Origin of the sequence: Empedobacter sp. R132-2, assembly GCF_030324375.1 — a bacterium.
Taxonomy (GTDB): domain Bacteria; phylum Bacteroidota; class Bacteroidia; order Flavobacteriales; family Weeksellaceae; genus Empedobacter; species Empedobacter falsenii_B.
This window is the reverse complement of record NZ_JACAGG010000002.1, coordinates 173,014-230,684: the sequence shown is the minus strand read 5'-3', so window position 1 is coordinate 230,684 and position 57,671 is coordinate 173,014. Positions and strand designations below refer to the sequence as shown.

The 57,671-nt window shown below is 31.6% G+C and carries 61 protein-coding genes (2 of these 61 only partly in view); 39 read left to right on the top strand and 22 right to left on the bottom strand.

The genetic code is table 11. The annotated features are described in order from the left end of the window. On the bottom strand, positions 1–247 hold the 5' portion of the coding sequence (locus HXZ69_RS02800) for a DUF6146 family protein (protein ID WP_038335835.1). 161 nt of this gene lie to the left of the window's left edge; the window shows 247 of its 408 coding nt (coding positions 1–247); it begins with the start codon at positions 245–247; its stop codon lies beyond the left edge, outside the window. 321 nt (positions 248–568) lie between these two features. On the opposite strand from HXZ69_RS02800, the gene HXZ69_RS02795 reads away from it, so the two are divergent. From HXZ69_RS02795 to HXZ69_RS02775, 5 genes are all read left to right on the top strand, one after another. Next, entirely contained in the window at positions 569–1,627 is a 1,059-nt protein-coding gene (locus HXZ69_RS02795; RefSeq protein ID WP_286494921.1) for a 3-oxoacyl-ACP synthase III family protein, read from the top strand. A 331-nt stretch (positions 1,628–1,958) separates the two neighbouring features. Then, positions 1,959–2,384: a cold shock domain-containing protein gene (locus tag HXZ69_RS02790; RefSeq protein ID WP_038335861.1), complete on the top strand. Its 426-nt coding sequence runs from the start codon at positions 1,959–1,961 to the stop codon at positions 2,382–2,384. 19 nt (positions 2,385–2,403) lie between these two features. After that, positions 2,404–2,595: a cold-shock protein gene (locus tag HXZ69_RS02785; RefSeq protein WP_135837000.1), complete on the top strand. Its 192-nt coding sequence runs from the start codon at positions 2,404–2,406 to the stop codon at positions 2,593–2,595. A 63-nt stretch (positions 2,596–2,658) separates the two neighbouring features. After that, the gene (locus HXZ69_RS02780; RefSeq protein WP_286494920.1) at positions 2,659–3,003 is read left to right on the top strand and encodes an arsenate reductase family protein; all 345 of its coding nucleotides are present in this window, start codon (positions 2,659–2,661) and stop codon (positions 3,001–3,003) included. A 48-nt stretch (positions 3,004–3,051) separates the two neighbouring features. Next, positions 3,052–3,279 carry a hypothetical protein gene (locus HXZ69_RS02775; RefSeq protein ID WP_125350054.1) on the top strand — a complete coding sequence of 76 codons (228 nt, stop codon included), beginning with the start codon at positions 3,052–3,054 and terminating at the stop codon, positions 3,277–3,279. A gap of 32 nt (positions 3,280–3,311) precedes the next feature. Here HXZ69_RS02775 and HXZ69_RS02770 read toward each other — a convergent pair whose 3' ends face one another. Further along, the gene (locus HXZ69_RS02770; RefSeq protein ID WP_125350055.1) at positions 3,312–4,118 is read right to left on the bottom strand and encodes a TerC family protein; all 807 of its coding nucleotides are present in this window, start codon (positions 4,116–4,118) and stop codon (positions 3,312–3,314) included. 173 nt (positions 4,119–4,291) lie between these two features. Between HXZ69_RS02770 and HXZ69_RS02765 the strand changes: the two genes are divergently transcribed. From HXZ69_RS02765 to HXZ69_RS02755, 3 genes are all read left to right on the top strand, one after another. Beyond that, positions 4,292–5,167 (top strand): DMT family transporter, encoded by an 876-nt coding sequence (locus HXZ69_RS02765; RefSeq protein WP_286494919.1) that lies wholly within the window; start codon positions 4,292–4,294, stop codon positions 5,165–5,167. Positions 5,168–5,251: 84 nt separating this feature from the next. Then, positions 5,252–6,265, top strand: a complete 1,014-nt coding sequence (locus tag HXZ69_RS02760; RefSeq protein ID WP_286494918.1) for a beta-ketoacyl-ACP synthase III — start codon at positions 5,252–5,254, stop codon at positions 6,263–6,265. Between the two features lie 100 nt (positions 6,266–6,365). After that, entirely contained in the window at positions 6,366–7,019 is a 654-nt protein-coding gene (locus tag HXZ69_RS02755) for an alpha/beta hydrolase family protein (RefSeq protein WP_219033984.1), read from the top strand. Between the two features lie 169 nt (positions 7,020–7,188). On the opposite strand, the gene HXZ69_RS02750 is transcribed toward HXZ69_RS02755, so the two are convergent. From HXZ69_RS02750 to HXZ69_RS02715, 8 genes are all read right to left on the bottom strand, one after another. Next, positions 7,189–8,823, bottom strand: a complete 1,635-nt coding sequence (locus HXZ69_RS02750) for a S8 family peptidase (RefSeq protein ID WP_286494916.1) — start codon at positions 8,821–8,823, stop codon at positions 7,189–7,191. 122 nt (positions 8,824–8,945) lie between these two features. Further along, complete coding sequence (locus HXZ69_RS02745) at positions 8,946–10,547, bottom strand: S8 family serine peptidase (RefSeq protein WP_286494915.1); 1,602 nt, start codon at positions 10,545–10,547, stop codon at positions 8,946–8,948. A 4-nt stretch (positions 10,548–10,551) separates the two neighbouring features. Beyond that, positions 10,552–11,157, bottom strand: coding sequence for a WbqC family protein (locus HXZ69_RS02740; protein WP_180904454.1), 606 nt, complete (start codon positions 11,155–11,157; stop codon positions 10,552–10,554). Positions 11,158–11,257: 100 nt separating this feature from the next. Further along, positions 11,258–12,820, bottom strand: a complete 1,563-nt coding sequence (gene lepB / locus HXZ69_RS02735; RefSeq protein WP_221855207.1) for a signal peptidase I — start codon at positions 12,818–12,820, stop codon at positions 11,258–11,260. Positions 12,821–12,846: 26 nt separating this feature from the next. Further along, the gene (gene dapB, locus HXZ69_RS02730) at positions 12,847–13,551 is read right to left on the bottom strand and encodes a 4-hydroxy-tetrahydrodipicolinate reductase (protein WP_115000386.1); all 705 of its coding nucleotides are present in this window, start codon (positions 13,549–13,551) and stop codon (positions 12,847–12,849) included. Between the two features lie 9 nt (positions 13,552–13,560). After that, entirely contained in the window at positions 13,561–14,139 is a 579-nt protein-coding gene (locus HXZ69_RS02725) for a DUF5683 domain-containing protein (protein ID WP_180904451.1), read from the bottom strand. After that, positions 14,129–15,019 carry a ParB/RepB/Spo0J family partition protein gene (locus HXZ69_RS02720; protein WP_038330580.1) on the bottom strand — a complete coding sequence of 297 codons (891 nt, stop codon included), beginning with the start codon at positions 15,017–15,019 and terminating at the stop codon, positions 14,129–14,131. The genes HXZ69_RS02725 and HXZ69_RS02720 overlap by 11 nt, the downstream gene beginning before the upstream one ends. Positions 15,020–15,024: 5 nt before the next feature. Beyond that, entirely contained in the window at positions 15,025–15,798 is a 774-nt protein-coding gene (locus tag HXZ69_RS02715; RefSeq protein WP_038330582.1) for a ParA family protein, read from the bottom strand. Between the two features lie 415 nt (positions 15,799–16,213). Between HXZ69_RS02715 and HXZ69_RS02710 the strand changes: the two genes are divergently transcribed. After that, entirely contained in the window at positions 16,214–17,596 is a 1,383-nt protein-coding gene (locus HXZ69_RS02710; protein WP_286494914.1) for a type III PLP-dependent enzyme domain-containing protein, read from the top strand. A gap of 33 nt (positions 17,597–17,629) precedes the next feature. Beyond that, a complete protein-coding gene (locus tag HXZ69_RS02705) occupies positions 17,630–18,604 on the top strand; it encodes a deoxyhypusine synthase family protein (protein WP_219033979.1) in 975 nt (324 codons plus the stop codon). 73 nt (positions 18,605–18,677) lie between these two features. On the opposite strand, the gene HXZ69_RS02700 is transcribed toward HXZ69_RS02705, so the two are convergent. Continuing rightward, positions 18,678–19,124, bottom strand: a complete 447-nt coding sequence (locus HXZ69_RS02700) for a KTSC domain-containing protein (protein WP_038330588.1) — start codon at positions 19,122–19,124, stop codon at positions 18,678–18,680. A 56-nt stretch (positions 19,125–19,180) separates the two neighbouring features. Then, positions 19,181–19,714 carry a hypothetical protein gene (locus HXZ69_RS02695; protein WP_286494913.1) on the bottom strand — a complete coding sequence of 178 codons (534 nt, stop codon included), beginning with the start codon at positions 19,712–19,714 and terminating at the stop codon, positions 19,181–19,183. Positions 19,715–19,906: 192 nt separating this feature from the next. Between HXZ69_RS02695 and HXZ69_RS02690 the strand changes: the two genes are divergently transcribed. From HXZ69_RS02690 to HXZ69_RS02670, 5 genes are all read left to right on the top strand, one after another. Beyond that, positions 19,907–20,467, top strand: coding sequence for a hypothetical protein (locus tag HXZ69_RS02690; RefSeq protein WP_286494912.1), 561 nt, complete (start codon positions 19,907–19,909; stop codon positions 20,465–20,467). 229 nt (positions 20,468–20,696) lie between these two features. Next, positions 20,697–21,191 carry a hypothetical protein gene (locus tag HXZ69_RS02685; RefSeq protein WP_171622067.1) on the top strand — a complete coding sequence of 165 codons (495 nt, stop codon included), beginning with the start codon at positions 20,697–20,699 and terminating at the stop codon, positions 21,189–21,191. 7 nt (positions 21,192–21,198) lie between these two features. After that, positions 21,199–22,437, top strand: a complete 1,239-nt coding sequence (locus HXZ69_RS02680) for an efflux RND transporter periplasmic adaptor subunit (protein ID WP_188320009.1) — start codon at positions 21,199–21,201, stop codon at positions 22,435–22,437. Positions 22,438–22,448: 11 nt separating this feature from the next. Then, positions 22,449–25,604 (top strand): efflux RND transporter permease subunit, encoded by a 3,156-nt coding sequence (locus tag HXZ69_RS02675; RefSeq protein WP_286494911.1) that lies wholly within the window; start codon positions 22,449–22,451, stop codon positions 25,602–25,604. Positions 25,605–25,606: 2 nt separating this feature from the next. After that, the gene (locus tag HXZ69_RS02670; RefSeq protein ID WP_286494910.1) at positions 25,607–27,013 is read left to right on the top strand and encodes an efflux transporter outer membrane subunit; all 1,407 of its coding nucleotides are present in this window, start codon (positions 25,607–25,609) and stop codon (positions 27,011–27,013) included. A 57-nt stretch (positions 27,014–27,070) separates the two neighbouring features. On the opposite strand, the gene HXZ69_RS02665 is transcribed toward HXZ69_RS02670, so the two are convergent. The 5 genes from HXZ69_RS02665 to glsA form a co-directional block, all read right to left on the bottom strand. Beyond that, the gene (locus tag HXZ69_RS02665; protein WP_219033972.1) at positions 27,071–28,720 is read right to left on the bottom strand and encodes a B12-binding domain-containing radical SAM protein; all 1,650 of its coding nucleotides are present in this window, start codon (positions 28,718–28,720) and stop codon (positions 27,071–27,073) included. A gap of 29 nt (positions 28,721–28,749) precedes the next feature. Then, entirely contained in the window at positions 28,750–29,457 is a 708-nt protein-coding gene (locus tag HXZ69_RS02660) for a peptidylprolyl isomerase (RefSeq protein ID WP_286494909.1), read from the bottom strand. Positions 29,458–29,509: 52 nt separating this feature from the next. Then, positions 29,510–30,469 carry a YeiH family protein gene (locus HXZ69_RS02655; protein WP_115000367.1) on the bottom strand — a complete coding sequence of 320 codons (960 nt, stop codon included), beginning with the start codon at positions 30,467–30,469 and terminating at the stop codon, positions 29,510–29,512. A 73-nt stretch (positions 30,470–30,542) separates the two neighbouring features. Continuing rightward, entirely contained in the window at positions 30,543–31,436 is an 894-nt protein-coding gene (locus HXZ69_RS02650) for a LysR family transcriptional regulator (protein ID WP_219033970.1), read from the bottom strand. A gap of 6 nt (positions 31,437–31,442) precedes the next feature. Further along, positions 31,443–32,384 carry a glutaminase A gene (gene glsA, locus HXZ69_RS02645; protein WP_371875726.1) on the bottom strand — a complete coding sequence of 314 codons (942 nt, stop codon included), beginning with the start codon at positions 32,382–32,384 and terminating at the stop codon, positions 31,443–31,445. A 184-nt stretch (positions 32,385–32,568) separates the two neighbouring features. On the opposite strand from glsA, the gene HXZ69_RS02640 reads away from it, so the two are divergent. Both HXZ69_RS02640 and HXZ69_RS02635 read left to right on the top strand, forming a co-directional pair. Further along, entirely contained in the window at positions 32,569–33,585 is a 1,017-nt protein-coding gene (locus tag HXZ69_RS02640; protein ID WP_219033968.1) for a YCF48-related protein, read from the top strand. 246 nt (positions 33,586–33,831) lie between these two features. After that, positions 33,832–34,248 (top strand): OsmC family peroxiredoxin, encoded by a 417-nt coding sequence (locus tag HXZ69_RS02635; protein ID WP_115000360.1) that lies wholly within the window; start codon positions 33,832–33,834, stop codon positions 34,246–34,248. A 51-nt stretch (positions 34,249–34,299) separates the two neighbouring features. On the opposite strand, the gene HXZ69_RS02630 is transcribed toward HXZ69_RS02635, so the two are convergent. Next, positions 34,300–36,150: a CocE/NonD family hydrolase gene (locus tag HXZ69_RS02630; RefSeq protein ID WP_286494907.1), complete on the bottom strand. Its 1,851-nt coding sequence runs from the start codon at positions 36,148–36,150 to the stop codon at positions 34,300–34,302. A 173-nt stretch (positions 36,151–36,323) separates the two neighbouring features. On the opposite strand from HXZ69_RS02630, the gene HXZ69_RS02625 reads away from it, so the two are divergent. From HXZ69_RS02625 to HXZ69_RS02590, 8 genes are read left to right on the top strand one after another with little or no spacing between them, the layout of a single operon-like run. Then, a complete protein-coding gene (locus tag HXZ69_RS02625) occupies positions 36,324–36,770 on the top strand; it encodes an SRPBCC domain-containing protein (protein WP_219033967.1) in 447 nt (148 codons plus the stop codon). A 21-nt stretch (positions 36,771–36,791) separates the two neighbouring features. Further along, positions 36,792–37,199 carry an SRPBCC family protein gene (locus tag HXZ69_RS02620; RefSeq protein WP_125350071.1) on the top strand — a complete coding sequence of 136 codons (408 nt, stop codon included), beginning with the start codon at positions 36,792–36,794 and terminating at the stop codon, positions 37,197–37,199. A 12-nt stretch (positions 37,200–37,211) separates the two neighbouring features. Then, positions 37,212–37,604, top strand: a complete 393-nt coding sequence (locus HXZ69_RS02615; RefSeq protein WP_125350072.1) for a VOC family protein — start codon at positions 37,212–37,214, stop codon at positions 37,602–37,604. A 3-nt stretch (positions 37,605–37,607) separates the two neighbouring features. Further along, entirely contained in the window at positions 37,608–38,063 is a 456-nt protein-coding gene (locus HXZ69_RS02610; RefSeq protein ID WP_125350073.1) for an SRPBCC domain-containing protein, read from the top strand. Then, a complete protein-coding gene (locus tag HXZ69_RS02605) occupies positions 38,018–38,998 on the top strand; it encodes a DUF1801 domain-containing protein (RefSeq protein ID WP_286494905.1) in 981 nt (326 codons plus the stop codon). Before HXZ69_RS02610 ends, HXZ69_RS02605 begins: the two co-directional genes overlap by 46 nt. Further along, entirely contained in the window at positions 38,998–39,462 is a 465-nt protein-coding gene (locus tag HXZ69_RS02600; protein WP_038330627.1) for a DUF1801 domain-containing protein, read from the top strand. Before HXZ69_RS02605 ends, HXZ69_RS02600 begins: the two co-directional genes overlap by 1 nt. Before the next feature lie 3 nt (positions 39,463–39,465). Next, positions 39,466–40,122, top strand: a complete 657-nt coding sequence (locus HXZ69_RS02595) for a DUF2461 domain-containing protein (protein ID WP_038330630.1) — start codon at positions 39,466–39,468, stop codon at positions 40,120–40,122. 28 nt (positions 40,123–40,150) lie between these two features. After that, on the top strand, positions 40,151–40,597 hold the full coding sequence (locus HXZ69_RS02590; protein WP_280050962.1) for a VOC family protein: 447 nt from the start codon (positions 40,151–40,153) through the stop codon (positions 40,595–40,597). Between the two features lie 54 nt (positions 40,598–40,651). Here the strand turns inward: HXZ69_RS02590 and HXZ69_RS02585 are convergent, their stop codons facing one another. Further along, positions 40,652–42,052: an alkaline phosphatase gene (locus HXZ69_RS02585; protein ID WP_219033963.1), complete on the bottom strand. Its 1,401-nt coding sequence runs from the start codon at positions 42,050–42,052 to the stop codon at positions 40,652–40,654. Positions 42,053–42,116: 64 nt separating this feature from the next. Then, the gene (locus HXZ69_RS02580; RefSeq protein WP_219033962.1) at positions 42,117–42,698 is read right to left on the bottom strand and encodes a DUF6642 family protein; all 582 of its coding nucleotides are present in this window, start codon (positions 42,696–42,698) and stop codon (positions 42,117–42,119) included. Positions 42,699–42,805: 107 nt separating this feature from the next. Here HXZ69_RS02580 and HXZ69_RS02575 point away from each other — a divergent pair, with 107 nt between their 5' ends. The 14 genes from HXZ69_RS02575 to HXZ69_RS02510 all read left to right on the top strand — a co-directional run bounded on the left by HXZ69_RS02575 (position 42,806) and on the right by HXZ69_RS02510 (position 55,838). Further along, complete coding sequence (locus HXZ69_RS02575; RefSeq protein WP_286494903.1) at positions 42,806–43,459, top strand: class I SAM-dependent methyltransferase; 654 nt, start codon at positions 42,806–42,808, stop codon at positions 43,457–43,459. A 105-nt stretch (positions 43,460–43,564) separates the two neighbouring features. Continuing rightward, positions 43,565–45,331, top strand: a complete 1,767-nt coding sequence (locus HXZ69_RS02570; protein ID WP_286494902.1) for an AMP-dependent synthetase/ligase — start codon at positions 43,565–43,567, stop codon at positions 45,329–45,331. Positions 45,332–45,462: 131 nt separating this feature from the next. After that, a complete protein-coding gene (locus tag HXZ69_RS02565) occupies positions 45,463–47,238 on the top strand; it encodes an AMP-dependent synthetase/ligase (protein ID WP_286494901.1) in 1,776 nt (591 codons plus the stop codon). Positions 47,239–47,783: 545 nt separating this feature from the next. Continuing rightward, positions 47,784–49,547 carry an AMP-dependent synthetase/ligase gene (locus tag HXZ69_RS02560; RefSeq protein ID WP_286494899.1) on the top strand — a complete coding sequence of 588 codons (1,764 nt, stop codon included), beginning with the start codon at positions 47,784–47,786 and terminating at the stop codon, positions 49,545–49,547. Positions 49,548–49,632: 85 nt separating this feature from the next. Next, positions 49,633–50,166 carry an STM3941 family protein gene (locus tag HXZ69_RS02555; RefSeq protein ID WP_221855062.1) on the top strand — a complete coding sequence of 178 codons (534 nt, stop codon included), beginning with the start codon at positions 49,633–49,635 and terminating at the stop codon, positions 50,164–50,166. A 27-nt stretch (positions 50,167–50,193) separates the two neighbouring features. After that, the gene (locus HXZ69_RS02550) at positions 50,194–51,501 is read left to right on the top strand and encodes a DEAD/DEAH box helicase (protein ID WP_180906721.1); all 1,308 of its coding nucleotides are present in this window, start codon (positions 50,194–50,196) and stop codon (positions 51,499–51,501) included. A 12-nt stretch (positions 51,502–51,513) separates the two neighbouring features. Further along, entirely contained in the window at positions 51,514–51,810 is a 297-nt protein-coding gene (locus HXZ69_RS02545; RefSeq protein ID WP_221855064.1) for a Dabb family protein, read from the top strand. Positions 51,811–51,929: 119 nt separating this feature from the next. Then, a complete protein-coding gene (locus HXZ69_RS02540; protein WP_221855065.1) occupies positions 51,930–52,184 on the top strand; it encodes a type II toxin-antitoxin system Phd/YefM family antitoxin in 255 nt (84 codons plus the stop codon). Continuing rightward, positions 52,185–52,442, top strand: coding sequence for a Txe/YoeB family addiction module toxin (locus HXZ69_RS02535; protein WP_221855067.1), 258 nt, complete (start codon positions 52,185–52,187; stop codon positions 52,440–52,442). It abuts the gene before it with no gap. Positions 52,443–52,578: 136 nt separating this feature from the next. Further along, the gene (gene map / locus HXZ69_RS02530; RefSeq protein WP_115000652.1) at positions 52,579–53,340 is read left to right on the top strand and encodes a type I methionyl aminopeptidase; all 762 of its coding nucleotides are present in this window, start codon (positions 52,579–52,581) and stop codon (positions 53,338–53,340) included. Positions 53,341–53,346: 6 nt separating this feature from the next. Beyond that, positions 53,347–53,646 carry a hypothetical protein gene (locus tag HXZ69_RS02525; protein ID WP_125350083.1) on the top strand — a complete coding sequence of 100 codons (300 nt, stop codon included), beginning with the start codon at positions 53,347–53,349 and terminating at the stop codon, positions 53,644–53,646. A 216-nt stretch (positions 53,647–53,862) separates the two neighbouring features. Then, on the top strand, positions 53,863–54,435 hold the full coding sequence (locus HXZ69_RS02520; RefSeq protein WP_221855071.1) for a YceI family protein: 573 nt from the start codon (positions 53,863–53,865) through the stop codon (positions 54,433–54,435). A 27-nt stretch (positions 54,436–54,462) separates the two neighbouring features. Then, positions 54,463–55,281 carry a 4,5-DOPA-extradiol-dioxygenase gene (ygiD, locus tag HXZ69_RS02515; protein WP_221855074.1) on the top strand — a complete coding sequence of 273 codons (819 nt, stop codon included), beginning with the start codon at positions 54,463–54,465 and terminating at the stop codon, positions 55,279–55,281. 38 nt (positions 55,282–55,319) lie between these two features. Continuing rightward, positions 55,320–55,838 (top strand): YceI family protein, encoded by a 519-nt coding sequence (locus tag HXZ69_RS02510; RefSeq protein WP_125350085.1) that lies wholly within the window; start codon positions 55,320–55,322, stop codon positions 55,836–55,838. Positions 55,839–55,891: 53 nt separating this feature from the next. Here HXZ69_RS02510 and HXZ69_RS02505 read toward each other — a convergent pair whose 3' ends face one another. Together HXZ69_RS02505 and HXZ69_RS02500 are read right to left on the bottom strand one after the other, a co-directional pair. Then, positions 55,892–57,355 carry an alanine/glycine:cation symporter family protein gene (locus HXZ69_RS02505; RefSeq protein ID WP_221855076.1) on the bottom strand — a complete coding sequence of 488 codons (1,464 nt, stop codon included), beginning with the start codon at positions 57,353–57,355 and terminating at the stop codon, positions 55,892–55,894. Between the two features lie 230 nt (positions 57,356–57,585). After that, a protein-coding gene (locus HXZ69_RS02500; protein ID WP_286494898.1) for an ATP-dependent helicase crosses the window boundary here: on the bottom strand, positions 57,586–57,671 show its 3' end. The gene runs 2,257 nt beyond the window's last position; the window shows 86 of its 2,343 coding nt (coding positions 2,258–2,343); its start codon lies off the right edge, out of view — the gene reads right to left on this strand; the stop codon is at positions 57,586–57,588.

The window sequence follows — 57,671 nt, the reverse complement described above, 5'->3', positions numbered from 1 at the left end:
TCATCACATATTGGCGATTTTTTTGTTCGTAATATTCTTTTGAATAATATTCTTTGGGTAATGCAGTTGTTTTTAAATAAATATCATATTGAGGATCAAATACAACAATATCATAATCGCCATCTTCATTCGGCTCGAATTTTAATGAATTCTCATCTTTATTCGGCACTGAATTTTGTGTGGATTGATTGGTTGTACAAGCAAAAAATAGGAGAGAAACGCTGAAGAATAAAAATAGCTTTTTCATAATTTTTTAATTTGATTAAATATATTGAAAAATAACGATATTAAGTGTTTATATCTACATTTACACTTATATTCTAATAATTTAGAATTACATGAATAGTAGTTCTGAAATATAAATGTTTATTTCATATTATTTATATATATATCTAAGAGACATTGAAAAATTATCATCATGAAATTTATTAATTTAATATTTTATAAGATATAATTTTGGTATAAATATAAAGTTTAAGTTAAAAATGTAACTTTATAGCAATAGTTCTTAAAGTTATCCCGAGATTGTATCCGATAGCAGATTCTAACTCTGTTATCTAAAATATATATGACAAATCACTTTATAGGAATAGGAAAATATATTCCAACTGAAAAAATATCAAATCATTTTTTTGAAGAACATCAATTTTTTAATGAACAAGGAGAAATTTTAGATCAAAATAATGCTACAATTTCGCATAAATTAAAACAAATAACAGGAATAGAAGAACGTCGATATGCCAGAAAAGATCAAGTAACATCAGACTTAGGCTATATGGCAGCTGCTTCAGCCATCACAAATGCAAATATCGACGCAGAAACTATTGATTATATTATATTCGCTCATAATTTTGGAGATGTAAAACACGATACGATTCAGTCTGATATGGTGCCAAGTCTTGCTGCAAGAGTAAAAAATTTATTGAAAATTCAAAATCCTTATTGTGTTGCTTACGATGTTATTTTTGGTTGTCCAGGTTGGGTAGAAGGTGTTATACAAGCCAATGCATTTATAAAAGCTGGATTAGCAAAAAGATGTTTGGTAATTGGTGCTGAAACTCTTTCGAGAGTAGTAGATGAACACGACCGAGATACAATGATATATGCAGATGGCGCTGGTGCAGCAATATTAGAAGCTTCTACAAACAATAAAGGAATACAAGCCCATTTATCTGCCTCTTATGCAAACGAAGAAAAAGATTATCTGTTTTTTGGAAAATCGTATAATTCAGAAAAATGTCCGAATACCAAATACATCAAAATGTATGGTAGAAAAATCTATGAGTTTGCTTTATCCAAAGTACCTTTAGCAATGAAAAAATGTGTTGATGATAGCTCATATAATATTGACGATATCAGTAAAATAGTGATTCATCAAGCCAACGAAAAAATGGACGAAGCAATCGTAAAACGCTTTTATAGTTTATATGATCAAGATGTGCCAAAAAATATTATGCCAATGAATATTCATAAACTTGGCAATAGTAGTGTGGCAACAATTCCAATTCTTTTGAAAATGATTATGGATAATGATTTAGAAAATCACCAGATAAATGAAGGCGATGTGGTATTATTTGCATCTGTTGGCGCAGGCATGAATATAAACACGTTTATTTACCAATTTTAACGATATCAATCATGATAAGTTCTAATCACAATTAGATTAGAACTTTTTATCATATAGAATTCTCTAGAAATTAATACTATTTAATTCATTAAAACTTATTACCTTTGCAACGTACTTAAGAAGATATTTTGTCTTAATAGTTTACAATTGTATTCTTTATTTTACTTTTTTTAATTCACTAATTGACCTAGTCAATATAATTTTAACTTCTGTTTTCTAAAACGTATACTTGTAAGTTTTACTACATTATAATATAAATGTTGTCGGATAATTAATTCATGTTTTCTTAGGTTTTATCAGTATTAAAAACAAAAAATCTATACAAACATTTATGGCAGATTCTACATCTAAAAAAGAAAATAGCAAAAAGAAAGCTTTAAAAAAATTAGAAAAATTAAACAAAAGAGAGAATAGAAAAGAGAATAACAACAAAGGAAAATCATTAGAAGATATGATTGTCTATGTTGATGTACTTGGTAATTTTACAGATGTACCACCTCATTTACAAGACAAAGAAGCCGATTTGCTGAATAATAAAAGATTTGAATCTGATAACAGAGATGTTTTTATAGAAGGTATGGTTGATATCTACAACGATTCAAAAGGTTTTGGTTTTATTAAAGTACCAGCTTCTAACGATAAAATCTTCTTCCACTTCAAAGAATCAAAAGAATTACTTAAAGTAGGAGATCAAGTACAGTTCAAAAAAGAAATGTCTGAAAAAGGATTCAGAGCAATTCAAATATCAAAAAAATAAATTAATTAAATATACAACTATGCAAGAAGGAACAGTAAAATTCTTCAACGAATCAAAAGGGTTTGGTTTTATCTCTAACGCAAACGGAGGTGAAGATGTTTTTGTACATGTTTCTGGATTAATTGACAAAGTAAATGAAAATGATCAAGTTACTTTTGATATTGAAAAAGGAAAAAAAGGTCTTATGGCTGTTAATGTAAAAAGAAAATAAAAAAAGAATCCTTATATAAGGATTCTTTTTTTTGAACTATATTTAATTTCTAAAAGAGTATTTATGTACACAATATTACATAATTCGCGTTGCGGAAAAAGTAGAGATGCAGTAAAGGTTTTGGAAGAGTCTGGAAAAGATTTTGAAATAAGAGAATATTTGAAAGAGCCTTTGACGAAAGATGAATTGAGAACTATTTTAACAAGACTAAATCTAAAACCAATTGATATAGTAAGGACAAATGAAGAAGATTGGAAAATAAATTTTAAAGGAAATGAACTTTCTGATGATGAAATTTTGAATGCTTTGGTTGAATATCCAAAATTGATTCAACGTCCAATAGTGACAGATGGAAAAAGTGGAATAGTAGGTCGTCCAAAAGAATTGGTAGAAAATTTTATTAAATAAAAATGGTTTGATAATTGTAAGTATTTCTAAGACTAAACATAAAAAGCTATGAAAATTTTAGATGCATTAACAAAAAATCAAACGGAGAAAGGAACTAAAATAGGTTTATTAACAACAGCCGCTACAACGGGAGTAACGGTAGCTAAATTTTTGGGAAAACGTTCAATATATGGAATAATTGGTGGAGTAGCCGTAACATTGGCTGCAGAATATATCCGAAAAAAATATGAAAAGAAAGTTGAAGCTGAAAACGAAACTATTTTAGAGAATAAATAAAAAAAGAGTTTTGAAAAAAACTCTTTTTTGTATTATATATTTTTGTTTTGTTCTTCTGCATCACCAACCATATTTCGAACAATTCCTGGATTCGAATGTTTTTTCTTCATTTTCAAATTCAAGAATTCGACTAAAACAGAGAAGCCCATGGCAAAATAAATGTATCCTTTCGAAATGTGTTGATCAAACCCTTCTGCTAATAACGAAACGCCGATTAATAATAAGAATGATAAAGCCAACATTTTAACCGTTGGATGATCGTTCACAAATTTAGAAACCGCACTTGCTGAAAGCATCATAACTGCAACAGCAATAATTACAGCCGCAATCATAACCTCAATATGTTCTGCCATACCAACTGCTGTAATTACAGAATCTAATGAGAAAACAATATCTAAAATTAAGATTTGTACGATAGTTCCTGCAAAAGAATGGACTTTCACTTTTCCTCCGGTTTCTTCAACACCTTCTATTTTGTGGTGAATTTCTACAGTCGATTTATAAATCAAGAATAATCCTCCGATTAGTAAAATCAAATCTCGACCAGAGATTGCTAATTTTTCTAACCATTCGGTTGAAGTAATGCCAATCCATTCGCCAATATTGAATAGAGGAGTGGTAAGACTCATGACCCAACTTAGTGAGAATAAAAGGATAACACGTGTAAACATGGCTAAAAATAAACCAAGCTGTTGTGCTTTCTTTTGTTGATGTGCAGGCAATTTTCCTGACAAAATAGAAATAAAAACAATATTATCAATCCCTAAAACGATTTCTAACATTGTTAATGTAAATAATGCAACTAATGCATCTGGTTGTAAAAAAATACTAAAATCCATCGATTAATTTTGAAGTTTCGAAAATACAACGAAGAATAAGAATTAAAGTTTGAGTAATAATTATTTAATGTTAATTTAATATTAGAACTTATACAAAATTATTTACAGATTAAATCAATCAAATCGTTTTAGCAATATAGAATTAAACTTTACTTTTGCGAAAAAGACTTAGAATGATTTCAAAAGTTCAACTTCGGTTGCAGTTTCTCGTACTTCTTTGGGGATTTACAGGAGTTTTCGGAAAATTAGTTACAATGAGTGCGTTGTCAATGGTTTGGTATCGTGTTCTTATTGGGGCTATTGCTGTTTTTATTTATATGAAGTTCAGAAAAATGGATTTCAAGGTAACTAAAAACGAATTGTTGAAATTACTTGCTATCGGTGGAATTGTAGGAATACATTGGTTTACATTTTATTTGTCGATTAAACTTTCTAATATCTCAATTGCGTTGAGTACGTTGTCGATGGGCGCGCTTTTTAGTGCGATTTTAGAACCTATTTTTTTTAAACGAAAAATTAATCTGCTCGAAATAATTCTTGCTATAATCGTTTCCACTTGTGTAGCTGTTATTTTTAATGCATCACCAGAAGATTATAAATTGGGAATTATCATTGGTATTTTGTGTAGTTTTCTATCGGCATTATTTGCAGTTCTTAATTCGAGATTACCAAAGTCAATCAAACCAACTAAAGTTACTTTATACGAAATGATTGGTGGAGTTATCACACTTTCGGTGGTAATGATTCTTTTTCAGCCAGAAGCTATTTCTGAAGTTGTAAATATAAGTTGGTCAAACTTAGGATGGCTGACTTTGCTTGGCGTCATTTTTACAGCTTTTGCACAAATAGAATCAGTTGATTTGCTGAAACATGTTAGTGCTTTTACGTTGATGTTGAACGTAAATTTAGAACCAGTTTATGGCATCATTTTGGCAAGTCTTATTTTTGGAGATTCAGAACATATGAATCCTATATTTTATATTGCTACAGGGGTAATGGTACTTTCTATCATTATGAACGGAATATTAAAAACAAGATTTTCTAAATAATTTATTGTCAAAAAGACGCATTTGTTTTAAAGAATGCTTATCATTTAATATCTTTGCTTCAATTGAAAAGTAAACCATAATCACATGATACACTCTATTATTACAGGTGTTGGGCATTATGTTCCCGAAAGAGTTGTTACAAACTTTGATTTAGCTGAAGTGATGGATACCAATGACGAATGGATTCAGGAACGTACAGGGATTGTCGAAAGAAGACATATCGAGCCAGGTTCTAAGATTTCGTCTACAGATTTGGGAGTTATTGCGGCTAAAAATGCGTTAGAAGATGCAGGAATCACTGCTCAAGATATTGATTTTATATTATTTGCGACTTTATCTCCCGATTATTATTTTCCTGGAAATGGTGTATTGGTGCAAAAAGAGTTAGGTTGTCGTACAATTGGGGCAATGGATATTCGTAACCAGTGTTCTGGCTTTGTATATGCGTTATCAACGGCTGATGCTTTTATAAAAGCAGGAGTTTACAAAAATATTTTGGTGATTGGAGCAGAAGTGCACTCATTCGGATTGGATATGTCGGATGAAGGTCGTGGCGTTTCAGTAATTTTTGGAGATGGAGCAGGAGCAGTAATTGTTTCGGCAACGGAAGAAGAAGGACGTGGAATTTTATCGACTAATTTACATTCTGAAGGTGAATTTGCCGAAGAATTAGCAGTTACTTTCCCTGGAACAAAAACAGGTTGGTCAGACGAATTATTGAAAGAAGGTAATACGTTAACTAAAAAAGAGATTTATCCATATATGAATGGGAACTATGTTTTCAAGCATGCGGTAACTCGTTTTCCAGAATCAATTATCGAAGCTTTATCGACTGCGAATAAAAAGCCAGAAGATTTAGATTTATTTATTCCACATCAGGCGAATTTGCGTATTTCTCAATTTGTACAAAAACAATTGGGATTACCAGATGAGAAAGTTTATAACAATATTATGCGTTACGGAAATACTACGGCAGCATCTATTCCTATTGCATTGAGTGAAGCAAAACAAGAAGGTAAAATCAAAAAAGGTGACTTAGTAATGATGACTGCTTTTGGAGCAGGATTTACATGGGGCTCTGTTTTGATGAACTGGTAAGTAAGTTTGAATTTAGATTTACAAATTTAGAATATAAAAAAAACCTTCACTTTTTAGTGAGGGTTTTTTGGTTATATTTGATTGATTTAAAAAATTATTAATGAAATATTTATTGATTCTCATAATTGGTTTAATGAGTTGTTCGCAACATAAAATATCAAAAAATGTAAAGGATCAAGATTATATCTTTTTTCTCCATAATAAATATTTAGAAACGCATAACGATGGAGATTATGATACAGTCTATAAAACTAAAATTGAGTATTCTAAAGTTTTGAATTCATTCAAGAAAGACGGTTTTATTGTGATTAGTGAGAAAAGAAAGCCGAAAACAGACGGAATAAAATATGCAAAAAAGGTTGTTAAGCAAATTGATAGTTTGATTAATACAGGTGTTAAACCTAATCATATTACGGTTGTAGGAACTTCGAAAGGTGGTTACATTGCGCAATATGTATCAACTTTTAAAAATAATCCTCAAATCAACTATGTATTTATTGGTTCGTTTCAAGAAAGTGATTTAGAAGAAATGCCTGATATAAAATTTTCTGGAAATGTTTTAACCATTTACGAGAAGTCTGATGCATTTGGCGTTTCAGCTATAAAACGTAAAGAAAATTCAACCAATAAAATCAATCATTTCAAAGAAATTGAATTAAATAATGGCTTAAAGCATGGTTTTCTTTATAAAGCTCTTGATGAATGGATTGAACCAAGTAAAAAATGGGCGAGGAGAAATTATGATTTTAAATAAATGATTCATTTATAATTTTTCCTAAAAATCACTCGAACTGACAATTTTTATTCAATCTGTACAAGAAATATCTTATACAAAAAAAGGTTAGACTCTAAAAAAAATAGAATCTAACCCAAGTTTATTTTGTTACTTAAATACTATAAGAAATGGTGATATTAAGATTTCCTTACTTCAATTTTTTAGCAACATACATTTTTTCTGCTAATTGAACAGCTTTGTACGCATCAACAACACCGCCTGTTACAGAAATATCTGTTAAAGCAGGATTTTTGTTGACAGATTCTAACAATATTTGTTTGATATCTGTTGCAGTTAATTTAGGATAATGTGCCCAAACCAAAGCCGCAACTCCTGCTACAACTGGAGAAGCCATAGAAGTTCCGCTTTCATTTTTGTATTCCCCATCTTTATTAGGAACAGTAGAATATATTTCATTTCCTGGCGCAAAAACATCTACAGACTTTTTACCAAAATTAGAAAAACTTGCTCTTAAATTGTCATTATCCATTGTATTTGCTCCAACTGTAATTACGTTTTTAGAAACTTCTACACCTTTGTCGTCATAAACGGTAGGGAAGTGAATTTCGTCATCAATATTTACGTTTTCATTTCCTGCAGCTTTAATCAATAAAAGACCTTTTTTCTCAGCATATTTAAATGCATCCCAAACAATTTGTTTATCAAGAGAATAAGCTTTTCCAAAAGACATATTTAAGATTTTTGCTCCATTATCTGCTGCATAACGAATGGCATTCGCAACATCTTTATCACGTTCGTCTCCATTTGGAACTGTACGAACTGACATGATTTTTACATAACCATTTCCAGCGATTCCATCCATTCCAATTCCGTTACCAGATTTTGCTGCAATAATTCCAGAAACGTGTGTTCCGTGCATAGAATCAGGGCCATCTACATCATTATTTCCGTAAAAACGTTCTGATTTATCAGCATAATTATCACCAACAATTGGACGAGGATCTAATTCTGTATTCAAGTTAATTTCAACTTGTTCTTTGTAGTATTTTGTTCCTTCTGAAATTTCATTTCCAACTTCTGTTAAGAAATCTTTCATTGATTTTCCTTCCCAAGCTTCTTTCGGAACCATACCAAAAATAATCATCCCTTGTTGTGCTTCTTTAGAAACAGGTTTAAAAGACATCATATTTTTTTCATTCAACTCTTTTTCGCCCCATTCTTTAATCAAAGCAGGAAATGCAACTGAGAAAATATCATTCATCTGCACATATTGCGCTGCATTTTGTTTTGCTTCGGCTAATTTATTTTCGAACTCAGGTTTTATTTTTTGATATTCTTCCAATTCTTTTGGGAATTTTGTTTTGTTAGAAGCTGCATCTTTACTTTTTTCGAATAAATCGCGGTATTTTACAAAAAGACGTGTTAACTCTAATGTATCTCCATCAACATTTTTACCATCTTTTCCTCCAATAAAATTCCAACCATGAATATCATCAACATAACCATTCTTGTCATCATCAATTCCATTTCCAGCAATTTCTTTGGTGTTTGTCCAAATATTATCTTTTAAATCTGGGTGAGTAATCTCAACTCCAGAATCTAAAACACCAACAATTAACTGTGAAGGTTTACGTTTTTTTGATTCTAAAAATTGTAAAGCTTTTTGAGTATTTACACCATAAACACCACTTTCTTCTAAAGATTCGTGTTGCCAATATTTTTGATCAACTTTAGGCAATGGTAGAGCAGTTGTCGTTTCTTGTGCGAACGATGCCACACCAACAAACATGGCAACTGATATACTTAATAAGAATTTTTTCATAATTGATTTATCTATATGTCGAGAAACAACCGAAATTGTTACATCTAAAATTATCTCGAGTTTAAACGCAAAAAAGGCTCCAAAATTTGAAGCCTTTTTATAATGTTGTGTTAAATTTAAAATTATTTCAATTTACGTTGTTTGTAAATTTCTTCAGCTTTTTGTACAGCTTTGTAAGAATCTACAACACCTCCAGCAACAGAAATCTCTTTTAATTGCTCATTTTTATTAACTGTTTCCATTAAGATATTACGAATATCTTCTGCAGTTAATTTTGGATAATGTGACCAAACCAACGCTGCAACACCAGCAACAGCAGGTGAAGCCATAGAAGTTCCGTTTAAGAAACGATATTGATCAACCCCTGGATATGTTGCATAAATCTCTTGTCCTGGTCCAAAAACATCTACCGATTTTTTACCATAGTTAGAGAAACGAGCTTTTAAAGCATTTGGATCTTTAGTAGAAGCACCAACCGTAAGAACAGATTTAGAAACAACATTTCCATTTCTAAAATTAGTTGGATAATGTACATGAACATCAATATCTTCGTTGCTATTTCCAGCCGCTTTAACGATTAAAACACCTTTATCAGAAGCATATTTGAACGCATCCCAAACTAAATCTGCATCAGGAGAATAAGGTTTTCCGAAAGACATATTCAAGATTTTTGCTCCATTGTCAACTGCGTAGTAAATTGCATTTGCAACATCTTTATCGCGTTCGTCTCCATTTGGAACTGTACGAACCGACATAATTTTTACATTATTTCCTCCAGTCGTTCCTTCAGAACCGATATTATTTCCTCTTACAGCACCGATAATTCCAGCAACGTGAGTTCCGTGAGAAGATTCAGGTCCGTTAGAATCACTGTTTCCATAAAAACGCTCTTTTTTATCATTTGGATTGTCAACATCTTTACGATCAACCAAATCTAAATTTAAGTGAGAAGATAAAGCATCTCCCTTCGCAGCACGACGAGCAGCTCCTAAATAGGTATTCGAAACTTCTTTCATCGTTTTCCCAACCCATTGCTCTTCTTTCAATTCACCAAAAATCCATAAAGCTTCTAAGATTTGAGAATCTGTTGGTTGGTAATTTTTTAAAATATCTTTAGTTAATTTAGTATCTCCAAATTCAAGAACCATTTTATTTACACCACCTTCAACAGCATTCAATTTAGATTGAGCAACTTGTTGGTTATATTTTGCTTTTCCTACAGCGCTTAAATATTCTTTTTCAATTTTTTGAAATTCAGCATATTCAGTAGGATTTTTTACAATAGCTTCATGATTTTTCTTTTGATCGAAAGTTGCGTATTTAGATGATAAAGCTTTGTAAACACGTGTTAATTCAGTGGTATCATCATTGTAATTGATTCCTTTTGCTGTTCCTAAAAAAGACCATCCATGTACGTCATCAATGTAACCATTTTTGTCATCATCGATTCCGTTTCCTGGAATTTCTTTTGGATTTGACCACATATTTGCTTTCAAATCTTCGTGAAAATTTTCAACACCGCTGTCCAAAACTCCTACAATAATTGTATTTGCTTTTCTTTTGTTGTCTTTTAAGAATTGTAAAGCTTGATCAGTATTTACACCATAAACACCTGTTTGTTCTACACCTGCATGATACCATTTTTCTTTTGGTACTTCTGTTGTTTGTGCTTGAACAAACCCTAATGTAAAGGCAAATCCTAAAGCAATAAATAATTTTCTCATGTTGTTATTTTATTAAGTTTTTTAAATATACTGCGGCACTTGGTCCTTCGCTAAAAAGTAAATCTAAGATACTCAAACCTTCTATAAACTCAAATTTATCATCAAAAACTTGTGCATATTCTGGTAGGTTATACTGAGGTGCTTTTTTAGCAGAAAATTGATTTCTGAAATCATTTTCAGGATTCAGATCTTGATAGGTTTCAGTTTTAGAAATCTCCAAATCTAAGCTTAATTTCTTGTTGATGAAATCAATTGTTTTTAGATTAAAATCTAAAAGAAATTTCTCTTTTTGTTCTAAAATTGGAATAATTTCATCTTCATAATATTCAAAATATGGAGAACTTTGATAAGCTGACTTTAACGATTTGATGTGTTCTTTTTGCCAATCATATTCATAAGAAGGTTGCAAATCTTTGAACAAACGTGTTCCGTTGTGTAAAATTGGAATATTCAACATTAATTTACCATTTGCACCCAAAATATACATGCGGTTACGGTAAGTTTGCTTTTGAAAATTTTCTTGAACTTCGATATCCAAAGTTTGGCTTTTTACCATTTCTGCATAGTAATCAATCGGTCCAAAATAAAAAGCTGCAAACGTATTTTTCATTCTATTATTTTATATGGAAATGTGCATTACAAGTAGCTTATAATGCACATTTATAGTGTTGTTAATTTTATAATTTAGAGGATTTTAATCGCTCTTTTTATTAATATTTGTTCTTCTTTTTCTCTTTACGAGCTTTTACAATATCATATCCAATCCAACCAATTAAGGCAATTAGAACATAAATTCCGTAAGAAGTTTTGTCAGGATTATCATTATTAATTGATGTAAAGAAACGATTCCAAATAAATTTCTTAGGAGCAGCAGGCTCGAACATTCCGTTCATATTTGCCCAAATCATAATAGGACGACCAATAATATGATCTTCTCCAACATAACCAAAGAAACGTGCATCTAATGATTGATTTCTGTTATCACCAACCATAAAATAGTAATTTTGTTTGATTTCGTATTTATCTGTTTTTTGATCATTGATAAATACATCAAACTTACCGTTTGTAGAATCAACTCTTAATGTATTGTTTTCATAGCGACGAATAATGTTAATATATTGCGCTAAAGTCTCTTTGTTAACATCAACTACATCACCTTTTTTCGGAATGTATAAAGGTCCGTATTGATCAGGATTCCAGTTTTTGTTTACTGGAAAAATAGTGTTTGTACTATCAATTTTTCCATTTACAATATGTTCCGTTTTTTCACCTACAGGTTGTAAAATAGGTTCAACAGAAACTACATTTGCATTAGATTTCATTGCTGTAACATGAGCATCAGTCAAAGCTGCAAATTGATAAATAAATGTTCCGTCACCTTGTTTTGCAGCATTATAATCTGTACTTATGATTCCAAAATTATCGTATAATAATTTATCACTGAAAGGAGTTTTTACAACAACTGTATAAGCATGCTGAACTTGTGCATCTTTTTTCGGAATGAATTTTTTATCGTTTACATATAAAACTCCATTACGAATCTGTACAGTTTCTCCTGGTAAACCAACTAAACGTTTTACATAAGCATCTTTACGATCGATCGCATTGTAAATAGAATCTGTAGGATAGTTGAAGACAACAATGTCGTTCGATTTTAAATCTCTCCAACCTGGAATACGCATATAAGGTAGGCGTGCTTTGTCGATAAAACCATCACGGTAAATAAATTCTGAGAATGGAATTCCGATTGGTGTCATAGGAACACGCGCTCCGTGACTTACTTTTTCTACAAATAAAGCATCACCAATTTTGATTGTATTTTCCATCGATCCTGTTGGAACAATCATTGGTTGGATAAACCAGTTATGAACCAAAGTTGCTAAAACAAGGGCAAAAATTAAGGAAGAAACAAATGTTGGTTTGCGTTTTTCTGGACCTAAATATTTTGGATTATCAGAATAATTAACCGCAAAAATGTATAAACCTAAAGTCAAAACCATAATGACTTTGTCTTTTGTTTCAATTTTTCCGTAAGAATCTCCTAAATCAACAAAGAATACTAACCAAAAAATAGGACCAACAATTGGCAAATAAAATAGAATAATCCACCATTTTGGACGATGAATAATTTCTAAACCTTTCCAGATATTTAGAAAAGGAATATAAGCTTGAATTGCTTGCTTTCCAGCATTTTTATATAATTTCCAAGTTGCAGCTCCAAAGATTATATTGGCAATAATAAAACCAATTAACCAGTAAATTAGTACATGCATAAGTTTTTGATATTTAGTATTTTAATTTAGTTCAGTTCAAGTACATCTTTCATTGTGAAAACACCTTGTTTATTCCAAATCCATTCCGCAGCAATCACGGCACCTAAGGCAAAACCTTTGCGAGAATGCGCCGTATGAGAAATCTCAATAGTATCTACATCAGAGTTATATTGTACGATATGTGTTCCGGGAACATCTTCGATTCTTTTTGCTTCAACTGGAATAATGTCTTTTGCTTTTTCGTCCATCGACCAAGAATTATATGTTGAATTGTCAATAATTCCTTCTGCAATTGTAATCGCTGTTCCAGAAGGTGCATCAAGCTTTTGTGTATGATGAATTTCTTCTAGATTAATTTGGTATTCGTTACGATATTTATTCATCATTCGAGCTAAAATAGAATTTAATTCGAAGAATAAATTAACGCCCAAACTAAAGTTAGAAGCATATAAAAAAGCGGTGTTATTTGAAATTGCTAAATGATTAATTTCTTCTTGTTTATCTAACCATCCTGTTGTTCCACAAATTGTTGCGATTTTATTTTCAAGTAATACTTTAAGGTTGTCGTAAGCGAATTCTGGTCTCGAAAATTCTATTGCAACTTCAACATTATTTAATTCTTCCGCAAGTGGAGTACGAGATATTTTAAGTACAACTTCGTGTCCGCGTTGAATTAAAATTTCTTCAATGGCTTTTCCCATTTTTCCGTATCCTATTAATGCAATTTTCATCTGTAATTTCTAAAATTTTAAGTTAAATGCCAATCCTAAAACTGGCTCTAATGTCATTTCATCTTGAATGACTGTTGGTTTGAATGACATTTCTGTGTCATTACGAACTGTGAATAAATGCGCATCTACTGTTGCATCTACAATATTTAATAAATAAGCTAATGCAGTTAAAGCGACACTATAATCGCGTTTTCGTTTGTAATCATCTTGAATAACTGCCAATTGCTCTGCAGATAAAATTCCTGTGAATTCGTTTGGTGTTCCTTCTCTTACCGCAATATAAGCTTTTCGGTATTTTTTGTACAAATTATTGTAATAAATCGTAAAACCTGTTCCTGTACCTACTAAACCAAGCGCAATAGGTGCTTTTAACCATTTTTTGTTATACAATTGTCCAGCACCAGGTAAAATAGCCGAATACAAAGAGGCTCTAATTGGACTTTTCTCCATTAATGCTTCTTTAGTTACGCTCATTGTATCGTTTACAATAACATTATTTTCGACAACGACTAAAGAATCCGTTTTAACTTGACCGAAAGCAAACGTCGAAGAGATCGTTAATCCAAGTAAGAATGCTTTAATTCTCATTTAAAAATTTTCTTAATCGTTCAAACTCATCATCAGAAGTAAAATTCAAAATTATTTTACCTTTTCCGTTATTTGCACGTTTTATTTCAACTTTCGTATTCAATGAATTTGAAATAGAACTTAATGCTTCTTTGTACTGAGAAGGTAATTCATTTGTTGCTTTTTTCTCAGGTTTACCTTCTTTTATCGATTTGATTAAACGTTCTGTATCGCGAACAGATAAATTGTTTTTGACAATTTTTTCGTAAATATCAAATTGTAAATCAGTATCATCAATAGCCATTAAAGCGCGACCGTGTCCCATTGAAATCATTCCGTCACGAATTCCTGTTTGGATAATTGGGTCTAATTTTAATAAACGCAAATAATTGGTAATAGACGTTCTGTCTTTCCCAACACGTTTACTTAATTCTTCTTGTGTTAACTTGATTTCATCAATCAATTGTTGGTAAGAAAGCGCAATCTCGATCGCATCTAAATCTTGACGCTGAATATTTTCGACCAATGCCATTTCCAGCATTTCTTGGTCATTTGCTAAACGTACATAAGCTGGAATTGTTTTTTTACCAGCTAATTGTGAAGCGCGAAAACGTCTTTCACCAGAAATCAATTCATATTCACCAGTTGGTTTTTTACGAATCGTAATCGGTTGAATAACGCCTAATGTTTGAATAGACGAAACCAATTCCTCTAAAGCTTTTTTATCGAAATTAGTTCGTGGCTGCCAAGGATTCGCGGTGATTTTTTCTAAATCTATTTCCAAAATGTTTCCAACCAATTTCTTTGCACCTTCATCTTGTGCTGTTTTTACAGTTGGTTCATCCTTTAATAGAGCAGATAATCCACGTCCTAAGCGATTATTTTTGTTTGGCTTTGCCATTTTATTTAAACTGTATCGTTGTTGTTAATTAAAAATTCACGCGCTAAATTTAAGTAATTTTCTGCACCTTTACTTGCTGCGTCGTACTGAATAATTGTTTCGCCAAAACTTGGTGCTTCTGACAAACGTACATTTCGAGTAATAATTGTTTTGAAAACCATTTGCGGAAAATGATTGTTCACTTCGTCTAATACTTGATTAGAAAGGCGTAAACGCGAATCATACATCGTCAACAATAAACCTTCAATATCCAGTTCTTTGTTGTGATGTTGTTGAATTCCTTTTATCGTATTTAATAATTTTCCTAAACCTTCTAATGCAAAATATTCGCACTGAATAGGAATAATCACAGAATCTGCAGCTGTAAGCGCATTCAAAGTAATTAAACCAAGTGAAGGCGCGCAATCTATAATAATATAATCATATTGATCTTTGATTTCTGATAGCGCGTTTTTTAACATGTATTCGCGGTTCTCGTAATCTACAATCTCAATCTCGGCAGCAACTAAATCTAAATGAGCAGGCATCAAGTCTAGGTTTGGCGATTCTGATTGTAAAATAGCTTTGCTCGCAAGCACTTCATTTTCCAATACTTCATAGGTTCCAGCTTCGATTTCATCCAAATCAAAACCCAAACCAGATGTTGCATTTGCTTGCGGATCTGCGTCAATTAATAAAACTTTTTTCTCTAAAACACCTAATGAAGCGGCAAGGTTTAACGAAGTTGTCGTTTTACCAACACCACCTTTTTGGTTAGCAATAGCAATAATTTTACCCATAATTTACGTTCAAAACGATTTCAAAAATACAATATTTAACCTTGCTAAACCTTAAAGAAAAAATAAATTTTTGAATAATTGTTGAATATTTGTTTTACATCATAAAACATCAGTTCTGTAAAGCTAAATTTTAATATTATTTTATCTTTTTAACAGAATTAAAAAACTTATATTTGCGACAAGTATTTTTATAATTTTTTTAATAAAAAAAGTTGATGAGTTTTAACCTTTTATTCGAAAGCGTTGAGAATAGAAAGAGCTTTAACGCAGTAGTTTTAATGAATAGAAACGAATTTAAGAATTATTCTTTCCCCTTATTGCTTCGCAATGTATATTATGCGATACGTCTGTAATACCCTAATTTTTTTGCAAAATTTTTAGAATTATTAAACACACGTAACATTTATAAAGCATAATGAAAACTAAATACATAGATTTAATCACGCAATCATTTGACTTTCCACAAGATGAATTTGAATTAGATGGAGAGTACTTAAAATTTAATGGAATTGACCTAAAAGCTTTGGTCGAAGAACATGGAACACCATTAAAATTCACATATTTGCCTAAAATTTCGCAAAACATTCAGAAAGCGAAAGGTTGGTTCGAAAAAGCGCGTGAAGAGTTAAACTATGAGGGAACTTACAATTATTGTTATTGTACAAAAAGTTCTCACTTTCGTCACATTTTAGGTGAAGCATTAAAAAACGATATTCACATTGAGACATCTTCTGCATTTGACATTAATATTGTCGAAAATTTGATTGGAGAAGGTTTGATTACAGACGATCAATATGTTGTTTGTAACGGTTTCAAGCGTGAGGAATATGTAGAAAATATTGCTCGTTTGGTAAATAGCGGACATCGTAAAACGATTACAGTAATTGACAATTACGAGGAAGTTGATTTGTTTTCTGAGGCAATTGAAGGTGATTTTGAAATCGGAATTCGTATTGCATCGGAAGAAGAACCAAAATTTGAATTTTATACTTCTCGTTTAGGAATTGGTTACAAGGATATTGTTCCTTTTTATCAGACAATGGTAAAACCTAATGAACGCATTAAATTGAAAATGCTTCATTTCTTTATTAATACAGGAATTAAAGACAATTCGTATTATTGGAATGAGTTGACAAAATGTTTGAGAGTTTATGTAAACCTTAAAAAAGTTTGTCCAGAATTAGATAGTTTGAATATTGGTGGTGGATTCCCAATCAAAAATTCGTTGAATTTCGAATATGATTACGAATACATGGCGAAAGAAATCTTGTTGCAAATTAAAATGATTTGTGATGAAGAAGGAATTCATGTTCCAAATATTTTTACAGAATTTGGTTCGTTTACAGTAGGAGAAAGTGGAGGAGTAGTCTACAAAATTCTTTATCAAAAGAAACAAAATGATAAAGAGTATTGGGATATGATCGATTCTTCTTTTATGACAACTTTGCCAGATGCTTGGGCAATTTCGAAACGATTTGTAATGTTGCCAATTAACCGTTGGTACGATAAGTATGAACGTGTATTATTAGGAGGTTTAACATGTGATTCTGACGATTATTACAATTCAGAACAGCATGTAAATGCCATTTATCTTCCGAAATATGATCAAGCAAAACCATTGTATATCGGTTTCTTTAATACAGGAGCTTACCAAGATAATATTAGTGGTTTTGGTGGAATTAATCACTGTTTAATTCCTCAGCCCAAATATATTTTGATTGACGAAAATTATGAAGCAAAAGTATATTCAGAAGAACAAACGCATCAAGATGTGTTGAATACATTAGGATATAAATAATTAGAATTTTTAATAAAATATAAAACAAATAAAATGAGTAAAGGACCAATCAGTCAGTTTATAGAACATAACTATAGACACTTTAATGCAGCTGCTTTAGTTGACGCTGCAAAAGGATATGAGCAACACTTGTTAGAAGGTGGTAAAATGTTAATTTCTTTGGGTGGAGCAATGTCTACTGCTGAATTAGGAATTTCATTAGCGGAAATGATTCGCCAAGATAAAGTGCACATCATTTCTTGTACAGGAGCAAATTTAGAAGAAGACGTAATGAATTTAGTTGCGCATTCTCACTATAAAAGAATTCCAAATTACCGTGATTTAACACCAGAGCAAGAGCGCGAATTGTTAGATACACACTTCAACCGTGTTACAGATACTTGTATTCCAGAAGAGGAGGCTTTTCGTCGTTTACAAGAGCATTTAGAGAATGTTTGGCATGCAGCAGAAGAAAAAGGTGAGCGTTATTTACCACACGAATTTTTATACCAAGTTGTAAATTCTGGAGTTTTAGAGCAATACTACGAAATTGATCCGAAAGATTCTTGGATTGTTGCTGCTGCTGAGAAAAATTTACCTATCGTTTGTCCAGGTTGGGAAGACTCTACAACAGGAAACATTTTTGCGTCTAACGTAATCAAAGGAAATTTAAAAGCGTCTACAGTAAAATCTGGAATTGAGTACATGATTTACTTAACAGAGTGGTATCGTGCTAATTCTGATGGTAAAGGTGTAGGTTTCTTCCAAATTGCTGGTGGTATCTCTGGAGATTTCCCAATTTGTGTTGTTCCAATGATGTACCAAGATTTAGAGTGGACAGATGTTCCTTTCTGGGCGTATTTCTGTCAAATTTCTGACTCTACAACATCTTACGGATCTTATTCAGGAGCTGTTCCAAATGAGAAAATTACATGGGGTAAATTAGATGTTGATACACCAAAATATATGATAGAATCTGATGCGACTATTGTTGCTCCATTGATTTTCAACTATATTTTAGGAAACTAATCAATAGAATATATTAAGCATAAAAAAACCACTTCGATTGAAGTGGTTTTTTTGTTATATATCGTTCCGATAATTAATCTTTCATTGCTTCACCAGCTTTTCTATGCGTAAATTTTCCATAGATATGTCTTCTTGCAAAACGGCTTGGAGAATCAGAATTTACCATTTTGATGTACGTATTTTTAGGAACGCCAAAATACTCGTAATGATTTCCATCTAAATGTTCTACTTTCAAAATTTGTTCATCCATATAAAAATCATGAATGTTAGATTTTGCAGTTGTAATCGTATATTCTTCTTTGTTTTTTTCGTGCGTTTCAGGATTAATACTTACTAAAAAGTGGTATGCTTCGATCACAACTTTACTTTTTTCTTCAGCTTCTATTTTGCCTGCTTCGTCGTTGATAAATTTATCAGGATGCGCATCTTTCATCGTGTTTCTGTAAATTGTTTTCAACTCTTTTAGAGTTACATTTTTATCAACTCCAAGTAATTTTCTGTGTTCTACAACGCTTTTCATAATTATAATCCTTTTTTCGGAGTGCAAAAGTACGGATTATAAATCACGAAATACGTTTAATATCCATAAGTTTCGTTAAGGTTATGATAAATAATTTTCTTTTTGTTGAGAATTTGATATTCAATTCCAATACTATCCTTGTTTATAGAAATCAGTTTAGCTTGCTGAATAGGTTCGTTTTCGTATTCATATAGCTTTGGATCATCAGAATTAATATTTAATGTTTCAGAAACAATATCACTATAATCTGGTCTCGCGATATTGTTTGATTTTTCTAAAATAGGAAATTTAGATTCAGAATTATAGATATAAGCACGTTTCATTGCCATAACTTTTTTCGTAACTACTATTTTATATTCATCATTTACTTTAATGGTTTGAATTGTATTCATATTGAATAAAAAACTAACGATAGATAGAAACGGAATTGCCATTGGTAAAATGCTCAATCCAACTAAAGCAAAAAGTAAAAAACCATAAATTTTGATATAGATAATTTTCCAAAATTTAATAACGATGTAAAAGGTGAAAATAATCCAAGTCCAAGCAAGAATTTGATAGGTATATTCTCCTTTTAAATTCAACCCCATAAGGTTTAAACTCAATAAAAATAAAATGAGGAGAACTGAAGAAATGATGTAGATTTTGAGTGATTTTGGCATTTAGGTTATGATTTATTTTTTCGAATATACATTATTTATATGATTTAATCGTTTTGTGTAAAATGAATTATCTCGAATATTTTTGTAATTTTAAACAAGCTAACAACAAACAAAATAAGTATGAAATTGAAAGACGTTCCTGAATTGAAAAACTCTATCTTAGATCTTCCTTCAAAGGAAAAAGATAAACTTCTTTTGCGTCTTATCAATAAAGATGAAACTTTAGTAGAACATTTGCATTTTCAATTATTAGAGGGTGAAAATGATTTGCAAGATCGTGTAAAAAATATTTATGAAAAGATTGATTTGCAGTTTAAAAAGTCTCATCACTTAATTAATCAGATTAATATAAATAGAAGTCATCGTCAATTGTTGTTGACGTTAAAAACATTGAGTGGAATTGTGAATTATCATGTTCAAATTACGAAAGATAAAGTGTCAGAATTTGAATTGAGAAAATATATCATTCAAGAATCTTTTAGTCGTTATCCTTATCTTTTTGAAACTTATACAACAGGAGATAATGCAGAAAAATTATACAATTATCAACACGGGAGATTGAAATTGATTTTTTCTATTTTTAATAAATTTCATGAAGATTTAAAATTTGATTACCAGAACGATATTGATGAAATTAATACTTTTTTAAGAAAAACTCCTATAAATTTTAAACTTCAATAGTTCTTTTAAACAAAAGGTTGCTTATCTAATATTGTATAAAATAATAATTAAATTTACTATAATTGACTTATTATTAATTGATTTGGTCTGTTTTTTGGTGAAGGAAAATAGTTAGGTTGTTTTTTAAAAATTTTAATTTATTGTTAAATTTTTTAAAAAAATACAGTTAGTTCTGTTTTAACCGAACTAACTTATATATATTTGCACGGTTTTATAGACTAAACACATTATGAATATAGATAATCATGCAGGTAACATGGACTTATTCTGTAGTTTTAGTGCTTTTTTAGAGAAAACGTATAAGTTTCCTCCTTTAACAGCCAAATTGCAGGCATATATGGTTTTAGAATCAACTGAAGAAGGATTTACTTTTGAAGAACTTTTAGAGGTTTTCAATGTTAGTAAGAGTTCTTTGTCTAATTCGATTAATTACTTGCTATCGATGAAACATATTGAATATATAAACAAGATTAATTCTCGTAAAAGATATTTTAGATTAAATTTTAATTATTTGATAGAGAAGTTAGATTTTTTATATGATATGATTTCACAGGATATTGTTTTTACAGATCGTATAAAAGAACATAAAATGTTAAATAACTCGCTTTCGAAAAATATTGAAAACAGGGTAATTGATATTTATTTAGATCATTTAAATCAGACGAAGTCTTTGTTAGGCGAAACAATAGAAAAAATTAATAAAATTCAACTAGAAAATAAGTAAAAGTAATATGAAAAACGTTAACGTTATGATGGTTGGTGCTTTGGCTATTGCGCTAAGTTCTTGTGGTAAAAAGGACAATGCAGGAGCACAAGCACAAGGTCCGACACCTTATCCAGTTGTTGATGTACCAACAAGAGTGGTGACAAGTTATGATGAATATCCGACAAATATTGAAGGAGTTGTGAATAACGAGGTCCGTGCGAAAATTCAAGGATACATTACAGAAGTTTATGTTGATGAAGGTCAATACGTACAAGCTGGTCAACCTTTGTTTAGATTAGAAACAAATGTATTAACTCAAAACGCTGATGCTGCAAGATCAGGAGTTGGAGCAGCGCAAGCGAGTGTAAAGTCAGCACAAGCAAATGTAAATGCAGCTAAAGCATCTGTTAATGCAGCGCAAGTGGAAGTGGATAAATTAACTCCTCTTGTTCAGAAAAATATTATAAGTAATGTACAATTAGAAACAGCAAAAGCAAATTTAGCAAAAGCTCAGGCAAGTTATAATCAAGCTTTGGCAGCTGTGGGACAAGCTCAAGCAGGTGTTACACAAGCTCAAGCAAATTATAAAGGTGCTCAAGCAAATGTAGATTATTCTGTTGTACGCGCTCCAATAAGTGGAGTATTAGGTTCTATTAACTTCCGTCAAGGAACATTAGTAGGTCCATCAGATCCAACAGCAATTACTACAGTTTCTAACACCTCTAAAGTTTATGCTTACTTTTCGATGAATGAAAAAGAGTATTTAAATTTTATTTCTAAATCTGAAGGAGCAACTTTAAAAGAGAAATTAGATAAAATTCCTGCTGTAGATTTAGTTTTAGCTAACGGAGAAATTTATCCTGAAAAAGGTAAGATTCAAACTGTTACAGGACAAATCAATCCTACTACTGGTACGATAGATTTCCGTGTATCTTTTAACAATGCGGCAAAAATATTAGCGAATGGTAATTCAGGACGTATCCGTGTTCCAAAAACTTATGTTGATGTATTGGTTGTGCCAGAAGCTGCAACGTTTGAACAGCAAGGTATGACTTATGTTTACAAAGTAACAAAAGATACAGCTTACGCAACTCCAATTACTGTTGTAGAAAGAGCAAATAATATTGCAGTTGTAAAAGATGGAGTGAAAAAAGGTGATAAAGTTGTTGCACAAGGTGTAGGTAAATTGAGAGATAAGACTGCCGTTAAACCAATGCCAGCAAACTTTGATACAATCGTAAATTCTACAAAAACAGTATTCTAATTGGATAAATTATGTTAAAAACCTTTATTGAAAGACCCGTACTGTCTACGGTTATTTCTATTATCATACTTATATTGGGTATTCTGGGGCTTACTGCGCTACCAGTTACTCAATATCCAGACATTGCGCCAGCTACTGTAAAAATTTCTGCTTCATATCCTGGAGCGAATGCGAAAACAGTAATGGAGTCTGTAATTATTCCGATCGAGGAACAGGTGAATGGGGTTGAAGGAATGGATTATATTCAATCTACAGCTTCTAACAATGGATCTGCATCTATTGATGTAGTTTTCAAACCTGGTGTTGATGGGGATATCGCGCAAGTAAACGTTCAAAATCGTGTTGCACGTGCTACACCTTTATTACCTTCAGAGGTAACTCGTTCTGGTGTTGTTACACAAAAGCAACAAACTTCGGCATTGATGTTTACATCTTTCTATTCAACTAATCCTAAGTATGACGAAATATACTTACAAAATTACTTGAATATTAATATTATTCCTGCGTTAAAACGTGTAAATGGTGTAGGTGATGCTCAAGTTTTTGGAGCGATGACTTATTCTATGCGTATTTGGTTAGATCCTTCTCGTATGGCAAGTTATGGCTTGATACCTTCAGATGTTTCTGCAGCATTATCTCAAGAATCTCTTGAAGCTGCTGCTGGATCTTTAGGTGAAAATTCTGGACAATCTTTCCAATATACGATTACCTATTCTGGACGTTATAAAACAGAAGATCAGTATCGTAATATCGTCATTAAATCTTTACCTAATGGAGAAGTTTTAAAATTAAAAGATGTTGCGAATGTAGAATTTGGTGCTCAATCTTATGCAGGACGTGCGAATATGAATGGAGATCCTTCTGCTGTATTTGCTGTATACCAAACACCAGGATCTAATGCCCAAGAAATTATTGTTAACTTAAGAGAAGAGTTAAAGAAAGCTGAATCTCAATTACCAGATGGAATTAGTTATACTATTTTGATGGATACTAATACATTCTTAGATGCGTCTATCGAGAAAGTAGTTAGTACGATGATCGAGGCATTTATCTTAGTATTTATCGTGGTATATATTTTCTTACAAGATTTCCGTTCTACATTAGTTCCGTTAATTGCGGTTCCTGTATCTATTATTGGTACATTCTTCTTCCTTAATGTAGCAGGATTCTCGTTAAACTTATTAACGTTATTCGCATTAACGCTCGCCATTGGTATTGTGGTGGATGACGCGATTGTAGTGGTGGAAGCCGTTCACGCTCGTATGGAAACACACCACGAAACTCCGATGGATGCTACTAAAAATGCGATGGATGAAATTTCTGGTGCCATTGTATCGATTACATTAGTTATGTGTGCCGTATTCGTTCCAGTAACATTTATATCCGGCCCTACAGGAGTTTTCTATAAACAGTTTGGTATAACCTTAATTGTAGCGATTTTAATTTCTGCCGTTAATGCCTTGACATTATCTCCAGCATTATGTGCGTTATTCTTAAAACCACATCAAGAAGGAGAAGTAAAACGTAATTTTGTTCAACGTTTCTTCGATGCATTTAATGCAGCGTTTGATCGTATGACACATAAATACGGAAATTCATTCAAGTTTTTAGTTAAACACAAATGGATTTCTTTTATCATTATTATTGCAAGTGCTGTAGGAATTTATGGGATAGGAAAAATGATGCCAACTGGATTCGTTCCTGCTGAGGATAATGGATTCATTATTGGTAATATCGAATTACCTGCAGGTGCTTCTATGGACCGTGTGTATGAAGTTGAGAAACAATTCCAAGAAAAAATTAAAAATATTCCAGGAATTGATAAAGCGACTATTATTTCGGGTAACTCTATTATTTCAGGTGCAGGTTCTAACTACGGTATGATGTTCGTTAAATTGAAATCATTCGAAGAACGTACAACCCCAGATTTATCTATTCAAGCAATTATCGGGCAATTATTTGGTGCAGCTGCACAAATTCCTGATGCACAGATGATTTTCTTCCAACCACCAGCAATTCCAGGTTTTGGTATGTCTTCTGGTTTCGAATTAAAATTATTAGATAAAACAGGTGGAGATATTGCTGATTTTGATAAAGTTGCAAAAGAATACATTGGAGCATTAATGCAACGTCCAGAAATTCAGTATGCACAAACTTCATTCAATACGAACTTCCCTCAATATGAAATTGATGTTAATATTGAAAGAGCAAAACAATCAGGTGTTTCTGTAAGTTCAATTTTCTCAACATTACAAGGTTACATTGGAGGTTTATATGCAGCAGACTTTACACGTTTTGGTAAACAATACCGTGTGTATATTCAGTCTTCTCCAGATGATCGTATCAATGAAATGAGTTTAAATAAAATGTTTGTGAAAACATCAACAGGAGCTATGGCACCCGTATCACAATTTGTTTCATTGAAACGTGTATATGGTCCTAACTCTGTAAACCGTTACAACTTATTTACATCTGCTAACATTACAGGAGCTGTAAATCCAGGTTTCTCTACGGGAGATGCAATTTCAGCAATTAATCAAGTAACAGAACAAACATTGTCAACTTCTTATGGAACTGACTTTACAGGTTTAACACGTGAAGAGATTAATTCTGGTAATCAAACTGCAATGATTTTTGCATTATGTATTGTTTTCGTATACTTTATTTTATCTGCTCAATATGAGTCTTACGTTTTACCACTTTCAGTTTTATTATCTGTTCCATGTGGTGTGATGGGAGCTTATTTATCTCAATGGTTAGCGGGATTAGAAAATAATATTTATTTCCAAATTGCCTTAGTCATGTTGGTTGGTTTATTAGCCAAGAATGCCATTCTGATTGTAGAGTTCGCTTTACAAAGACGTGCGCATGGAATGACAATTGTACAAGCGGCAATTGATGGAGCAAAAGCTCGTTTACGTCCAATTTTAATGACATCTTTTGCCTTTATTTTAGGTTTAATGCCATTAGTATTTGCGACAGGAGTTTCTTCTGCAGGTAACCGTTCAGTTGCAACTGGTGCTGCATTCGGATTATTAATTGGTACAGTTTTAGGTATTTTCGTAATTCCTATTTTGTTTATTGTTTTCCAAACATTACAAGAAAAAATTAAGCCAATGAAATTTGATCGTCCACAAGAAGAAATTGAACATAATAATTCAATCTAATTATGAAAAAGTACAGAATTTTAAATATTACTTTAATCGCAGCTGGATTGTTTGCTGTTCAATCTTGTTTCGTAGCAAAAGACTATAACCGTCCTGAAGCTGTTGTAAATGAAGCAAACTTCAGAACAGATGTTATTGCAAAAGACAGTGCAAATGTTGCAACTGTTTCTTGGAAACAAATTTTTACAGATTCGCAATTACAAGCTTTGATTAATCAAGGTTTACAAAATAATTTAGACATACGTTCGGCACTGCAAAATATTGCAGTTGCTGAGGCGTATGCCAAACAAGGTAAAGCGGGTTATTTACCAACTTTATCTGTTGGACCAAAATACTCTTTTACAGAAAGTTCTAAAAATACACCATTTGGTGCAATGATGACGGACAGAAGTCAAAATCAATACGAGCTTTCAGGTAATTTAAGTTGGGAAGCAGATATTTGGGGAAAAATCAGAAGTAATCAACGTGCATCTGCTGCAACTTATTTGCAAACTGTAGAAGCACATAAAGCGGTTAAAACTCAAATTGTAGCATCTATTGCGAATGCTTATTATAATTTATTAGCATTAGATGAGCAAAAAAGAATTTTAGACAAAACGTTGATCAACCGCGAACAAAGTTTAGAAACAACAAAAGCTTTAAAAGAAGCTGGTAGTGTAACAGAAGTTGCTGTTAATCAAACAGAAGCTCAGTTATATAGCGTGAAATCTATGTTGGTTGATGTTGAAAACGGAATTAAGTTGAACGAAAATGTGATGAGTATTTTGTTAGGAACAAATCCTCAATCAATTAATCGTACAAATTTAGCTTCTCAACAAGTTAACCAAACTTTATCAGTTGGTGTGCCAGCGCAATTGTTAGAAAATCGTCCTGATATCAAAGCTGCAGAGTTTGGATTGATGAACGCTTTTGAGAATGTTAACGTTGCGAATGCAAGTTTTTATCCTTCTCTTTCTATTACTGCAACAGGTGGTGTACAAGGAATTGATATTGATAAATTATTTAGTGCGCAATCTTTATTTGCAACGGTGATCGGTAGCTTAACTCAACCTTTGTTACAACAACGTAAATTGCGTACGCAAAAAGAAGTTGCTTTAGCAAATCAAGAAAATGCTTTGATTAATTATAAAAGCAAAATCTTAAATGCAAGTAAAGAGGTTTCTGATGCGTTATACACATACGATGCAGCAACGAAGAAAGCTGAATATAAACAAAAAGAATATCAATTATACAATCAAGCAATTACCTATTCTGAAGAATTGTTAAACTACGGTATGGCAAACTATTTAGAAGTAATTACAGCAAGAGACAATGGGTTGAATGCTGAATTGAATGTTGTTGATGCGAAATTATCATCTTTATCATCAATGGTCGAATTATATCGCGCTGTTGGAGGTGGATGGCAATAAGCAATTCTAATCTTAAGAAAAAAACCTCTCAAATATTTGAGAGGTTTTTTTATACTTCTATTTCTCTAAAACTTCGCAATGAATAATATTGTGAGAAGTTCCTACAAATTCTATTAACCAATTTTCAGTAGTTTCTTCAATTCGATTTTCATCTTTCCAAATTAGATAATCAAATGAAATTGGAATCGAAACAAATTTACTTTTTGGATGAGAAGCAAGTTCACTCAAATCTTCTTCAATTTTTTGTTCCATTTCAAATAAATCTTTTGGTTTTGATTTATGAAAACTATAATAATCAATCGCGATTAATTCTAATATAATTTTGTCGTTTGTAAATGTTTGCGCAAAATCGTAAATCGTTTGAAAAACATCGTTCAAGGTATGTTTGTGAAACAAATGATGCTGCTCAAAATATTGTCCTAATCCCATCAAATAATCGAAAATAGAATACTTTTGACTAATATATTTCAGCGTTTCTGGCGTTCTTGGTTTGTTCCAATAAATCTCCAGAGCATTTTCTAAAGCAGTAATATTTTCTAAATCATTTTCACTTAAAAAATCACTTTTTATAATTTGATAAGGCGGCATTGGATCAAAATGGTAACCATAGTTTTCATATTTTTGACGAACTGGAGTCCCTTTCAGAAATTTCAGAAAACCTAATTGCAATTCTGGTGGATATAGTTTAAAGGTTTCTTCGAAACTAAATTTCAAATCATCAATATATTCCAAAGGTAAACCAACAATTAAATCTAAATGCATCTCAATACGATCTTTCAATTGATTGATAACATTTGACGTTTTTTCAAAATTTTGCTTGCGCGAAACTTCTCGATTACTTTGTTGATTAACGGTTTGAATTCCGATTTCGAAACGGAAAAGATTTTTTGGAACATTTTCGTTGATGAATTTTATAATATCAGGATGAACAATATCTGCTGTAATCTCGAACTGAAAAACATTTCCTTCACGATAATGATCCAAAATAAATTGAAACAATTCGATCGTAAAATCACGTTTTATATTAAATGTTCGATCCAAAAACTTAATTGTTTTTCCATGCTTCATCAAATACAACAAATTTTCTTTAATGGTTTCCATCGGCAAATAGCGCATTTTATTGTCTAAACTTGCTAAACAAAACTCACATTTATAAGGACATCCACGAGAAGTTTCGATGTAACAAACCTTCTTTTCCAAATCCGCTGGATTATCGTATTGATAAGGATTTCGACCTTTTAATCGATTAATATCAAATTGAATATTTTGTGCATTGAAAACAACTTTGTTCTCTTTTTTGTAAACTAAATTCGGTACATTTTCTATTGCGGGATAATTTGCTGCAAATTCCTCGAACGGAATTTCTCCTTCACCTACAATGATATAGTCGATATAATCATTTGCAATCACATCATCATATTCGTAACTAACTTCTGGTCCACCCAACAAAATTTTAGTTTCAGGAGAAATTTGTTTGATTCGTTTACAAACTTCTAACGTCTGCGTAATATTCCAAATGTAGCAACTAAAACAGATAATATTGTATTTAACGCATTTTTCTGCAACTTCATCAAAGTCAGATTTAATCGTAAATTCTTTCCAAAAAATATTTCCATGATGATGATTTAAATCGTACAAAATACGAATTGCCAAATTGAGGTGAATATATTTTGCGTTTAAAGTCGTTAATAAAATTGATGATTGCATAATTTGTAATTGATTTGCAAAAATAATAATTAAAAACCTATCGCTGTACCGCCCAAAGAAACACTTGTTTTGTTATATTTTGTAGGCGTTTTTTTCTTTTTCACTTTGATTGAAAAAATAACAGGTTCTAATGGTAATTCGTTCTTTGTTTCAAATTCACTAATTTTCATGACTTTGTCTAAACCTTTTGTAATTTCTCCATAAACTGTAAAATCATGATCTAAACGAGGCTGTCCGCCATTTTTTAAATATTCAGCGCGTTGTTCTGCTGTAAATTTGATTCCTTTTTTAGTTTCCAAATCATCTAATTCTTTCGCTGTAATTTTTTTTCCTACAACAAAATAAATTTGATTGTAATAAGAAGCTTTTTCTTTATTTCCATCTCGACCAGCACCTAAAGCTCCCATTTTATGAAAAGCTTTCGGATTAAATTCTGGCGCTAAACGAATCGGTTTTTGCTCTGGATGTTCGGCTTCTCGCGCCAAAATAGGATCATCTAATTCGCCTCCTTGAATGACGAAATCTTTCACAACTCTGTTAAATTGTGCATTTGTATAAGTTCCTTTATTAATCTCACTCAAAATCAAATCGCGATGTTTGGGAGTGAAATCATATAACATTACATCAAATTTTCCGTAATTAGTTTTGAATTTTAAAGTATAGGTTTGCGCAGAAACAAAACTCGAAATTGAAAATCCAATTCCGAGAGCAATATTTTTTAATAATCGATGATTCATTGTAAATTTTCTTGTTCTAAAGATAACAACAAATATAGAAATCTGAATGATTTTAAGCTAAATTCATAATCATAATTAAACTTCCAACACCAATAATTACCCATAAAATAATCGCCATTAATAACGGTTTGTAGCCGATATTTTTCATCATTTTGAATGATAAACTTGTGCCGATTAAGAATAATGTAAGCGTAAGAGCAGCTTTAGATAGATCGATAATAATTGGACTAAATTGATGGACAAAAGGTACATAGGTATTCACACAAATAGCGATTAAAAATAGACCAATAAACCACGGAATATTAATTTTTGATGTGTTGTTTTTGAAAAACAATAAGGTTAAAAACGATAATGGAATAATCCAAAGTGCGCGAGCTAATTTCACTGTTGTAGCGATTTGTAAAGCTTCTTCTCCGTATTTACTTGCTGCTCCAACGACAGAACTTGTGTCGTGAATTGCGATAGCGCACCATAAACCAAATTCGTGTTGAGATAAGTTGAATAAATGTCCAAGCGGTGGGAAAATCAATAATGCAATTGAGTTTAATGTGAAAACTACTGCTAAAGCAACCGAAATTTGATTGGGTTTTGCTTTTGTAATTGGCGCGATTGCAGCGATTGCACTTCCTCCGCAAATTGCTGTTCCAGCGGAAATTAGGTAGCCTGTAGCTTTTTCAATTTTGAAGAGTTTGGTAAATAAAAATCCTAAAATCATCAACGTAGAAATACTTACAACGGTGAATACAATTCCTTCTTTTCCTGCTTGTATAGCCGAAAAAATATTCATTCCGAATCCTAAACCTACCACAGCAACTTTCAGTAAAGTGTTTGATACTTTTCGTGATTGTACTTCGTATGGATTTCCAAATATTTGCGCAACAACAAATCCTAAAACTAATGCGATAGGAGAGCTTATAAAAGGCATTAAACATAGAAATGCACAAATTAAAAAGATAACTTTTTGTGTAGTGAATTGTTGAAATAAGCCTTTTTCTGAATGTATAATTTTCATGATTTGAATAATTTTATGGTACAAATTTCTTGTACTTATTATTCAAAAAGAAATGATAAAAAGTAATCTATTATTACTTTAAGTTATAACTATTGCAAAAATTAATAAACAAATTCACCAATTTAGATTGATCACCTTCTGGAATGATAAAATTGAAATTACGTTCTATCACAAGGTTTTTAATGTCAATAATAGTTAAAGTTTGATTTTTAAGTTCTTGTAAAATAGATTGAATTGATAAAAACGCTAAAGCATCAGAATGTAACACATACGATTTTATACTTTCTGTACTTCCCAATTGAATTTCGATATTGAGTTCATTTAGCTTTATATTTTTCGATTTTAAAGCTAAATCAATGGTTTCTAAAGTTCCAGAACCAGGTTCCCGAAAAACCAACGGAATGTTCTTTAAATCATCTAATTTGATATTATTTTTGGTAAAAATAGAATGATTTTGACGAGAAACTAACACAATTTCATCTTTCATAAACGGAAAATAATGAAACGTTCTATTTTTGATTTGAGCTTCAATTAAACCGACATCGATTTTATGATTTCCTAATAATTCTTCAATTCTTTCCGAATTTTGAATCACCAAACTCAATTGAATTTCAGGAAATCTTTTTCGAAATTCTGCCAAAATAGGAGGTAATACATATTGCGCAATTGTCGTACTTGCACCCAAACGTAAAATTCCTTTTTGTTTTTCTTGTAATTGCCCAATTTCAAATTCCATTTTTTGATAAACAGAAAAAATTTCTTCTGTATATTTTAATAGAATTTCACCAGCTTTGGTCAATTTTATTTTCGTCCCATTTCGTTCAAATAACTTAATGTTAAGATTTAATTCAATTTCTTTAATGTGTTTTGTAACAGCTGGTTGTGTTATGTTTAATTCGTTTGCTGCTTTCGTGAAATTCAATCGTTTAGCAACCGTATCAAAAACTTTTAATCTAAAATCGAACATAAGAAATTATTGAAATAAGCTTAAATTGTATTGCTTTACCAAATCCAAAATCATATGATATCCAGCTGCGGAATTCCCATGTTCGTCAAGTGCAGGACTGAAAACGCCGATACCAATTTTGTTTGGAACGGAAACGGTAATTCCGCCACCAACGCCAGATTTACTTGGTAAACCAACGGTGCGTGAATATTTGCCACTAAATTCATACATTCCAGCAGTCAACATTTGAGATTGAATTAACTGTGAGATTTCTGGATTTTTATACGTTGCATCACCATCAAAACGTGTGCATTGATGCGCAAAGAAATAACCAATTTTAGCTAAATCTTCGGCAGTTACTTCGATAGAACATTGTTTGAAATAGTTGTTCAACTTTTCTTCATCACCTTCAATCAAGCCATTATTTTTCATCAAATAAAACATTCCACGATTTTTGTGTCCCGTTTCTTTTTCAGAATTATAAACGGATTTGCTATAATCTATCGAATTATTTTTGGTGATGTAGCGAACCATTTCAAGGATTTTTTTGAAAGGAATTTCACCTTCACCATCAATCATAGAAGTTGTTAAAATCGCACCAGCATTCATCATTGGATTCAGAGGTTTTCCTGTCGTTTCAAGGTTTGCGTAATGATTAAATGGTTTATCTGTTCCGAAATAACCCATTTTAGAAAATACATTTTTCTCCCCTTTTTCTGTAACAGCAATCATCAACGCAATGATTTTAGAAATACTTTGAATTGTAAATTTTTGATTGATATCGCCAACATTTATCACTTTACCATTTTCATTAACTACAGAAAAAGCAATTTTATCCGCTTGCATTTTTCCTAATTCTGGAATATAATCGGCAACTTTTCCTTCTTTGTAAAAAGCTTTATTTCTCTCAAGAATATCGTTTAATGTTTTTTCATTAATCTGTAAACTTCTCGAACTATTTTTTGACATATTTTGTCCATAAACAGTTTGATTAATTGGATTAAAACATGTTAAAGTAAGACTTAGAAGTAATGTTGAGAATGTATATCGTTTCATTTTATTTGATGTAAAACACAAACTTAAAAAATATTTGGTTGATTCGCCGAGATAAAATAGTTTTATATAAAATGTAGAATCTAAAATTTATAAAAAAATGAAATATTTCGTCCTATTGTTATCGAGTTTGTCTTTTGCGCAAACCTATCAAGTGATTAATGAGGAAAATTCGTCTGTTAGTTACCGAGGTTTGGCTTTTCAGGATGCAAAAACGTTTATTGTTTCTGGCTCAAAAAATACAATTGGTAAAACGATAGATGGTGGTAAAACATTTAGTTGGATTAACCCGAAAGTTGTTGAAAATAGAGATTTTAGAGATGTAGAAGTTTTAGGAAAAGATAACTATTTAGCTTTAGGAATTGATTCTCCTGCTTATGTTTTGCAAACGAAAGATGGCGGAAAATCATGGAATAAAGTGTATGAAAATAATGAAAAAGGTATTTTTTTAGATGCAATTTATGTGGATAAAACTTCGAAAAAGATTATTGTCTTGGGCGATCCAATGTCGCCAGATAAACCATTTGTATTAACGTCTTCGATTACTGATCCGACAAAATGGGAAGTTGCAAAATCGCTTCATGGTCAACCTTTGCGTTTAAAAAATCCGAAAGAAGCTTTTTTTGCTTCAAGTGGAAGTAATTTGTATGTAGATGCAAAGCAAACCTTGATTGTGACAGGAGGAGAGCTATCGAATTTATACTATTATACGCCAAAAGGTGGTCAAATGTATGCGTTAGAGAAAACAAAAAGTTCTACTTCTGGAATTAATGGAATGGCTTATGACGCAACAAATAATGTAGGATATTTGGTTGGTGGAGATTTTACAAAACCAGAAGATTCGAGCTATAATTTCTATAAATTTAAGTTGACAAATGGTAAAATTGCTTTTCAAGATTCATGGAAATATCCAACAGGATATAAATCTGGCGTAACAATTATTTCAAAAGATAAAGTCTTGGTTTGTGGATATTCTGGAGTGGATTATTCAGCAGATGGAGGACATAATTGGACAACTATTACACAAGATAGTTACAATACGTGTACAGTTTCGCCAGATAAGAAATATGTGATTTTGGTTGGGAATAAAGGAAAGATAGGAAAAGTTACGTTATAAAGATTTTCTAAAATTAAAATTAGATTAGAAATTGATTTTCAATTTTATAAATATTAGTTTCTTAGTAAATTTGAATAACCTAATACAATTCATAGTAAAGGGTGGTTAGTAGTTTTTTTAGTAAAAGTTCAGATATTTTTTATCTGAACTTTTTTCGTTAAAATTATTCTTAAAGTTGAGAATTAATTCTTCTTATGATTTCATAATCTTTAACTTTAATAAAATTCAATCTAAAAAATATTCAAAATGAAAAGAAGTGCAAAAGCAGTTTGGAATGGTTCGGTTACAGAAGGATCAGGAACATTAACCACACAAAGTACAGTATTAGATAATACGCAATATTCGTTCAAAAGTCGATTTGAAGAAGGAGTAGGAACAAACCCAGAAGAACTTCTGGCAGCGGCTCATGCAGGTTGTTTTACAATGAAAACTTCTGCATTACTTGGAGACGCAGGTTATACAGCAGAAAAATTAGAAACCGATTGTAAAATTGTTTTTGAAGGAGGAAAAGTTGTTCGATCAGAATTAAGTTTAACAGCAAGTATTCCTTCGATTACAGATGAAGAATTTCAGAAAATAGCAAAAGAGGCAGAAGAAACCTGTCCGATTAGTGTTTCATTTAGTTTCGAAAAAGTGTTGATTTCTGCAGTTTTAGTTGAATAAATTGATAGAATCAAAATAGAAAATCCAACAAATTACTTGTTGGATTTTTTGTTATTTCAAAACTGGAATTTCGATGTAAGAATCGTGATAAATTCGTTGTGTTTGTTTCAAGAAATCTTTCGCGGTTGCTTCATAAACATTCATAAATTGTTGCGGATTGCGGTCTGCTAAAGGAAACCATGTATTTTGAACTTGAATCATAATACGATGTCCTTTCTTGAAAGTATGTCCAACATCTGGCATAGAATACGTTACATTTGTTTTCAGATTAGGAACCATTGCTTCGGGTTTTTCAAAACTATTGCGGTATTTTCCTCGCATAATTTCGGCACGAATCAAATTTTGATATCCAGCCATCAATTTCCCATTATATTTTGGTGTATCTTCAGGAAAAACATCAATCAATTTTACTACATAATCAGCATCTGTTCCTGTTGATGAAACAAATAAATGATTTATAATTGGACCTGTGATTGTCATATCTTCCGTTAAAATATCGGTTTGATAAACCATAACATCAGGACGAGTTGACGCAAATCGTTGATCATCGACCATATATTCTCGTGGACGACTTTCTAAAACACCACCTTGATATGGAACAGGATTATTTGGATCTGCTACATATTCATCAAAACTTGTATTATTAGTCTGTTGAAAAGATATTTTTCCGTTGGCTTGCAAATACATTTTCTGAGTTGTCACATTCTTTGGTGGCCAAGTATCAAACTGTTTCCATTCGTTAGAACCTGTGATAAAGATTTGCGCTTCTGTCGGTTTGAAATTTCCTTTATCTTTTAAATAATAATTGAAAAAAGGTAATTCAATTTGTTGCTGATAATATTCACCTGTTGGCGTTCCAAACTGCATATCGCCAAACGTATCGGCTTTAGAGCGAACCCAACCACCATGAAACCATGGTCCAGCGACCAAAATATTTGTCGCATTCGGATTTTGCTTTTCAATTGCTTTATAAGTTTCAAAAGCACCATAAACATCCTCTGCGTCAAAGAAACCACCAACCGTCATCACAGCAGGTTTCACATTGGTAAGATGTGGCAAAGGATTTCTATCTTGCCAAAATTGATCATAATCAGGATGTGCAAACAAATCATTGTAGAATTTGATATTATCTTGAAAATATTTATCCTTCAATTCCTTTACAGATCCACCTTCTAAATAAAAACGGTAATTATCTTTGATTGGATATTCTAATGATTTTGGACCTTTATCTGGCGTAATTGGTTGCGGACGTTTTACACCAAATGACGACATAAATTTGAAAGAATCATTCAGAAATAATACACCATTGTGATGAAAATCGTCGCCTAAAAACCAATTCGTAACTGGTGCTTGTGGCGAAACAGCTTTCAAGGTTGGATGCGAATTAACTAAACTCATTGTTGAATAAAAACCAGGATAAGAAATTCCATAGATTCCAGCTTTTTGGTTGTAATTTTTCATGTTTTTTGCCAACCATTCCAATGTGTCGTACGTATCTGTACTTTCGTCAATCGCTTTTTTATTTTTCGTTTTATTAACAGGTCGTACATCTTCAAATTCACCCTCGCTCATCCATTTTCCTCTCACATCTTGGTACACGAAAATAAAACCTTCGCGCATTTCTGCAGGGAAATTTCCAAGCGATTTTTTATACTCATTTGCTCCATAAGGCGCTACGGTATAAGGTGTTCGATTAAGTAAAACAGGATATTTTTTGGTTTGATCTTTTGGCGTATAAATAGCCGTGAACAATTTCGTTCCATCTCGCATCGGAATCAATTGTTCGGTCTTTTCATAATGCTCTCTAACATAGGCAGAATCTGCTTTTGCAACTTGCGCATAGCTAATTCCACTCATCAAAATAAGACTAAGTAGAGTTGCTTTTTGAGTAAATTTTTTCACGTGTTTATCAATTTTACAATACTATAAATGTAAAAAACTTTTAAATTTTACACTTATAAATCGAATTATTTTCTACAAATGATTTCAATATCGATAAAGTTTTAATTATTTTTTATGAATTTGAAAATTCGAACACTTTTTTTGACTAAATTAGTTAGCCAAAATCAATTGAAATGAAGTTAACTGCAAAAGCAACAATTCAAATTCAGAAACCTAAAAATGAAGTTTTTGATGCGATTGTTAATCCAAATAAGATGAATCAATATTTTATCGCTTCTTCTACGGGTGCTATCGAAACTGGAAAAATTGTTGAATGGAAATTCCCTGAGTTTGATGATATTTTTCCTGTAATGGGAGGCGATTTAAAACAAGATGAATACATTTCGTTTGATTGGAGTGGCGGTGTTGATGATATGTTGGTGGAAATTTTTCTTGAAAAAGGAGAAAATGATTCGACAATTGTCAAAGTCATTGAACATGAAATGAATGATGATGAAGCTGGAATTAAGCAATTGATGGGACAAACAGAAGGTTGGGCTAATTTCTTGGCTTGTTTGAAAGCTTATCTCGAATATGGAATTAATTTGCGCAAAGGTGCTTTTGATTTTATGAAACCTTAAAAATGAACAAAAGAAATACGTATGATCACAATCGAAACAATAATAAATGCTCCAATAGATCAAGTTTGGAAAGCTTTTAATTCTCCTGAAGATATTGTAAAATGGAATCAAGCTTCTGATGATTGGCATTGTCCGAAAGCAGAAAATGATTTGCAAGTTGGTGGAAAATTAAAGAGTACGATGGCTGCGAAAGATGGCAGTTTTCAATTCGAATTTGAAGCTAAATATGATGAAATCATTCCAAATAAATTTATTCGTTATTACATCGCAGATGGTCGTAAGGTTGAAATTAATTTTCATGAAGAAAATAATTTAACCAAAATCACAGAAAAATTTGAACCAGAAAGTCAAAATCCTACTGAAATGCAACAACAAGGTTGGCAAGCTATTTTGAATAGTTTCAAAAATTATGTTGAATCAAATCGATAAAAATAGTAGAAGATGGAAGAAAATAAATCGAAAATTGGTCAAATGGTTTGGGCTGATTTAACTGTTGAAAATTCGACTGAATTAAAAGATTTTTACAAAGAAGTGATTGGTTGGGAAGTCAAAAATGTTGCGATGAAAGATGGCGAAGAAGAATACAATGATTATGCAATGATGTCTTCTCCAGAAAATGCGGCTGGTGGAGTTTGTACGAAACGTGGTATGAATAAAGGAATTCCTTCTCAATGGATTATGTACATTAGTGTAGAAAATGTTGCGGAAAGTTTACAAAAAGCGTTGGAAATGGGAGGGAAATCTATTCATGAGATTAAAAATAAAGAAGGAAATCTTCAATTTGCAATTGTAGAAGATCCTGCTGGAGCTGTTTTTGGATTAGCAAATGCTTAAAATATGAAAAAAGTATCGTTTACAGAAGTAATTTATGCGCAGCCTAAACATGTGCATAAAGTAATGATTGCGCCAGATTCGTATAAAATTTGGACGAAATCGTTTAGTGAAACTTCAGATTTTAAAGGAGATTGGTCCGAAGGTTCTCATGTTTATTTCACTTATGATACCGAGAAAGGTTCGGCAGCGATGATTGCTACAATAGATGAAAATATTATTGGAAAATCAATCAAAATGCGTCATATAGGAAAGCTGAATGAAGAAGGTCAAGAAATTTTTGATGGACCAGAAATTGATGCGTGGAAAAATACAGAAGAAACCTATAAAATGGAAGATGTAGAAGGTCACACACGATTAACCTGTTCGGTGGAGATAGATGATCAGGTTTTTCCAGAAACTCAAGTCAGAGAAATGTGGATAAATGCACTGCGCAAACTGAAAGAGATTTGCGAGGATTAATTATGATGGCAGATAATTTCACAACTATTGATGAATATATTCTTGGGTTTGATCAAGCTAAACAGGAGATTTTAGAAAACATAAGAAAAATTATTCACGAAACTGTACCAAGAGCAACAGAAACGATTAATTATAAAATGCCAACATTTCGTTTGAATGGAAATGTGATTCATTTTGCGATGTTTAAAAATCATGTAGGAATTTATCCTGGAGCTGAAACAATCGAACATTTTCAAAATAATTTAACCGATTATAAAACATCAAAAGGTGCAATACAACTTCCCTTGGATAAAGTTTTACCGAAGAAATTATTGAGAGAAATTGTGTTGTATAAAGTTAGTTTGATGAAAGATCAGAAAGCTGAAGAATGGACGAAATACAATGGTAATTGGGCAGAAGCGAATGAGAAAATTCAACAAGTTGTAAATGAAACGGAACTTGTAAAAGAGTTTAAATGGGGTGGAGATATTTATACGTTTAACAAGAAAAATGTGTTGGCATTTAGTGGTTTCAAAAATCATTTTGCGTTGTGGTTTCACAATGGCGTTTTCTTGAAAGATCAATATAAAGTTTTGGTGAATGCGAATGAAGAAAAAACGAAAGCTTTGCGTCAATGGAGATTTAATTCTGCCGATGAAATTGATGTCGAAAAAGTAAGAGAATATGTCTTAGAAGCGATTCAATTGGTGAAAGACGGAAAGGAAATAAAACCTCAAAAATCTGTACCAAAAGAAGTTGATGGGATTTTGAAAGAAACTCTAAATCAAAACAATAAATTATTTACTTCATTTAAAGCTTTAACTTCAGGAAGACAAAAAGAATACATCGAATATATTGATGAAGCAAAACAAGAGAAAACGAAAATTTCTCGCATCGAAAAAATAAAACCTATGATTTTAGAAGGAAAAGGTTTGAATGATAAATATCGAAAATAATGCAATATGAAGTCGCAAATTTAGAAGAATATTTAACGTCAATTCCAGTAGAAAGAAAAGAAGCTGTTGAGAAATTAATTAAAATTTTGGCAGATAAATTACCCACTGGTTTCGAGTTGCAGTTGAGCTATGGTCATCTTGGGTTTGTTGTACCGTTTTCACTTTATCCGAATGGTTATCATTGCGATCCGAAATCACCGTTGCCGTTTATCAATATTGCTTCTCAAAAGAATTTCATTGCGTTATATCACATGGGAATTTATATGGACAATAAATTGCTGAATTGGTTTGTTGATGAATATCCAAAATACTCAAAACGTAAATTAGATATGGGAAAAAGTTGTATTCGTTTCAAAAAAGTAGAGGATATTCCGTTTGAATTAATCGGAGAATTAGCGCAAAAAATTACGCCACAACAATGGATAGAAAATTATGAAAAAGTACTACTTAATCGAAAAAAATAAATCATGTCACAAATCGATAAATTTTTAAAAAAATTAGAAAAAAATAATAACCGCGAATGGTTTACAGAACATAAAGTTGAATTTGATACAGCGAAAGCTGAAGCAGATTCAATTTTCAATGTGATTTACCAAGAATTAAGTAAAAAGGAAGAATTAGAACCGCTTAAAATTTATAGAATTTATAGAGATGTTCGTTTTTCTCATGATAAAACTCCTTATAAAACTCATTTTTCTGCTCAAACAGGTCGCAAAAAGCCACTTAATAGAGGTGGGTATTATTTCCATATTCAACCGAATCATAATTTTATAGGTGTTGGTTTTTGGGGACCAGAGCGCGATGATTTGCTTCGTATTAGAAAAGATATTGAAGTTTCGGATGAATTAGCGAAGATTCTTCAATCCAAAACAATTATGAATGAGTTTGGAGAAATGCAAGGAGAAGAAGTGAAATCTGCTCCAAAAGGTTTTTCGAAAGATCATGAGCGAATTGAATTGTTGCGTAAAAAGCAATATTTATTTATCAAGAATTTCACGGATGAAGAAGTTTTAGCAAAAGATTTTCCGCAGAAAGTGGCGAAATCAATTCAGGTTCTTCAACCATTTTTGAATTATATGACAGAGGTTTTAACAACCGATGAAAATGGTCAACCATTATATTAAAAAAATAATCACAAAAAAACACTATATTATGGCTAAAGTACACGCTTACTTAAATTTTAACGGAGATTGCGAAAAGGCATTTCAGTTTTATGAAACTGTTTTTGAAACGCAAAATATTGGGATGTATAAAATGGTAGATATGCCGCCAAATCCAGAATTTCAGATTCCAGAAAGTGCAAAGGATAAAGTTTCGCATGTGGCATTGTTTATTAATGAAACAACAATGTTAATGGGTTCTGATATTATTGAAGAATTTGGACATCAATACAAAGCTGGAAATAATAATTACATTATGCTTGATGTTGATAATCCCGCAGAAGCGCATCAATTATATGATCGTCTTTCGGTAAATGCAAAATCGTTAGAAATGCCTTTGGCTGAGCAGTTTTTTGCTGAGCTTTATGCGTCTTTTATTGATCAATTTGGAACACCTTGGATGATTCATTTCGAAGGAAATAAAGCGCATTCGATGTAAAATATAGTTTAAGAATAAAACATAAAACCTCTCAACTTGAGAGGTTTTTGTTTACTATACATTTACGTTCGTTGCTTGTAACATAAGTTGATGAAGATCTGTATTTTTTACAAATGGCTTCAACAAATCACTTCCTGGTCCATACATAGCTAATTCTACATAATCGCCCGAGTGATCCATACTTATCCAACCTACATTGTTGTGTTTTTTCTGAATTTCAGAGAAAAATTTGAACGGAAGCTTTTTGAAATTATATAATCCTTCTTCTTTATCCAAACCTTTGTAAAAATCTAACATATGTTTTGCTTCATCATCAGTTAAACTAAAACCATTTGTTTCGACAATCCAATCTTTGATTTCTTGTATATTAAAATCTTCGTGAATTTCATTCAAAATATGTTCGTTGGTATATTTATAATTAACAATACTTTCAAATTTTTTGTTTACATCAGCTCCATAAATAGTTCCTGGATTTGCATTTCCGTGATCAGTTGTGATGATAACTAACGTATTTCCATCCTTTTCAGCAAAATCCATTACAGTTTTGATTGTTTCATCAAATGCAATTTGATCATTTATTAATCCTGCAACATCATTTGCATGTGCCGCCCAATCCACTTTTCCAGCTTCTACTTGCAATACAAAACCATTTTGATGATCTTTCAAATTATCAATCGCAACCTTAGTCATTTCGGCAAGTGTAGGAATAGATTTATTTTTTGAGAGATTTTTATGATCGATTGCGTAAGGAATTGCTCCAGTATTGAAAATACCTAATAGAGATTTATTGTTTTGAGATTTTCCTAATTCCTCCTTTGTTTTCGCAATTTGATAGCCTTTATTTTTATAAATAGCATACAAATCTTTCTTGTCTTCTCTTTTGGATGAATTAAAAAACTCATCACCACCACCTAATAAAACATCAATGCCAATTTCGGCATATTTTTCAGCTATCTCTGGTTCTGCATTTCTACTTGCAGAATTTATACAAAAACCAGCTGGAGTGGCATGAGTAATAGTAACTGTAGTCACACACCCTGTTCTTTTACCCGCTTTTTTGAACTTTTGCCAAATCGGAACATGATGTTCTCCATTCGTGCTAATATTTAATACGCCATTTTTCACACGAATTCCACCTCCAAAAGCTGAACTTGCAGCAGCTGAATCGGTAACAATAGAACTTGCAGAAGCGGTGTCCATTAAAGCTCTTTTTACTTTATTTTCTTCATAAAGATTTATCCAATTACCATTTTTTCCATGCAATTGTATGTTGTACAAATTAGCCATAGCAAGAGTTCCGGAACTCATTCCATCACTTATCATAAAAATAATATTCTTTGCAGAATTTGTAGAAAGATTAGGTTTGATTTTATTTTGAGCAAATAAATCGAAAGGATTTAGAATTAAGCCTGTAGAAATTAATGCCGATCCTCTAAGAAATTTACGTCTATCCATTTTATTATTTTTGTAAATGAATAGATTATTTCTGAGAAGTGTTTTAGCTTATTGTTAAATCTTATTAATGATACAATCTAAATCCTAATTTCAGGCATATATTGGCGTGTTTATCAAACAATGCATGTACAAGCTCTTCTTCGTCATCAATTTCTTTTGCTAAACAAAAATAATATTGATCTAAAATTGTACTCAAAATTGGAGAAGGGTTTACATATCCAGATAAGGCTTTTGCTCCTGTAACATCAATAAAATATTGAAAACTTTCGTCTTCCAAATTTAAACTCATTGTATTTGCAAAATGAACAATTTTATCGGTTAGTTTTCCTTGAAAAATTTCTGCTACTTCTTCCAAACTATAGTAATAATCATCAATTTGAATTTGATTTCCTTCGCCTTCAAAAACTAAATAAATGATTTTATAATCTCTAAAATATTTATCATGATAAAGAAGATTGGTCAAACTTTCTTCGAAACCTTCAAAGCTATCAGTCGTTTTATAAACATTTGTAATCTGAAATTCTCGAGCCAAATGTTCCAAAAATTCCAATAATTGCGAATCATTTTGCTCTTCAATATCTGCTACAGATTCCAAACAAAACAATTTGAAATCATCTTCGTCTTCAGTTCGTATAATATCCTTCATCTATTTTACTATTTTTCAAAGGTAAGATGTAATTTTTAAATGATTAAAATCACGCGAACAATGATTAATATTTATTAATTTAGAATTATTCTATATAAATAAATTTAATGAAAAATAATATTGATTTACAAAATCTTGCGGAACAATTGAGTTGTCCAAATGGAGACGAAGGAATTGAAGTTGGTGAGCAAATGAATGAAAGTAATTTTGGTATGATAAAAACGACAATAGATCATTTACAATTACAAAATCAAGAACAAATATTAGAGTTAGGTCATGGAAATTGTAAGCATTTACCTTATGTATTGAATCAAGCGGAAGGTTTAGAATATATTGGTTTAGAACTTTCTCAGGTTATGAAAAATAGTGCTATAATGAACAATTCTGATTATTTGAATGCAAATATTAGATTTGAAATAATTATGGATGAAAGAATTCATTTTTATGAAAAACGATTTGATAAAATTTTTACGGTGAATACAATCTATTTTTGGAATAATCCTAAACTTTTCTTGAGTGAAATTTATAGAGTCTTGAAATTCGACGGAAAATTTGCACTTGCTTTTGCTAAAAAGGAATTTATGGAAACATTGCCTTTTACACAATTTGGCTTCAATTTATACACAGAAGATGAAGTGATAAAACTATTAAAATCTGCTAAATTTTCTATTGAAGATACAAAAACATTTTCGGAAAGTGTGATTAGTAAATCTGGCGAAAAAGTTGAAAGAGAGTATAGTATAATTATTGCAAAAAAATAAAATGATTTTTATTGATAATAAACTTAATTTTTTTGAGAAAAGAATGAGTAAATAATTTCTAAAGTAAAAAGAATTAACAGAAATTTGTATCCTTATTTCAAGAATATGAAACAACCACAAAGAGTATTCGATTTACCTCGATTTCAAGAAAAAAATACACCTAACATTTCTATTTTTAATTACAAAGAAAAAGGAGAATGGAAGGGAATTTCGACAACAGATTTTATCAATCGAGTAAATAATATTTCGAAAGGTTTGATTGCAAATGGTGTTCAACCAAATGATAAAGTTGCGTTGATTAGCGAAAATCGTTTGGAATGGAATTTAGTAGATTTTGCAATTCAACAAATTGGAGCTGTCGTTGTGGCAATTTATCCCAATATTTCGGACAATGATTACGAATTTATTCTAAATGATGCCGAAATCAAACTTTGTTTTGTGAGCAATGATGCGTTGTATCAACGATTATTAGGAATCAAAGATCGTATTCCAAATCTTGAACAAGTTTATACATTTAATACTTATCCGCATACACCAAATTGGATTGAGCTAATTTCGAAAGGAATTTCTATTTCTGATGAGGTTTTACAAACGAAGATGGACAATGTAAAACCAACTGATTTAGCAACTCTTATTTATACTTCTGGAACAACAGGAAACCCGAAAGGCGTTATGCTTTCTCACGAAAATTTATTGGCTGATGTCAATAGTTCCGAATATTCTTTTCCTGTAAAAGCGTATGATAAAGCGTTGTCTTTTTTACCTGCTTGTCATGCGTATGAACGCGTCTTTCAATACGTGTACATCAAAATGGGATTACCAATCTATTTTGCACAATCAATGGATACGATTGGGCAAGATATGAAAGAAGTTCAACCACATATTTTTTCGGCTGTTCCACGTGTTTTAGAGAAAGTTTACGATAAAATAATGGCGACTGGAGAACAATTGACAGGAGTAAAAAGAGCTTTATTCTTTTGGGCAATTTCGTTAGGAGAACAGTATGATTTAGACGAATCAAAACTTTCTGCTTGGTATAAATTTCAATTAAACATTGCTCGAAAATTAATTTTTTCGAAATGGAAAGCGGCGCTTGGCGGTAATGTCAAAGGAATTGCATCGGGAAGTGCAACTTTACAAACTCGTTTATTAAAATTGTATTTAGCAGCCGGAATTCCAATTTACGAAGGTTATGGTTTAACAGAAGCTGGACCTTGTTTATCTGTAAATTGTATCAAACGTGGAATGAAAATCGGAACCGTTGGTATTCCTTTGATTGATATTGAGATTAAATTAGCTGAAGATGGAGAAATCTTAGCAAAAGGTAAAAATATCATGCAAGGATATTATAAAAATTCTGAGGCGACGGCTGAGGTTTTGAAAGATGGTTGGTTGTATACGGGCGATATTGGAGAATGGGTTGATGATAAATTCTTAAAAATTATCGATCGTAAAAAAGAAATGTTCAAAACTTCTGGAGGAAAATATGTTGTGCCACAACAAATTGAGAAAATTCTTTCAGAATCTAATTATATCGAACAAATTATGGTAGTTGGAGAAGGACGAAAATTCCCTGCTGCTTTGGTTATTCCTTCTTATGAAAACTGTATTGATTGGGCAAAAGCAAATGAATCTTCATTGATTAATTTACCTCGTGAAGAGTTTTTAACGCATCCAAAAATTTATGAATTGATAGGAAATGAAATCAATAAATTAAATGTCAATTTTGGAAATTGGGAAAAAATTAAAAAATTTCATTTACTGCCTTATGAATTTACAATTGAAGCTGGAGAATTAACGCCAACTTTGAAGATGAAACGTAAAATCATTTCAGAAAAATATAAAAAAGAAATTGACGGAATTTATCAATAAAAACATCAATTTTTTAGAAAAATAACGAAGCAAGATTTTTATTAATCTTGCTTTTTTCGTGAAATAAAACTGATTTATGAAAATTTTGCACCAAATTTGCACTCTTTTTTATAAAGTTTAGTATTTAAAAAATGAATAATCCTACACGAATTTTTGACTTAGCTTATCGTCAACAAGAACTTTACCCCAATCATAATATGTTTGCAAGTAAAATTGATGGCGAATGGAAGTTTACAAAACCAGCCGAATTTATTGCGCAAACAAGAGAAATTTCGAAAGGTTTATTAGCTCTGGGAGTTAAACCTGGCGATCGAGTAGGACTTGTGTGCGAAAGCCGCTATGAATGGCATGTGATTGATTTTGCAATTCAGCAAATTGGTGCGGTTGTGGTAGCGATTTATCCAAATATTACAGATTTTGAATATCAATTTATCTTCAATGATGCCGAAATACAATTGTGTATTGTAAGTACAAAAAATTTGTATGAACGTATCAATAATATGTTTGGGACAATTTATAGTTTAGAATATGTTTTTGCAATTAATGAGTTCCCAGATTCTAGAAATTGGTCAGAATTAAAAGAAATTGGAAAAGATATAACAGACGAATATGTAAATAATCTTAGTTCAATTGTTCGAAATTCAGATTTAGCAACTTTAATTTATACGTCTGGAACAACAGGAAAACCGAAAGGTGTAATGTTGTCTCATAATAATTTGGTTTCGAATTTTATTGCGGCAAAAGAAATTGTTGTGTTAGAAGAAGGAACAAGAGGTTTGACTTTTTTACCGCCTTGTCATACATACGAAAGAACTGTAATTTATACCTATTTATATATTGGTGTAACGGTTTATTTCGCCGAAGGTTTTGAAAAAATTGGTGATAATATCAATGAAGTACAACCTCATATCATGACTGCTGTTCCTCGAGTGATGGAAAAAGTTTATGAGAAAATCCTAAAAACAGGTAGCGCTTTAACAGGAAAAAAACGAAAAGTTTTTGATTGGGCGATTAATTTTGCTTCTCAATATGAACCTGATGCGAAGAAACGATCTTTGGTGTATAATGTGAAGTTAGCTTTAGCTCGAAAATTAGTTTTGAATAAATTTTATGAAGCGTTAGGAGGTAATTTCAAATATATTATTTCGGGAAGTGCTTCGTTGCAAGGTAAAATTGCGCGTGTTTTTATGGCGGCTGGATTACCATTTTTTGAAGGATATGGAATGACGGAAACTTCGCCTTTAATCACTGTAAATAATCCGCATAAATTAGGTGTTCGAATAGGGACTGTGGGTTCACCAATAAAAGATGTTAAGGTAAAATTAGCCGAAGATGGAGAAATTTTGGTTCAAGGTCCTAATGTGATGATGGGCTATTATAAAAATCAAAAAGCGACCGATGAGGTCATTATTGATGGATGGTTGCACACAGGTGATATTGGAGTTTGGGAGGAAGGAGAAGGTCATTTCTTGAAAATCATTGATCGTAAAAAGGAAATGTTCAAAATTTCTGGTGGAAAATATGTTGTTCCTCAACCAATTGAAACAAAACTTGTCGAATCAAATTTTATTGAGCAAGCAATGGTTGTTGGTGATGCGCAAAAATTTGCGTCAGCTTTTATTGTTCCGAATTATGCAAATCTGAAAGAATGGGCAAAAGAAAATGCACCTGAAATTAGTAATCTTTCTCGCGATGAATTCATAGCATCTACAGAAGTTCATAAAGTAATTAATCAAGAAGTTCGTAAAGCAAATCAGTTTTTTGGAAATTGGGAACAGATTAAGAAACCAGCAATTTTAGCGCATGAATTTACGATTGAAGGTGAAGAATTAACTCCAACTTTGAAATTAAAACGTAAAGTTATTCTAAAGAAATATCAGAAAGAATTCGAAGAAATTTATAAATAAAAAAATCCCTCAATTCATAATGAGTTGAGGGATTTTTTTATGGATTCATTCTTTCGTTAGTATAACCACGAATCACAGTATAATCTACTTTTTCAATACTATCCATAAAAGAAGCGTTATCGGTATATATAATAAAATCTACTTTCTCTTAGCTATTTCCATGAGTTTCAAATTCATTATAAAGTGAATTAACTTGAAGTTTACCATTATTCTCTCTTAAGAATAATTCAAAAAATGAATCATTTTCTCCTTTTGGAATAAAATAATTAGTTGGTAAATGTTTACAATCACAATTATCAGTGCTTAAATAATAGTGTCCAGAACATTGTAATTCATATAATTTAATATCTCCAATTATATAAGACTTTTTAAAATCAGAACTGCAAGAGTAAAATAATAAGAGAAATAAAATTAGATATTTCATAATTGTAATAGTTATGACGAATATAATTCTTTTTAAGTTGAAGATAAAATTTTTGAAAAACTCATCATTTTACGCTATTTTCGACGAATTCTTTTCAAAATTACAAAACTATAAGTACGCTATGGAAGCAACCAGAATTTTTGATTTACCAAAACGTCAGCTGGAAAAGTTTCCTGATTTATCCATGTTTGTATCCAAACAAAATGGAGAATGGAAACCAATGAAAACCACAACTTTTTTAGAACATGTTGATGCAATCTCAAAAGGATTAATCGCTTGTGGAGTTCAACCAGGTGAAAAAGTGGGATTAATCTCAGAAAATCGTGTCGAATGGAATATGATAGATTATGCGATACAACAAATCGGAGCTGTTGTGGTAGCGATTTATCCGAATATTTCTGACAGCGATTACGAATATATTTTTAGCGATTCGGCTATAAAATTGTGTTTTACAAGTAATCTCGATTTGTATACGCGAATCAATCAACTCAAAACAAAATTGCCTTCATTAGAGCAACTGTACTCGATTGATGAATTTGAAAATACAGAAAGTTGGAATGTTTTAATCGAAAAAGGAAAAACAATTCAACAAGAAGAAATAGACAAACGTGCCGCAAATGTAAAGCACGAAGATTTAGCTTTTTTAATCTATACATCAGGAACAACGGGAAATCCGAAAGGTGTGATGTTGTCGCACAAAAATATTATTGCAGATGTTATGGCTTGCGAATATTCAACACCACTTGATCCTTATGATCGTGCTTTGACCTTTCTTCCTGCTTGTCATGCGTATGAGCGAACAATTCAGTATTTGTATGTGTACATGGGGATTTCGATATATTTTGCAGAATCGATGGAGAAGATTGGCGATAATTTAAAAGAATTTAAACCGCATATGATTACGGCTGTTCCTCGTGTGATTGAAAAAGTTTATGAAAAAATCATGCAAACGGGAGCTCAATTATCAGGTTTTAAGAAATCTATTTTTGATTGGGCTGTAAAAGTTGGCGATGAGTTTGTGTTAGAAGATGATCAGCGTTCTACAAGTTATAATTTGAAATTAGCAATTGCCCGAAAATTAGTTTTACACAAATGGTACGAAGGACTTGGTGGCGAATTAAAAGCCATTGTAACGGGAAGTGCAGCGATTCAACAACGAATTGTTCGCGTATTTTTAGCTGCCGAAATTCCAATTTATGAAGGTTATGGATTGACAGAAGCTTCGCCAGTAATTGCGGTGAATTGTTTTCGTCGAGGTAAAAAGATAGGAACTGTTGGACCTCCGTTGAAAGGTGTTGAAGTAAAATTGGCTGATGATGGCGAAATTTTAGTAAAAGGTGATATTGTGATGATGGGTTATCATAATTTACCAGAAAAAACTGCCGAAGAAATCAAAGATGGTTGGCTATACACGGGTGATATTGGAGAATGGATAGACAATAAATTCTTGAAAATTGTTGACCGTAAAAAAGAAATGTACAAAACTTCGGGAGGGAAATATATTGTTCCACAACAAATCGAAATGAAAATGGTAGAATCGCCATTCATCGAGCAATTGATGGTTGTTGGAGAAGGTGAGAAGTTTCCTGGAGCTTTTGTGGTTCCGAGTTATACAAATCTAAAAAAATGGTCGCAGTCAAATGCTCTTGAAATTGTAAATCTTCCTCATGATGAATTTCAGAAAAGCGATGTTGTCAAAAAGAAATTAGAAGAAGAAATCAATCAACTGAATAATCATTTTGGACATTGGGAACAAATCAAAAAGATTGCAATTATTCCAAATGAAATGACCGTAGAAGGTGGAGAATTAACGCCAACGTTAAAATTTAAACGTAAAATTATTTTAGAAAAATACAAGAAACAATACCAAGAAATTTTTGGATAATTAATAAGAGTCTCAGTTTTTTGAGACTCTTTTTTATAACCTTTAATTAAGATTAAAATCTATATTTTTGTAAAAACAAAATCAATTGAATTCAGTTAAAGTTTACGCAAAACAAACAAGCAATTGGGGATTATTATTCGGTAGTCTTTTATTTTTTGCTTGTTCAATTTATTTATTTCTAAACGCCAATCAAGTTAATTCTCCGCAAACTGCAAAAATTTTAAGCGGAGTTTTATTTGTTCCAAGTTTACTATTCATCATCGTTTCAATCAAAAAATTGATGAAAAAACAATTGATTTTATTGATTGATAAAAAAGGAATTGTTTACAAACCTACGGATCATTTGAATTATATTGAATGGGGAAAAATTTTAGAAATTGAAGAACTGAAATTGCCTCGCCAACGTGTCATTAATATAAAAATTATTGATGCAGACGATTTTATCCATAACGAAACGCAGAAATTCTTACAAGCACGTATGAGATTTTGGAATAAAATGTATGGCGCTGTTGTTTCGTTTGACGCAAATACTTTAGATAAAAATCACTTCGAAATCATGAATCTTTTTGATGAATTTATGGAAGATTATAAGATTTCTACAGCTTCAAAAAATGATTAATTCGAAAGAATAGACTATTTTTGCAGCATGCAAATCGATTTACTTTATAAAAATTTGGGCATCAAAGATATGAATGCAATGCAACGTTCAGCATTCAAAATGTCCGAAAATCAACGAGATTTAATTTTATTATCACCAACAGGATCTGGTAAAACATTGGCGTTTTTATTTCCGACTTTAAGAGATTTAAATCCAGATGTAAAAGGTGTTCAAACCTTAATTTTAGTTCCTGCGCGTGAGTTAGCTTTACAAATCGAAACAGTTTTCAAATCGATGAAGTCTGATTATAAAGTAACGTGTTGTTATGGAGGTCACAATACAAAAGTTGAGCAAAATACTTTGTTAGAAGCTCCAGCTGTATTAATTGGGACTCCAGGACGTATTGCGTATCATTTGCGTAACGAAAATTTTGATCCTTCGACTGTTCAAACTTTAATTTTAGACGAGTTTGATAAAGCGTTAGAATTAGGTTTTCAAGAAGATATGAGCTTTATTGTAGAGCAACTTTCTGGTTTGAAACAACGTATTTTGACTTCTGCTACAGAAATGGAAAATATTCCAGAATTTGTTGGATTGAATGACGAAAAAATTGTGAGCTATCTAAAACAAATCGAGGTAAAGCCTGATTTACATATGAAAGTGGTTAACACCATTTCAGAAGAAAAATTGGATACTTTATTTAATTTGATTTGCAAAATTGGAAGCAAACGCATGTTGATTTTCTGTAATCACCGTGATGCTGTCGACCGTATTAGTAATTTGTTGCATGAAAAAGGAATTGCGCGTGAAAGTTTTCATGGTGGAATGGAACAAGACGAACGCGAACGTGCGTTACTGAAATTCAGAAATGATTCGGTTCGAGTTTTAATTACAACAGATTTGGCTGCGCGTGGTTTGGATATTCCAGAAGTAGATTCGATTATTCATTATCAATTACCTGCAAAAGAAGCCGCTTTTATTCACAGAAATGGACGTACAGCACGTATGAATGCGAAAGGTTTTGTGTATTTAATTATTAGCAATGAAGAACATTTTCCGTTTGTAAATGAAAATTTACCTGTCGAAAATTTAGGTGGAACATATAAGATTCCAGAACGTACACCTTACCAAACGATTTATATTTCTGCAGGAAAAAAAGACAAAGTAAACAAAGTTGATATTGTTGGATTTTTGTTCAAAAAAGGAGGTTTAGAAAAAAACGATGTCGGAATTATTGAGGTAAAAGATACCACTTCGTATGTTGCGATTAACCGTAAAAAAGTTCCGGACTTATTGAAAAAATTGAACGGTCAAAAAGTAAAAAATAAGAAAGTAAAAATGCAAATTGCATATTAAAAATAGAATTTTATGTTAGCACACCACGTACTATTTTGGTTAAAAGATGACGCTACAGAAGCTGAAGTGAATACATTTCATCAAGCTTTGAAAGATTTAGAACCAATTGCTCCTTCAGTATTTTTTCATGTTGGAACACCAGCAAATATCGAAAGAGATGTTATCGACGCTTCGTATTCGTTTTCTTTGTTTGCAGCTTTCGAAACGATGGAACAATTTGAGACGTATCAAAAACATCCACAACATATCGAGTTTTTGAATGGTCCAAATAAATTAGCAAAACGAGTATTAATCTATGATGCAGATTAATCGTTAGAAAAATATAACCTTAAATCCGTCATTTGACGGATTTTTTTATTTTCTAAAACTTTATAAATCAAGTTTATTTATAATTAATTATACTTATTTTTGTACAAAATATTGTACATATGTTGATAACAAATATTTCTGAATTTAGAAAAGATATTAAAGAATATTTTGATCGTGTGACGAATAATTTTGAAACATTGATTATTAATCGTGGAAAAAATTCTGGTGTTGTTATTATGTCATTAGAAGAGTATAATTCGCTAATGGCTACGAATCATGAGCTTTCTTCTCGCAAAAATGAAGAGCGTTTGGATGCTGCAATTGAGAAATTAAAAACTCAGAAAACGTTTACAAAGGAGTTAATTGAAGAATAGATGAAAATCGTTTTTGTTGATGAATCATGGGAAGATTATTTGTATTGGCAAAAAACAGATAAATCTAAATTGAAAAAGATCAATGAATTGATTAAAGGTATTGCTCGAAATCCTTTTGATGGTCTGGGGAAACCAGAAGCTTTGAAACATAAATATGCAGGATTTTGGTCGAGAAGAATAGATCATGAACATCGGTTAATATATCGTGTTGTAGAAGATGAAATTCAAATTGCGAAATGTCGTTTTCATTATGATTGATATACTTCTTTATCAATCAACAATATAATCTATCATACAATAATCACGAATTTCTATCAAAATAAGCAAATAATCGTTACAAATACCCGTAAATTTGCAAATGATTTCTGAAAAGGAAATCAATAGAATTTAAGCAATGATTATAGAGACAGAAGAAGAGTTAATCGGAATGAAAAAAGTCAGCGAAGCTGTAGCCGTTACTCTTAAAGAGATGAAAGATTATGTAAAACCTGGAATGTCAACAAAAGAATTGGACGATTTTGGTGCGAAGATTATGCACAAATTTGGTTGCAAATCAGCTCCTTTCGAGACGTATCAATTTCCTGGTTATACTTGCTTAAGCGTGAATGAAGAAATTTGTCACGGAATTCCAAGAGCCGATAAAATTTTGAAAGACGGAGATGTGATTAATATTGATGTTTCTGGAGAATTAGGTGGTTTTTGGGCTGATAATGGAGGTTCTATTGTTGTTGGAGAAGATGTGAATGGTTATCAAAAAATTGTTGATGCATCTATTTCTGCGCTTCAAAAAGCAATTGCGGCTGTAAAATCTGGAGTTAAAATCGCTGATATTGGTGGAATTATTGAGAAAGAAGCAAAAAAACATCATTATCATGTGATTGAGAATTTAACTGGTCATGGAGTAGGGCGTTCATTGCACGAAGAACCATTGGATTTGATGAATTTCAGAGACCCTGATGATAAACGTCGATTCCGTAAAAATTCAGTTATTGCATTGGAAACTTTTATTTCAGAAAATTCTTACGAAGCAATTGAGCAAGCGGATGGTTGGACAATGATAGGAAATGCACCTGGCGTTTTTGCACAACACGAACATACTGTTTTGGTTACTTCTGAAGGTCCTATGATTTTAACGCACATGAATGGTAATTGGTAAAATTATATGAAGAGAAACGAATATATTAAAGTAGACCGCGAAGTGGTCAAAAAAATGAGCGAAGATATTCAGGCTTATTTAACAGAAAATAAGTTGGAACGTGTAAAAACTAAGGATATGATGCCTTTCTTAATTGAAAAAGGATATTTTCCTCACGACCGTAAAAAAGGATATCCTTTGCGTCAGATTCTAACAGATTTGAAAAAATCGGAAGAATTACATTTATTACCGCAAGCATTTCCAGAATATTTGGAAATCGAGAATAAAAAAACATCTACCTACTGGTATTTTAGTCCAGTAAAATAATATTAAACACTTCTATTGAAGTGTTTTTTTTATTGCTAACAAATTCAAAATCTTTACTTTTTGGAATATTAATTGATACAATTTGATCGTTTATTAGATGAAAAATCAAGCTTTTTAATTTCTTATCTTATGTCAATGAAATCTCGCTGATGACTGAGCTAAATTTGTCCTATCAAAATAAATAATTAATTAAAAACAATCAAATAATCATTCGTTATGAAAAAATTATTATTCACGTTAATGTTATCAGCAGCTTCAATGTCTGCATTTGCTCAAAATTATACAAATGATAAAGCGCACTCAAAATTAGGCTTTTCTGTTTCTCACATGACAATTTCTGATGTTGAAGGACAATTCCAAAATTTTGATGTTCATTTAAACTTTACAAAAGAAGATTTAAGCGATGCAAAATTTCATGTAGTTGCAGATATCAATTCAATCAATACAGGAGTTGAGGCACGTGATAATCATTTAAAATCAGCAGATTTTTTCAATGCAGCAAAAAATTCAAAACTAGAATTCTCTTCAAAAGGAATTACACGTGTTAAAGGAAATCAATTTAAAATGGTTGGTGATTTAACATTAAACGGAGTAACTAAACCAGTTGCATTAAAATTAGTTTACAACGGAAGCATCAACAATAACGGAGTTAAAACGTACGGATTTACAGTAAAAGGAAATGTAAAAAGAAGTGATTTTAACATCGGTGGTAATTTCCCAGAAGCTGTTGTAGGTGATGTTGTTACATTAACATCAAACTTAGAATTTTCAGCTTCAAAAGCTAAATAATAATAAATAAAATATATTATAAAAATCGTGGATTTCAATACGTTAAAATCAATTACTTCAAGTTTTTCTACAACTGATAAAATGCCAGTTTTATTTTTAGGACATGGCTCTCCGATGAACGCAATCGAAGAAAATATTTTTGTAGAAGGATGGAAGAAGATTGGAAAAACAATCCCAAAACCAAATGCGATTATTTGTATTTCGGCACATTGGGAAACGAAAGGAACTAAAGTTACGGCTTTAGAACAACCCAAAACGATTCACGATTTTTATGGTTTTCCGCAAGCTTTATTCGATGTTGAATATCCAGCGCCAGGAAGTCCAGAATTAGCAACAGAGGTCAAAAATTTAATTAAAACAACAGAGGTTGATTTAGACAAAATGTGGGGATTTGACCACGGCTCTTGGAGTGTGATTAAATTTTTGTATCCAGAAGCAGATGTTCCGATGATAGAACTGAGTTTGGATGTTTATAAAACGCCAAAAGAGCATTACGAATTAGCGAAGGAATTAGACGCTTTGCGTAGTAAAGGGATATTAATAGTAGGAAGTGGGAATGTTGTACACAATTTGAGAGCATTAAATTGGAGCGAGCCAAATGCTGGTTATGATTGGGCTTATGAAGTGAATGATACATTCAAGAATATTGTTCAAACAGGTAATCACGACGAATTGTTCAATTTTGTACAAAAAGGTAGCGCATTTAATCTTGCTGTCCCATCTATGGAACATTATTTGCCAGCTATTTACGCATTAGCATTACAAGGAAAAGAAGAGGAGCTAACACTTTTTAATGATAAACTAATTTATGGATCATTAGGAATGTTATCATTCAAAATAGGATAAATAAAATCAATTTAAATAACAAATAAAAACAAAACATTATGGCAACAAAATGGAATTTAGACCCTTCTCATTCAGAAGTCCAATTTAAAGTAAAACACATGGTAATTTCTACAGTAACAGGAAATTTTGATCATTTCAATGCTGATGTAGAAGCTAATTCAGATGATTTTTCTGATGCAAAATTTGAATTTGATGCAAAAGTAGATTCAATCAATACAAAAAATGCAGATCGTGATGGACATTTAAAATCAGCTGATTTCTTTGCTGCTGAGCAATTTCCAGAAATGAAATTTGAAAGTACTTCAGGTATTCAAAACGGAAAAATTAATGGAACTTTAGAAATTCGTGGTGAAAAACAGCCAATTACATTAAATGCAGATTTTGGTGGAGTTATCACTGATCCATGGGGATTACAAAGAGCTGGATTCGAATTTTCAGGAGAAATCAACCGTAAAGATTACGGATTAGGATGGAGCCAAGTAACAGAAGCTGGAGGATTAGTGGTTTCTGATAAAGTAAAATTATTGGTGAATTTAGAGTTTACTCAAGCCCAATAATCATAATTTTTAATAGCAAAAAAACCACTTCAAACGAAGTGGTTTTTTTTGTGTTATTTATTTTTGTTCTCCCAAAAAGTAGCATTTTTAATTCCGATTTCTGTAGGATTAAAATCAGGATTTTTAATTCCTTTTTTACGTTTGTCTTTATAATCTTTCCAGACCTTAAGCCCAACTCCGCTTAATAATAAAATAGCAATAATATTTACCCAAGCCATCAGACCAACACCAATATCTCCAATTGCCCAAGCAGTTTCAGCAGTTTTGATTGTTCCGTAATACGTAGCACCTAAAAAACAAATACGTAAAATCCATACATATACTTTTCTATTTCCTTTCTTGAAAATGTATGTAATATTCGTTTCAGCATAATAGTAATAAGCCATAATCGTTGTAAAAGCAAAGAAAAACAAAGCAATCGCAACAAAACTATTTCCGAATGAAGGAAAATGACTTGAAACAGCTGCTTGCGTAAAACCTGTATAATCTACTCCAGGAAGATTTTGAGTAATGAAACTTCCCGCTTTTTCTGGGTGATTCACATTGTATTTTCCTGTAAATAAAATCATAAAAGCAGTTGCAGTACACACAAATAATGTATCGATGTAAACAGAAAAAGCTTGTACCAAACCTTGTTGTGCAGGATGGTTTACTTCCGCAGCCGCAGCCGCATGAGGAGCAGTTCCTTGACCAGCTTCGTTAGAATAAATTCCACGTTTTATTCCCCAAGCAATTGCAGATCCAAAAACACCACTATAAAGTGATTCTTGATTGAAAGCTGATGAAAAAATTAATCGTAAAACTGATGGAACTTGATGGATATTCATTCCAATAATAATGATTGCCATTAAGATGTAAGCGCCTGCCATAAAAGGAACGATAAATTCAGAAGCTTGTCCCAAACGTTTTACACCTCCAAAAATAATCAAGGCTAATAATCCAATAATGACGAATCCTACAATGTTGATTGGAATTCCTACAAAATTATAAATAGGAATATCAAACGCGTTATTCAAAGCAGATGAAATACTATTCGACTGAACGCCTGGTAATAATAATCCACAACTCATAATTGTAATGATTGCAAACAAAACCGCGTACCATTTGATTCCTAAACCTTTTTCGATGTAGTATGAAGGACCTCCACGATATTCTCCATCGATTTCTTGCTTGTAGACCTGTCCTAATGCAGATTCTATGAATGCAGATGCACTTCCTAAAAATGCGATAAACCACATCCAAAAAATTGCTCCAGGGCCTCCCATTGCGATTGCGGTTGCAACACCAACAATGTTTCCGGTTCCGACACGACCAGAAATTGCTAAAGAAAAAGCTTGGAAAGGAGTGATTCCTTTGTCCGATTTTTCGCCACTAAATAGCAAGCGAACCATGTCTTTTATGTAGACTATTTGTAAAAATCCGGTGCGAATAGAGAAGTAAATTCCTGTTAAAGCGCAAAGTCCAATCAAGGCATATGACCAAACGTAGCTACTTATTAGATTGATGATATCATCCATTTGAGTAAAAAATTTTGTTCTTGTGTTTATTTGTGGTGCTAAAATGCTAAAAAAATCTTAATTATAAGATTTAATCTGTTTATTTATTCGAAAAAATAAATACAAGCAAGAATTTTATTCTAAATTTTGAAGATATATTATTTAAACCTTTAGTTTGATAAAAGGTGTGTAATTGGTTAAATACAAATAAAAAAGGTTGCAAATTACTGTAACCTTTTTCTGTTTTTTTATTATGATCGAATGATTTTTAGTTTTGCAAAATTTAAGAGTAATTTTTTTTCTCCTGCATTATCAAAATGAATAATTGCTTTCATAT

What these genes read in the sequence shown, in the direction of transcription:
- HXZ69_RS02795 (WP_286494921.1), top strand. Translation starts at nt 569, where the DNA reads ATGACAAATCACTTTATAGGAATAGGAAAATATATTCCAACTGAAAAA.
- HXZ69_RS02790 (WP_038335861.1), top strand. Translation starts at nt 1,959, where the DNA reads ATGGCAGATTCTACATCTAAAAAAGAAAATAGCAAAAAGAAAGCTTTA.
- HXZ69_RS02785 (WP_135837000.1), top strand. Translation starts at nt 2,404, where the DNA reads ATGCAAGAAGGAACAGTAAAATTCTTCAACGAATCAAAAGGGTTTGGT.
- HXZ69_RS02780 (WP_286494920.1), top strand. Translation starts at nt 2,659, where the DNA reads ATGTACACAATATTACATAATTCGCGTTGCGGAAAAAGTAGAGATGCA.
- HXZ69_RS02775 (WP_125350054.1), top strand. Translation starts at nt 3,052, where the DNA reads ATGAAAATTTTAGATGCATTAACAAAAAATCAAACGGAGAAAGGAACT.
- HXZ69_RS02770 (WP_125350055.1), bottom strand. Translation starts at nt 4,118, where the DNA reads ATGGATTTTAGTATTTTTTTACAACCAGATGCATTAGTTGCATTATTT.
- HXZ69_RS02765 (WP_286494919.1), top strand. Translation starts at nt 4,292, where the DNA reads ATGATTTCAAAAGTTCAACTTCGGTTGCAGTTTCTCGTACTTCTTTGG.
- HXZ69_RS02760 (WP_286494918.1), top strand. Translation starts at nt 5,252, where the DNA reads ATGATACACTCTATTATTACAGGTGTTGGGCATTATGTTCCCGAAAGA.
- HXZ69_RS02755 (WP_219033984.1), top strand. Translation starts at nt 6,366, where the DNA reads ATGAAATATTTATTGATTCTCATAATTGGTTTAATGAGTTGTTCGCAA.
- HXZ69_RS02750 (WP_286494916.1), bottom strand. Translation starts at nt 8,823, where the DNA reads ATGAAAAAATTCTTATTAAGTATATCAGTTGCCATGTTTGTTGGTGTG.
- HXZ69_RS02745 (WP_286494915.1), bottom strand. Translation starts at nt 10,547, where the DNA reads ATGAGAAAATTATTTATTGCTTTAGGATTTGCCTTTACATTAGGGTTT.
- HXZ69_RS02740 (WP_180904454.1), bottom strand. Translation starts at nt 11,157, where the DNA reads ATGAAAAATACGTTTGCAGCTTTTTATTTTGGACCGATTGATTACTAT.
- lepB (WP_221855207.1), bottom strand. Translation starts at nt 12,820, where the DNA reads ATGCATGTACTAATTTACTGGTTAATTGGTTTTATTATTGCCAATATA.
- dapB (WP_115000386.1), bottom strand. Translation starts at nt 13,551, where the DNA reads ATGAAAATTGCATTAATAGGATACGGAAAAATGGGAAAAGCCATTGAA.
- HXZ69_RS02725 (WP_180904451.1), bottom strand. Translation starts at nt 14,139, where the DNA reads ATGAGAATTAAAGCATTCTTACTTGGATTAACGATCTCTTCGACGTTT.
- HXZ69_RS02720 (WP_038330580.1), bottom strand. Translation starts at nt 15,019, where the DNA reads ATGGCAAAGCCAAACAAAAATAATCGCTTAGGACGTGGATTATCTGCT.
- HXZ69_RS02715 (WP_038330582.1), bottom strand. Translation starts at nt 15,798, where the DNA reads ATGGGTAAAATTATTGCTATTGCTAACCAAAAAGGTGGTGTTGGTAAA.
- HXZ69_RS02710 (WP_286494914.1), top strand. Translation starts at nt 16,214, where the DNA reads ATGAAAACTAAATACATAGATTTAATCACGCAATCATTTGACTTTCCA.
- HXZ69_RS02705 (WP_219033979.1), top strand. Translation starts at nt 17,630, where the DNA reads ATGAGTAAAGGACCAATCAGTCAGTTTATAGAACATAACTATAGACAC.
- HXZ69_RS02700 (WP_038330588.1), bottom strand. Translation starts at nt 19,124, where the DNA reads ATGAAAAGCGTTGTAGAACACAGAAAATTACTTGGAGTTGATAAAAAT.
- HXZ69_RS02695 (WP_286494913.1), bottom strand. Translation starts at nt 19,714, where the DNA reads ATGGGGTTGAATTTAAAAGGAGAATATACCTATCAAATTCTTGCTTGG.
- HXZ69_RS02690 (WP_286494912.1), top strand. Translation starts at nt 19,907, where the DNA reads ATGAAATTGAAAGACGTTCCTGAATTGAAAAACTCTATCTTAGATCTT.
- HXZ69_RS02685 (WP_171622067.1), top strand. Translation starts at nt 20,697, where the DNA reads ATGAATATAGATAATCATGCAGGTAACATGGACTTATTCTGTAGTTTT.
- HXZ69_RS02680 (WP_188320009.1), top strand. Translation starts at nt 21,199, where the DNA reads ATGAAAAACGTTAACGTTATGATGGTTGGTGCTTTGGCTATTGCGCTA.
- HXZ69_RS02675 (WP_286494911.1), top strand. Translation starts at nt 22,449, where the DNA reads ATGTTAAAAACCTTTATTGAAAGACCCGTACTGTCTACGGTTATTTCT.
- HXZ69_RS02670 (WP_286494910.1), top strand. Translation starts at nt 25,607, where the DNA reads ATGAAAAAGTACAGAATTTTAAATATTACTTTAATCGCAGCTGGATTG.
- HXZ69_RS02665 (WP_219033972.1), bottom strand. Translation starts at nt 28,720, where the DNA reads ATGCAATCATCAATTTTATTAACGACTTTAAACGCAAAATATATTCAC.
- HXZ69_RS02660 (WP_286494909.1), bottom strand. Translation starts at nt 29,457, where the DNA reads ATGAATCATCGATTATTAAAAAATATTGCTCTCGGAATTGGATTTTCA.
- HXZ69_RS02655 (WP_115000367.1), bottom strand. Translation starts at nt 30,469, where the DNA reads ATGAAAATTATACATTCAGAAAAAGGCTTATTTCAACAATTCACTACA.
- HXZ69_RS02650 (WP_219033970.1), bottom strand. Translation starts at nt 31,436, where the DNA reads ATGTTCGATTTTAGATTAAAAGTTTTTGATACGGTTGCTAAACGATTG.
- glsA (WP_371875726.1), bottom strand. Translation starts at nt 32,384, where the DNA reads ATGTCAAAAAATAGTTCGAGAAGTTTACAGATTAATGAAAAAACATTA.
- HXZ69_RS02640 (WP_219033968.1), top strand. Translation starts at nt 32,569, where the DNA reads ATGAAATATTTCGTCCTATTGTTATCGAGTTTGTCTTTTGCGCAAACC.
- HXZ69_RS02635 (WP_115000360.1), top strand. Translation starts at nt 33,832, where the DNA reads ATGAAAAGAAGTGCAAAAGCAGTTTGGAATGGTTCGGTTACAGAAGGA.
- HXZ69_RS02625 (WP_219033967.1), top strand. Translation starts at nt 36,324, where the DNA reads ATGAAGTTAACTGCAAAAGCAACAATTCAAATTCAGAAACCTAAAAAT.
- HXZ69_RS02620 (WP_125350071.1), top strand. Translation starts at nt 36,792, where the DNA reads ATGATCACAATCGAAACAATAATAAATGCTCCAATAGATCAAGTTTGG.
- HXZ69_RS02615 (WP_125350072.1), top strand. Translation starts at nt 37,212, where the DNA reads ATGGAAGAAAATAAATCGAAAATTGGTCAAATGGTTTGGGCTGATTTA.
- HXZ69_RS02610 (WP_125350073.1), top strand. Translation starts at nt 37,608, where the DNA reads ATGAAAAAAGTATCGTTTACAGAAGTAATTTATGCGCAGCCTAAACAT.
- HXZ69_RS02600 (WP_038330627.1), top strand. Translation starts at nt 38,998, where the DNA reads ATGCAATATGAAGTCGCAAATTTAGAAGAATATTTAACGTCAATTCCA.
- HXZ69_RS02595 (WP_038330630.1), top strand. Translation starts at nt 39,466, where the DNA reads ATGTCACAAATCGATAAATTTTTAAAAAAATTAGAAAAAAATAATAAC.
- HXZ69_RS02590 (WP_280050962.1), top strand. Translation starts at nt 40,151, where the DNA reads ATGGCTAAAGTACACGCTTACTTAAATTTTAACGGAGATTGCGAAAAG.
- HXZ69_RS02585 (WP_219033963.1), bottom strand. Translation starts at nt 42,052, where the DNA reads ATGGATAGACGTAAATTTCTTAGAGGATCGGCATTAATTTCTACAGGC.
- HXZ69_RS02580 (WP_219033962.1), bottom strand. Translation starts at nt 42,698, where the DNA reads ATGAAGGATATTATACGAACTGAAGACGAAGATGATTTCAAATTGTTT.
- HXZ69_RS02575 (WP_286494903.1), top strand. Translation starts at nt 42,806, where the DNA reads ATGAAAAATAATATTGATTTACAAAATCTTGCGGAACAATTGAGTTGT.
- HXZ69_RS02570 (WP_286494902.1), top strand. Translation starts at nt 43,565, where the DNA reads ATGAAACAACCACAAAGAGTATTCGATTTACCTCGATTTCAAGAAAAA.
- HXZ69_RS02565 (WP_286494901.1), top strand. Translation starts at nt 45,463, where the DNA reads ATGAATAATCCTACACGAATTTTTGACTTAGCTTATCGTCAACAAGAA.
- HXZ69_RS02560 (WP_286494899.1), top strand. Translation starts at nt 47,784, where the DNA reads ATGGAAGCAACCAGAATTTTTGATTTACCAAAACGTCAGCTGGAAAAG.
- HXZ69_RS02550 (WP_180906721.1), top strand. Translation starts at nt 50,194, where the DNA reads ATGCAAATCGATTTACTTTATAAAAATTTGGGCATCAAAGATATGAAT.
- HXZ69_RS02545 (WP_221855064.1), top strand. Translation starts at nt 51,514, where the DNA reads ATGTTAGCACACCACGTACTATTTTGGTTAAAAGATGACGCTACAGAA.
- HXZ69_RS02540 (WP_221855065.1), top strand. Translation starts at nt 51,930, where the DNA reads ATGTTGATAACAAATATTTCTGAATTTAGAAAAGATATTAAAGAATAT.
- HXZ69_RS02535 (WP_221855067.1), top strand. Translation starts at nt 52,185, where the DNA reads ATGAAAATCGTTTTTGTTGATGAATCATGGGAAGATTATTTGTATTGG.
- map (WP_115000652.1), top strand. Translation starts at nt 52,579, where the DNA reads ATGATTATAGAGACAGAAGAAGAGTTAATCGGAATGAAAAAAGTCAGC.
- HXZ69_RS02525 (WP_125350083.1), top strand. Translation starts at nt 53,347, where the DNA reads ATGAAGAGAAACGAATATATTAAAGTAGACCGCGAAGTGGTCAAAAAA.
- HXZ69_RS02520 (WP_221855071.1), top strand. Translation starts at nt 53,863, where the DNA reads ATGAAAAAATTATTATTCACGTTAATGTTATCAGCAGCTTCAATGTCT.
- HXZ69_RS02510 (WP_125350085.1), top strand. Translation starts at nt 55,320, where the DNA reads ATGGCAACAAAATGGAATTTAGACCCTTCTCATTCAGAAGTCCAATTT.
- HXZ69_RS02505 (WP_221855076.1), bottom strand. Translation starts at nt 57,355, where the DNA reads ATGGATGATATCATCAATCTAATAAGTAGCTACGTTTGGTCATATGCC.